The 56700-nt window shown below is 62.3% G+C and carries 54 protein-coding genes and 2 tRNA genes (1 of these 56 only partly in view); 21 read left to right on the top strand and 35 right to left on the bottom strand.

Translation table 11 applies throughout. From position 1 onward, the window contains the following. Both AB4Z15_RS20765 and AB4Z15_RS20760 read left to right on the top strand, forming a co-directional pair. Positions 1-103 carry the 3' portion of an ATP-dependent 6-phosphofructokinase gene (locus tag AB4Z15_RS20765; protein ID WP_223934019.1) on the top strand. Its footprint begins 923 nt before the window's first position, so 103 of the gene's 1026 nt are visible here — the last part of the coding sequence; its start codon lies beyond the left edge, outside the window; it ends in the stop codon at positions 101-103. A gap of 17 nt (positions 104-120) precedes the next feature. Further along, positions 121-870: a GNAT family N-acetyltransferase gene (locus tag AB4Z15_RS20760; RefSeq protein WP_442018765.1), complete on the top strand. Its 750-nt coding sequence runs from the start codon at positions 121-123 to the stop codon at positions 868-870. A gap of 104 nt (positions 871-974) precedes the next feature. Here AB4Z15_RS20760 and AB4Z15_RS20755 read toward each other — a convergent pair whose 3' ends face one another. The 7 genes from AB4Z15_RS20755 to AB4Z15_RS20725 form a co-directional block, all read right to left on the bottom strand. Continuing rightward, positions 975-2489, bottom strand: a complete 1515-nt coding sequence (locus AB4Z15_RS20755; protein ID WP_442018764.1) for a DHA2 family efflux MFS transporter permease subunit — start codon at positions 2487-2489, stop codon at positions 975-977. Next, a complete protein-coding gene (locus AB4Z15_RS20750; RefSeq protein WP_442004043.1) occupies positions 2473-3102 on the bottom strand; it encodes a PadR family transcriptional regulator in 630 nt (209 codons plus the stop codon). Before AB4Z15_RS20750 ends, AB4Z15_RS20755 begins: the two co-directional genes overlap by 17 nt. Positions 3103-3211: 109 nt before the next feature. Then, the gene (locus AB4Z15_RS20745) at positions 3212-3646 is read right to left on the bottom strand and encodes an ankyrin repeat domain-containing protein (RefSeq protein ID WP_442004042.1); all 435 of its coding nucleotides are present in this window, start codon (positions 3644-3646) and stop codon (positions 3212-3214) included. Continuing rightward, entirely contained in the window at positions 3643-4728 is a 1086-nt protein-coding gene (gene ygfZ / locus AB4Z15_RS20740; protein ID WP_442018763.1) for a CAF17-like 4Fe-4S cluster assembly/insertion protein YgfZ, read from the bottom strand. The genes AB4Z15_RS20745 and ygfZ overlap by 4 nt, the downstream gene beginning before the upstream one ends. 57 nt (positions 4729-4785) lie before the next feature. After that, the gene (locus AB4Z15_RS20735; protein WP_442018762.1) at positions 4786-5508 is read right to left on the bottom strand and encodes a flavodoxin family protein; all 723 of its coding nucleotides are present in this window, start codon (positions 5506-5508) and stop codon (positions 4786-4788) included. Positions 5509-5564: 56 nt separating this feature from the next. Then, positions 5565-6164, bottom strand: a complete 600-nt coding sequence (locus AB4Z15_RS20730; RefSeq protein WP_442018761.1) for an FABP family protein — start codon at positions 6162-6164, stop codon at positions 5565-5567. A 167-nt stretch (positions 6165-6331) separates the two neighbouring features. Then, a complete protein-coding gene (locus tag AB4Z15_RS20725; protein ID WP_431115973.1) occupies positions 6332-7066 on the bottom strand; it encodes a permease in 735 nt (244 codons plus the stop codon). Positions 7067-7328: 262 nt separating this feature from the next. On the opposite strand from AB4Z15_RS20725, the gene AB4Z15_RS20720 reads away from it, so the two are divergent. The 8 genes from AB4Z15_RS20720 (at position 7329) to asd (ending at position 15536) form a co-directional block, all read left to right on the top strand. Next, positions 7329-8027, top strand: a complete 699-nt coding sequence (locus tag AB4Z15_RS20720; RefSeq protein WP_216925061.1) for a winged helix-turn-helix transcriptional regulator — start codon at positions 7329-7331, stop codon at positions 8025-8027. A gap of 237 nt (positions 8028-8264) precedes the next feature. Further along, positions 8265-9245 (top strand): mycothiol synthase, encoded by a 981-nt coding sequence (gene mshD, locus AB4Z15_RS20715; RefSeq protein ID WP_442018760.1) that lies wholly within the window; start codon positions 8265-8267, stop codon positions 9243-9245. 105 nt (positions 9246-9350) lie between these two features. After that, positions 9351-11600 carry an RNA degradosome polyphosphate kinase gene (locus AB4Z15_RS20710; RefSeq protein WP_442004037.1) on the top strand — a complete coding sequence of 750 codons (2250 nt, stop codon included), beginning with the start codon at positions 9351-9353 and terminating at the stop codon, positions 11598-11600. A gap of 9 nt (positions 11601-11609) precedes the next feature. After that, entirely contained in the window at positions 11610-12578 is a 969-nt protein-coding gene (locus AB4Z15_RS20705) for an NUDIX hydrolase (RefSeq protein WP_442018759.1), read from the top strand. A 75-nt stretch (positions 12579-12653) separates the two neighbouring features. Beyond that, positions 12654-13457: a thymidylate synthase gene (locus tag AB4Z15_RS20700; RefSeq protein WP_442004035.1), complete on the top strand. Its 804-nt coding sequence runs from the start codon at positions 12654-12656 to the stop codon at positions 13455-13457. Further along, the gene (locus tag AB4Z15_RS20695) at positions 13454-14053 is read left to right on the top strand and encodes a dihydrofolate reductase (protein WP_442004034.1); all 600 of its coding nucleotides are present in this window, start codon (positions 13454-13456) and stop codon (positions 14051-14053) included. Before AB4Z15_RS20700 ends, AB4Z15_RS20695 begins: the two co-directional genes overlap by 4 nt. A 10-nt stretch (positions 14054-14063) precedes the next feature. Further along, positions 14064-14285 carry an NF038396 family protein gene (locus AB4Z15_RS20690; protein ID WP_442018758.1) on the top strand — a complete coding sequence of 74 codons (222 nt, stop codon included), beginning with the start codon at positions 14064-14066 and terminating at the stop codon, positions 14283-14285. Between the two features lie 108 nt (positions 14286-14393). After that, positions 14394-15536: an aspartate-semialdehyde dehydrogenase gene (gene asd, locus AB4Z15_RS20685; RefSeq protein ID WP_224165018.1), complete on the top strand. Its 1143-nt coding sequence runs from the start codon at positions 14394-14396 to the stop codon at positions 15534-15536. A 240-nt stretch (positions 15537-15776) separates the two neighbouring features. Here asd and AB4Z15_RS20680 read toward each other — a convergent pair whose 3' ends face one another. Next, complete coding sequence (locus AB4Z15_RS20680; protein ID WP_442018757.1) at positions 15777-16919, bottom strand: winged helix DNA-binding domain-containing protein; 1143 nt, start codon at positions 16917-16919, stop codon at positions 15777-15779. 86 nt (positions 16920-17005) lie between these two features. Here AB4Z15_RS20680 and AB4Z15_RS20675 point away from each other — a divergent pair, with 86 nt between their 5' ends. Further along, positions 17006-17485 (top strand): hypothetical protein, encoded by a 480-nt coding sequence (locus AB4Z15_RS20675; protein WP_442018756.1) that lies wholly within the window; start codon positions 17006-17008, stop codon positions 17483-17485. Between the two features lie 24 nt (positions 17486-17509). Here the strand turns inward: AB4Z15_RS20675 and AB4Z15_RS20670 are convergent, their stop codons facing one another. From AB4Z15_RS20670 to AB4Z15_RS20645, 6 genes are all read right to left on the bottom strand, one after another. Then, a complete protein-coding gene (locus AB4Z15_RS20670; protein WP_442018755.1) occupies positions 17510-18577 on the bottom strand; it encodes a UDP-N-acetylmuramate dehydrogenase in 1068 nt (355 codons plus the stop codon). Positions 18578-18614: 37 nt separating this feature from the next. After that, on the bottom strand, positions 18615-19052 hold the full coding sequence (locus AB4Z15_RS20665; protein ID WP_442018754.1) for a MaoC family dehydratase: 438 nt from the start codon (positions 19050-19052) through the stop codon (positions 18615-18617). 2 nt (positions 19053-19054) lie between these two features. Further along, entirely contained in the window at positions 19055-19516 is a 462-nt protein-coding gene (locus AB4Z15_RS20660; RefSeq protein WP_442018753.1) for an FAS1-like dehydratase domain-containing protein, read from the bottom strand. A gap of 43 nt (positions 19517-19559) precedes the next feature. After that, positions 19560-19784 carry a DUF3188 domain-containing protein gene (locus tag AB4Z15_RS20655; protein WP_216925047.1) on the bottom strand — a complete coding sequence of 75 codons (225 nt, stop codon included), beginning with the start codon at positions 19782-19784 and terminating at the stop codon, positions 19560-19562. An 85-nt stretch (positions 19785-19869) separates the two neighbouring features. Further along, complete coding sequence (locus AB4Z15_RS20650; RefSeq protein ID WP_442018752.1) at positions 19870-20790, bottom strand: DUF2797 domain-containing protein; 921 nt, start codon at positions 20788-20790, stop codon at positions 19870-19872. A gap of 2 nt (positions 20791-20792) precedes the next feature. Beyond that, a complete protein-coding gene (locus AB4Z15_RS20645) occupies positions 20793-21656 on the bottom strand; it encodes an HpcH/HpaI aldolase/citrate lyase family protein (RefSeq protein ID WP_442004024.1) in 864 nt (287 codons plus the stop codon). A 369-nt stretch (positions 21657-22025) separates the two neighbouring features. Here AB4Z15_RS20645 and AB4Z15_RS20640 point away from each other — a divergent pair, with 369 nt between their 5' ends. From AB4Z15_RS20640 to AB4Z15_RS20625, 4 genes are read left to right on the top strand one after another with little or no spacing between them, the layout of a single operon-like run. Then, positions 22026-23054, top strand: coding sequence for an ABC transporter substrate-binding protein (locus AB4Z15_RS20640; protein ID WP_442018751.1), 1029 nt, complete (start codon positions 22026-22028; stop codon positions 23052-23054). A gap of 2 nt (positions 23055-23056) precedes the next feature. Next, positions 23057-23965, top strand: coding sequence for an ABC transporter ATP-binding protein (locus tag AB4Z15_RS20635; protein WP_442018750.1), 909 nt, complete (start codon positions 23057-23059; stop codon positions 23963-23965). Beyond that, complete coding sequence (locus AB4Z15_RS20630) at positions 23965-24924, top strand: ABC transporter permease (RefSeq protein ID WP_442018749.1); 960 nt, start codon at positions 23965-23967, stop codon at positions 24922-24924. The genes AB4Z15_RS20635 and AB4Z15_RS20630 overlap by 1 nt, the downstream gene beginning before the upstream one ends. Positions 24925-24976: 52 nt before the next feature. Continuing rightward, positions 24977-25915, top strand: a complete 939-nt coding sequence (locus AB4Z15_RS20625) for a TauD/TfdA dioxygenase family protein (RefSeq protein ID WP_442018748.1) — start codon at positions 24977-24979, stop codon at positions 25913-25915. Positions 25916-26000: 85 nt separating this feature from the next. Here AB4Z15_RS20625 and AB4Z15_RS20620 read toward each other — a convergent pair whose 3' ends face one another. From AB4Z15_RS20620 to AB4Z15_RS20605, 4 genes are all read right to left on the bottom strand, one after another. After that, positions 26001-27755 (bottom strand): glycoside hydrolase family 13 protein, encoded by a 1755-nt coding sequence (locus tag AB4Z15_RS20620; RefSeq protein ID WP_442018747.1) that lies wholly within the window; start codon positions 27753-27755, stop codon positions 26001-26003. 76 nt (positions 27756-27831) lie between these two features. Beyond that, on the bottom strand, positions 27832-28743 hold the full coding sequence (locus tag AB4Z15_RS20615; RefSeq protein WP_442018746.1) for a carbohydrate ABC transporter permease: 912 nt from the start codon (positions 28741-28743) through the stop codon (positions 27832-27834). Beyond that, a complete protein-coding gene (locus tag AB4Z15_RS20610; protein ID WP_442018745.1) occupies positions 28743-29687 on the bottom strand; it encodes a carbohydrate ABC transporter permease in 945 nt (314 codons plus the stop codon). The genes AB4Z15_RS20615 and AB4Z15_RS20610 overlap by 1 nt, the downstream gene beginning before the upstream one ends. A gap of 24 nt (positions 29688-29711) precedes the next feature. Next, positions 29712-30986 carry an extracellular solute-binding protein gene (locus tag AB4Z15_RS20605; RefSeq protein ID WP_442018744.1) on the bottom strand — a complete coding sequence of 425 codons (1275 nt, stop codon included), beginning with the start codon at positions 30984-30986 and terminating at the stop codon, positions 29712-29714. Between the two features lie 229 nt (positions 30987-31215). Here AB4Z15_RS20605 and AB4Z15_RS20600 point away from each other — a divergent pair, with 229 nt between their 5' ends. Further along, positions 31216-32439 carry an ROK family protein gene (locus tag AB4Z15_RS20600; RefSeq protein WP_442018743.1) on the top strand — a complete coding sequence of 408 codons (1224 nt, stop codon included), beginning with the start codon at positions 31216-31218 and terminating at the stop codon, positions 32437-32439. Between the two features lie 36 nt (positions 32440-32475). Here AB4Z15_RS20600 and AB4Z15_RS20595 read toward each other — a convergent pair whose 3' ends face one another. From AB4Z15_RS20595 to AB4Z15_RS20555, 9 genes are all read right to left on the bottom strand, one after another. Then, positions 32476-34047 (bottom strand): Na+/H+ antiporter, encoded by a 1572-nt coding sequence (locus tag AB4Z15_RS20595; RefSeq protein WP_442018742.1) that lies wholly within the window; start codon positions 34045-34047, stop codon positions 32476-32478. Between the two features lie 97 nt (positions 34048-34144). Beyond that, complete coding sequence (locus tag AB4Z15_RS20590; protein ID WP_442018741.1) at positions 34145-34801, bottom strand: NAD(P)-binding oxidoreductase; 657 nt, start codon at positions 34799-34801, stop codon at positions 34145-34147. Positions 34802-34886: 85 nt separating this feature from the next. Beyond that, positions 34887-34960 (bottom strand) — tRNA-Met (locus AB4Z15_RS20585). A 61-nt stretch (positions 34961-35021) separates the two neighbouring features. Further along, a tRNA-Thr gene (locus AB4Z15_RS20580) sits at positions 35022-35093 on the bottom strand. 118 nt (positions 35094-35211) lie between these two features. Next, positions 35212-35703 carry a LysM peptidoglycan-binding domain-containing protein gene (locus AB4Z15_RS20575; protein ID WP_431116006.1) on the bottom strand — a complete coding sequence of 164 codons (492 nt, stop codon included), beginning with the start codon at positions 35701-35703 and terminating at the stop codon, positions 35212-35214. A gap of 278 nt (positions 35704-35981) precedes the next feature. Then, positions 35982-38153, bottom strand: a complete 2172-nt coding sequence (locus AB4Z15_RS20570; RefSeq protein WP_431116007.1) for a DEAD/DEAH box helicase — start codon at positions 38151-38153, stop codon at positions 35982-35984. Between the two features lie 452 nt (positions 38154-38605). Further along, on the bottom strand, positions 38606-39262 hold the full coding sequence (locus AB4Z15_RS20565) for an MOSC domain-containing protein (protein ID WP_442018740.1): 657 nt from the start codon (positions 39260-39262) through the stop codon (positions 38606-38608). A 30-nt stretch (positions 39263-39292) separates the two neighbouring features. Beyond that, a complete protein-coding gene (locus tag AB4Z15_RS20560; protein ID WP_442018739.1) occupies positions 39293-39967 on the bottom strand; it encodes a response regulator in 675 nt (224 codons plus the stop codon). Beyond that, positions 39964-41487 carry a sensor histidine kinase gene (locus AB4Z15_RS20555; RefSeq protein ID WP_442018738.1) on the bottom strand — a complete coding sequence of 508 codons (1524 nt, stop codon included), beginning with the start codon at positions 41485-41487 and terminating at the stop codon, positions 39964-39966. The genes AB4Z15_RS20560 and AB4Z15_RS20555 overlap by 4 nt, the downstream gene beginning before the upstream one ends. 151 nt (positions 41488-41638) lie before the next feature. Here AB4Z15_RS20555 and AB4Z15_RS20550 point away from each other — a divergent pair, with 151 nt between their 5' ends. Genes AB4Z15_RS20550 through AB4Z15_RS20540 form a run of 3 tightly spaced genes read left to right on the top strand, consistent with a single transcriptional unit; the run spans position 41639 to position 45144 of the window. Then, a complete protein-coding gene (locus AB4Z15_RS20550) occupies positions 41639-42358 on the top strand; it encodes a Tat pathway signal protein (RefSeq protein WP_442018737.1) in 720 nt (239 codons plus the stop codon). Between the two features lie 2 nt (positions 42359-42360). Further along, a complete protein-coding gene (locus AB4Z15_RS20545; protein ID WP_442018736.1) occupies positions 42361-43566 on the top strand; it encodes a glutathionylspermidine synthase family protein in 1206 nt (401 codons plus the stop codon). Between the two features lie 27 nt (positions 43567-43593). After that, complete coding sequence (locus tag AB4Z15_RS20540) at positions 43594-45144, top strand: APC family permease (RefSeq protein WP_442018735.1); 1551 nt, start codon at positions 43594-43596, stop codon at positions 45142-45144. 3 nt (positions 45145-45147) lie between these two features. On the opposite strand, the gene AB4Z15_RS20535 is transcribed toward AB4Z15_RS20540, so the two are convergent. Next, complete coding sequence (locus tag AB4Z15_RS20535; RefSeq protein ID WP_442018734.1) at positions 45148-46488, bottom strand: glycosyltransferase 87 family protein; 1341 nt, start codon at positions 46486-46488, stop codon at positions 45148-45150. A 171-nt stretch (positions 46489-46659) separates the two neighbouring features. Here AB4Z15_RS20535 and AB4Z15_RS20530 point away from each other — a divergent pair, with 171 nt between their 5' ends. Then, on the top strand, positions 46660-47844 hold the full coding sequence (locus AB4Z15_RS20530) for an acyl-CoA dehydrogenase family protein (protein ID WP_442018733.1): 1185 nt from the start codon (positions 46660-46662) through the stop codon (positions 47842-47844). A 79-nt stretch (positions 47845-47923) separates the two neighbouring features. Here AB4Z15_RS20530 and AB4Z15_RS20525 read toward each other — a convergent pair whose 3' ends face one another. From AB4Z15_RS20525 to AB4Z15_RS20500, 6 genes are all read right to left on the bottom strand, one after another. Beyond that, positions 47924-49339 carry an MFS transporter gene (locus tag AB4Z15_RS20525; RefSeq protein ID WP_442018732.1) on the bottom strand — a complete coding sequence of 472 codons (1416 nt, stop codon included), beginning with the start codon at positions 49337-49339 and terminating at the stop codon, positions 47924-47926. Further along, a complete protein-coding gene (locus AB4Z15_RS20520) occupies positions 49336-49860 on the bottom strand; it encodes a winged helix-turn-helix transcriptional regulator (RefSeq protein WP_442018731.1) in 525 nt (174 codons plus the stop codon). Before AB4Z15_RS20520 ends, AB4Z15_RS20525 begins: the two co-directional genes overlap by 4 nt. Before the next feature lie 149 nt (positions 49861-50009). Further along, positions 50010-51299, bottom strand: a complete 1290-nt coding sequence (locus AB4Z15_RS20515) for a glycosyltransferase 87 family protein (RefSeq protein ID WP_442018730.1) — start codon at positions 51297-51299, stop codon at positions 50010-50012. A 4-nt stretch (positions 51300-51303) separates the two neighbouring features. Further along, positions 51304-52473: a cystathionine gamma-synthase gene (locus AB4Z15_RS20510; protein WP_442018729.1), complete on the bottom strand. Its 1170-nt coding sequence runs from the start codon at positions 52471-52473 to the stop codon at positions 51304-51306. 48 nt (positions 52474-52521) lie between these two features. Continuing rightward, entirely contained in the window at positions 52522-53907 is a 1386-nt protein-coding gene (locus tag AB4Z15_RS20505) for a cystathionine beta-synthase (RefSeq protein WP_442003998.1), read from the bottom strand. A 48-nt stretch (positions 53908-53955) separates the two neighbouring features. Beyond that, positions 53956-54348: a VOC family protein gene (locus tag AB4Z15_RS20500; protein ID WP_442003997.1), complete on the bottom strand. Its 393-nt coding sequence runs from the start codon at positions 54346-54348 to the stop codon at positions 53956-53958. Between the two features lie 132 nt (positions 54349-54480). Between AB4Z15_RS20500 and AB4Z15_RS20495 the strand changes: the two genes are divergently transcribed. Next, a complete protein-coding gene (locus AB4Z15_RS20495) occupies positions 54481-55452 on the top strand; it encodes a DNA-3-methyladenine glycosylase family protein (RefSeq protein WP_442018728.1) in 972 nt (323 codons plus the stop codon). A gap of 67 nt (positions 55453-55519) precedes the next feature. Here the strand turns inward: AB4Z15_RS20495 and AB4Z15_RS20490 are convergent, their stop codons facing one another. After that, on the bottom strand, positions 55520-56440 hold the full coding sequence (locus AB4Z15_RS20490) for an endonuclease domain-containing protein (protein WP_442018727.1): 921 nt from the start codon (positions 56438-56440) through the stop codon (positions 55520-55522). Positions 56441-56700 lie beyond the last annotated feature (260 nt).

Raw genomic sequence — 56700 nt, 5'->3', positions numbered from 1 at the left:
GAAGGGCACGGACATCTCCCACGTTGGTTTCGAAGAAGCACTGGGTAAGCTCAAGACCGTTCCCCAGCACCGCTACGACGAAGCGAGTGTGCTCTTCGGCTAGTCGGCTAGGCTGAATCCATGACTCTTGAGCCCACGTCCGCTGCCATTATCCAGCTGGCGTGGGCTCGCCATTTGGGGTTCGACGACGACGCTTTCGCCGCTGCTGCTGCCCGGGCCACCACTTCTGCGGTGGACCCGAGCGACCCCTCAAACCGCATCACCCGCCTCGATGAATCGGCGCGGGCGGTTGTTTTCCTGCGCCTTTTTGGTGCCTCGGCGTTGGTGGGACCACAATGGGTCCTCGACGCAGCCGCTGGAATTCCAGACACCGAACTTGCCCAGCATGTGACGCTGTTGACCCTCACGCGGTCGCACGGTGGACATGGCCTCGGGTCCTCAGCCTTGTTCTTTGCCGACGACCTCCCGCTCAATCAACCCTCCGAAGACCTCACGGTCTCGCGAGGCAATCCAGAGGCGATCGCGCTGGAAGGGCTGTGCCCCCCGGATGACGTCAATGAAGTAGGCCTGCAAGCCCTGGAGCACCGCTTCACCATCATGCATCCCGAAGAAGAACAACCCACTCCCGTGGCGTGCGGCGCCTACTCCGAGTGGGAGGGGATCCTGGCCAACATGGGCGTTCTGGTAGCACCGCCCTGGCGCCGGCGGGGCCTGGGAACGCTGGCTGCATCGATTGCTGCCCATGAGGCCCTGGCCGCGGGGCTGACGCTCCAGTGGAAGGCCGATGTCAGCAACAGCAGCGCGCTCGCGATGGCCCGTAGCTTGGGATTCGCCACTGGCGGACTCCATGCGAGCGTGCTGCTCGGCTAACAAGGAATCGAACCGGCCCAGCTTTGGTCTTGGCAAGCGCTGGTCCTGCCCCTGTCCGGGTCAGGACCAGCCCAAGAATGGGCTGGTCCCCGCCGTTTGCCGCGCTACTTCCGGACAGTTTCCTGTGGAGCCTCTTTTGCAGCAGCACCGCCCCATCCTTCAACGGACTTAGGCTTCGCGAAGAACAGGGCCACCACTGCCCCGACGAGAATCGCACAGGCGGGCAGCACGATCGACTGGCTCATCGCCGTCGAGAATCCTGCATGCAGCGCCTCTGGCAGGGCACCGTTCATGGAAGCTTCGTTGGCCGGGGCTCCTGCCGGCGCCGCGGGTAACTCGGCCGCGAGCCGGGCCTGGATCAGGGCGGCAATGGCCGCCGATCCAAGGACTGCCCCGATCTGGCGGGTGGTGTTGAACACGCCCGAACCTGCGCCCGCTTGGCGTGGCTCAAGGTTTCTGGTGGTCGCATTGGATACCGGCCCCCAAATGAAGCCATTGGCAACACCCTGGAGGGCGCTGGGAAGCAGGAACATCCAAATGGGAGTATCCGGCCGCAAGAGTGAAGCTGTCCAGAAGAGCGCTCCTGCGAGGCAAACGAGGCCGAAGGACGCGAACCAGCGCGGGTTGGCTCGATCGATCAGCTTACCCACGACCGGTGCCAGGCCGCCGGAGATCACTGCCATGGGAATCATGAGCAGCGCTGATTGGGTGGGGGTCAGGCCCCGCACCACCTGGTAGTAGAAGATGGTCGGCAGCGGGAACGCCGTCACTGTGAAGCCGACAACCATGATGGTGGTGTTGCCCAGGGAGAAATTGCGGTCCTTGAACAAAGCAAGCGGCAGCAGCGGTTCCCCGCCTCGCCTGCCCAGTAGCCACTGCCAGAAGACGAAGAGCACCAGGACGACGAGCCCTGCGATGATCAAGCCCCACACGGTGACGGCGCCGGTGACCGTTCCCCACTTGTAGGTTTGGCCCTCCTGGATGCCGAAGACCAAAAGAAACATACCGACGGCGGAGAGCACCACGCCCGCGACGTCGAATGAATGGCTGTGCGTAGTCAGCTTCGGGACGAAACGCGTGACCATGACGAAAGCGACAATTCCAATAGGGACGTTGACGAAGAAGATCCACTCCCACCCCAGTCCGTCCACCAGGACACCGCCCAGAATAGGGCCTACGAGAACAGCCATGCCGGCTGTCGCTCCCCAGAGTCCCATGGCGGCGCCCCGACGGTCCGGAGGAAAAATACGTGTGATGACTGCCATGGTCTGGGGTGTCATCATGGCCGCGCCGAGTCCTTGGACTGCGCGGGCGGCGATCAGCATGGTGACGTCGCTGGAGAGGCCGCACCACAGCGAAGCCAAGGTGAAGACCACCAGGCCGATCAAGTACAGGTTCTTCGGCCCGAAACGGTCACCCAACCTGCCGGTGATGAGAAGGGGCACTGCATACGCCAAGAGGTACGCGCTGGTAACCCAGATGACGGCATTGATATCGGTGTTGAGGCCCTGCATGATCCGCGGATTCGCGACCGACACAATGGTGGTGTCGATAAGGATCATGAAGAAGCCTATGACGAGTGACCATAGAGCGGGCCACGGCTTAGCTACGTTTTCCAAGGGATTCCTTCGGCTGGTGTGAAAGTTCGGATGGAGTTGGCTCCGGTTCGTCCCAGGGCAGGATTCCGCTGCCCAACTCCTCGAGGAGGCCGCGGATCCACGCGATCTCCGTGCGACGTAGTGCTTGTTGGTAGGTGATGTCCAGCCAGTACTTGCGGTCAAGGCCCTTTGCCCTGACCACTGTTTCCGCGCTGACGAGGAAGTCGAGATCGGCGCCGAGTGCTCCGAGCCGCTGTTCAAGGAGGCCTGCCACCACCTCCTTGGGGAGGTGGTGCGCTTCAGCAATGGCGTGCGGAAACACCGGGTAGTCATTGACGGGCGTGGAGAGCATGGCTTTAACTCCCGCGTCCAAGGCATCATGACCGGCCAGGGTGATGCGGTAGGTGGTTCGTTCAGGACGGTTGCCTTCGCGCTCCGTTCCGGTAGCCTCAACCAGTCCGTTAGCCTCCAAACGGCCCACTGCGTGGTAAAGCGTGCCCGGCCGGACCTTAACGAGCCGATCCTCATGACGGGCCATCAGTACTTGAAACATCTCGTAAGGATGCATGGGCTTTTCAGCCAGGAGCGCCAAGGATGCCACGCCAAGAGGCGTTAAGTCAGCAGCTTTCGGCACGACAGAAACCTTTCTCACACATATTCCACTACAACTATTCCACGTGGATATATAGACGCAAGAAAGCCCGGCTGCCGTAGCAACCGGGCTTCTCCGAACCATTCACGCCTTAGCCGAGAAGGGCCAATATTTCGGTCCGGGCAAACATACTGGCCGCTTCGCGCGCGGTGGGAGTTCCGGCGTCGGGGTCTGCTCCTGCATCCAGCAGCGCCCTGGCGACGCCCGTGTATCCCTTGAATACCGCCCCGGCAAGCGGGGTCTGGCCACGGTCATTGGGGGTATTTACGTCAGCGCCGTGGTGCAGAATCAACTGCACGGTTTCCTCGTGCCCATGGTAGGCAGCAAGCATCAGCAGCGAATCTCCGGAAGCATTGGTGAGCGTGGCTGGGGCACCGGCGTTCAGGTAGCTCCGAAGCATCTCCGTGTTGCCCTCACGGGCGGCATCGAAGAGCGTGTGGGCCAAGGCAACCGCTTCGTCGTCGGCGCCCGTGTCGGTGTCGGCGGAGTCGGCTTCGGGTCCGGTGCTGTGACTCGGTTGGCTCATCGGTGGGGTCCCTTCAGGAATCCGGTTTGGCGCCCGACGACCTGGCCGGCGTCGGGGGCGACGATCACTTCCTGGGCTGCGATATAAGGCTCTTCGCCGTCCATGACTGTCAAGGTTTCGTCCGCCGGAACCGAGCGCTTGATAACAGCCAAAGCCACAGGGCCCATCTCGAAGTGCTGCGCCACAGATGTCAGAGTACCCACCTTGCGCTCCCCAGCAAATACAACACTGCCAACGGCCGGAAGCGTGTGCTGCGAGCCATCCAACTGCAGGAAGACGAGGCGCCGCGGCGGATGGCCGAGATTGTGAACGCGTGCGATGGTCTCCTGGCCCTTGTAGCAGCCCTTGCTCAGGTGGACGGAAGTGCGAATAAGGTCCAGCTCATGAGGGATGGTCCTGTCGTCGGTCTCCGCACCGAGACGCGGCCGCCACGCGGCAATCCGCAGGGCTTCGGCCGCCATGGCACCAGCCAGGGGCAAGCCATCGACCACGGATTCCAAGTCTGCCGCCGGGACGAGATATTCGAACCATGGGCGTTCGAGCCCGGGGTGCGACTCCTCCGGGACAGTGCTGTAGGAATAGCCGCCCGGGCCTACATGCGGCCACGGATCTTCCCAAACCAAGTAACGGCCCAGCTTCTCCACGAGCTTCGTGGAACCAAGGACAGCCCACTCCCCCGAGACATCCGCGATCTCCACGCGAAGCATGAACTTCATCTTGTTCAACCACTCGGACAACGGTTCGGCTTCTGCGGCCTCGACGATCAGCCAGGTGGTTTCACCGTCGTCAATAACCCGAGCATCGAACTCGATGCGACCCTGGACACTGAGCAGCAACAGTTCACTGCCAACGTGCGGCTGGAGATTGGTCACCTGCTGGGAGGAAAGTGTGTTGAGCCAGCTGAGGCGGTCCGGTCCGGATACCGTCACCACGCCGCGGTGCGAAAGATCCACGACGGCGGTACCGGTTGCCAGGGCGCGTTGCTCCCGCAGCGGCTCGCCGTAATGGGCCGCGACGCCGGCATCCAGGCCAGTGTCTTCGACAGCGCCAGGGCGCGACAACAGGGGGCTCTTGTAAGTCATATGTAGTAGAAGTCCTTGCGGCTCAGTGGTATTCCGGAACTCGGTGGTACTCCGGAATCAGCGATATTCCGGGTTCTCGAAATCGAATCGTGTGCCGGCTTTCCATTCCTGCGGAAGGTTGCCATAGGCAGGGATTCCGCCTGCATCCCTGAGAAGGCGAGCCATGTGCATCAGGTTCCAGGACATGAACGTGGTGTTCCTGTTAGTAAAATCACTCTCCGGACCACCAGATCCTTCATCCAGGTAGCTGGGTCCTGGGCCTACAGGGCCGATCCAGCCGGCATCAGCCTGCGGCGGGATAGTGAAGCCTACGTGTTGGAGGCTGTACAGGACGTTCATGGAACAGTGCTTGATGCCATCTTCATTGCCGGTGATGAGGCATCCACCCACTTTCGGGTAGAACGCCCACTGGCCCTTGTCAGTGAGTTCGCCGGAGTGGGCATATAAACGCTCAATGAGTTTCTTGGTCTGGGAAGAGTTATCGCCCAGCCAGATGGGACCTGCCACCACCACGATGTCCGCCTCAGCGACCAACGGATAGATCTCCGGCCATTCATCGGTTTTCCAGCCATGCTCCCGCATGTCCGGGTAGACGCCGCTGGCGATATCGTGGTCCACAGTCCGGATGAGGCGGGTGGTGACACCCTGCTTTTCCATGATGTCGCGGCTGATCCGGATCAAGCCGTCGGTGTTGCTGAGCTGCGGCGAAGGTTTCAAGGTGCCATTGAAGAACAGGGCCTTGAGTCCCTCGTAGCCTCCGGGCTTGAGGTGGTTATTCACTAGCTGCTCCTTTGCTGGTTGCTTGTGGAACGTTCAGTGAGACCTCGCGCCGGGCGTCAGGAAACCCTGTGGAGGAACGCCGAGGCGTGTGGTTCCAAGGCCTTGCCGTTGGAGGCAACATCCCAGCGCCACAGGAGATTGCCGTCCACCAAACCAAAGATCCTTGTTGCGGCGGTGTACTCCTTGGAGTGGCTGCCGCGCATCACCATGTCCGTGGTGAGCTGGATCTGCGGCCCCTTGATCTGGCCGTAGTAGAGCTCGGTGATTCCGCCGGGGTGTGCAATTGACACGGAGATGTCGAAGCCGCCTTCTTTATTCCGGCGTTCTTCAACCTCATCGGCGGTCTTGAGCACAGGCACAATGTCCGCCGGAACAAGTCCCGGACCACCGTCGCCTTCCTGGAGCTTGCGTTCCAATGCCCAGAACCCGGTTTCAACGGTCAGCGGGCGCAACTTTGTGCCGGCGTCGTCGCTGATCCAGGTCTCGGCCCTGTACTGCAGGTACGGCAAACCGTTATGGGTGAAGGAAACGTGCTGGACGAAATGCTCCGAATCCTCATCACCACTGCCGAGCCGGCCGCGGCCTTCCCACTCACCAATGAGCCAGGAAAGCGGGACAAGTTCAGGCGTCAGGTCTGTTGGAATCTCAATAGGCACAACGACTACCTCTTTTGGACTGCAGGATCAGAAGGCTTTACTTCTGGCCCTTGAAAAGGCGGTAAACAACGAAACCCGCAAACCACGCCATGGCAATGCTTGCCAGGCCAAGGAGAACGAGGAAGAAGATTTCAAATGCGAGTACAGACATGATGCAATCCTAACCGTTAGTAGATGAGTAGTTTGTCTATGAAGTAAGCCAAGGCACCAACAGCCCACACCGGCGCGACACCCATTCCCACTGCCGCGGGAATATTGAGCCGCCCGCGCCTGAGAGTGGTCATGCGCCGGAAGCAAACGAGGACCGACCCGACCACGACGCCCACCAGGGCAGCAGGCAGGACGGCGATATCGGAAAAAACAAGTCCGGCCAAAGGGCCCATAAGACCGGCCATGACGATGCCAAGGGGAGCCACGATCCGGTCCGGCCATCGAATGACACCTACCAGGAGTGCCACCGCCGCACTCAGCCCGGCAACGAGGACCATTTCCTTGACACCGTTGAACCGGGCGCCCGCAATCCATCCTGCACCCAGGCAATTCAGCAGGACGCCGGCACAACAGCCGAGCGTGGATTCCAGGCGCTGTGCCTGTCCCGTTCCCCGCACGAGCTGGATGATGAACACGGCCATGACCCCCAAGGCAATGAACGCGGGGGTACCATCCAGGAATCCGGGAGCGGGCATGTAAGCTGCCGTCACTGCGGACCCGGCACCGGCCAAGGCAATGACGGAGGCCAGGGTCTTCTTGGCCGGGACTGCCAGGAAATGCGGCCAACCAAGCCCTACAGCCGCGGACGCCACAATGCCAACGCCCACCATGGCTTCCCGGGAAACGAAGGTGCTGGCCACGATGGCTGCGAGCGCCACGAGTCCGAATACCCCGATGCTCCAAGACTTCACTGTGTGCCCGACCTCAATTCGATGCGCCTTACGACCTCCCGACAATCCTGCCTTATGGCGGGCGAATATGTCGTAATTCCAGTGGCAGCCCGTCACGAATCCCTGACTGGCGGGCCTCAGGTGGGTATACTCGGACTTCAACGGCGCACACTGTTTGCCTTGATCCCGTTACAACGGGCAAAGGCTTGCCAGTAGCCGTGACCGGCCGGTGAAACTCCGGTTTCGACGCCCGATGATGCGCGTACAGCCCATTGGAGGAACTATGTCGCACATCCTGCTCCTGACGAACAGCACCGGCTCTTCGGTGGACATTCTGCCTGCCCTTGAGCTTCTCAACCACCGTGTTCACATCCTCCCGGCAGAACCGACCGCGCTGCTCGAAACCGATCCCACGGACATCGTCTTCCTGGACGCCCGCAAGGACTTGGTGGGGGCACGCTCCCTGACGCAACTGCTGAAGGCCACCGGACTCAGCGCCCCGCTCATGCTGATTCTTACCGAGGGCGGCATGGCAGCCGTTTCCTCTGCCTGGTCAGTGGATGACATCGTGCTGGACTCTGCAGGCCCGGCTGAGGTCGAGGCCAGAATCCGTCTGGCCATGGCCCGGGCTGTACCAGGCGAAGAGGAGACCCAGACGGAGATCCGCGCTGCCGGCGTGGTTATTGACGAAGCGAGCTATACCGCCCGGGTCAGCGGCCAGCCCCTGAACCTGACGTTCAAGGAATTCGAGCTCCTCAAGTACCTCGCCCAGCACCCGGGACGCGTGTTTACCCGCCAGCAGCTGCTGACCGAAGTCTGGGGCTATGACTACTACGGTGGCACCCGAACTGTAGACGTGCACATCCGACGCCTCCGCGCCAAGCTCGGTGTTGACCACGAGAATCTCATCAGCACGGTCCGCAACGTCGGTTATCGCCTGACGCTGGTCAGGCTCCCGGACGACGAACTCTCGGAAGCGTAAAGCGCCTGTCGACTATATAGACGAAAAAGAAGAGGCCAGGATTCACATGAATCCTGGCCTCTTCCAATTTCCGTGGAGGACATACGGGTCGAACGTATCGAGGCCACCCCACTGGTGGATCCCCCCTGTGTTGACTACGCGCGGATAAACCGCAAAGCCGAACGAGATAACGAGACTACAGGCGTTTCAGGGGGACTTCAAATTACAGTGCTTGCCCGGGACGTATAGCCTTGCATCATGAGTCACGCGCACCCCGAGAACTGGCCAGTACTGCTCGTCACCGGCGCCCTCGATCCCGAACTCCTCAAGGACTTCAGGACCCTCGCAGCGGCCGCCGATGAATCCGACGGCAACCCTCCCCTGTCCGAACAGACACTGGTGATGCTGCGTGGCGCCGATGCCGGGGATCACTCTGTCTTCTCGCTTGCCCTTTACGCCCCGGATGAGGATTCTGATCCGGCGACTGGAGAAGATCTGGCGGGAATCGCCGTCGTCGTTGAAGCGCCCGGCCCGTCAGGAACAACGGGTGTCCTTGAACTGGCTGTCCACCCGAGCTACCGCAATCAGGGCGTGGCGGGCCGCCTGCTGGAGGCATTGGAAGGCAAACGCGGTTTTGACGGGTTGAGCGCTTGGTCCCATGGCAACCATGAGGGCGCGGCGGAGCTGGCCACGCGCTTCGGCTACGGTCCTGTGCGGGAACTGTGGAAGATGCGGCTGATGTCCTCCACGTCCGCACTGCCCGACGTCGGTCTTCCGAACGGAGTCTCACTGCGCACCTTCGTGCCGGGACAGGACGAGGAAGCCTGGCTGACGGCCAACCGCGCGGCCTTCTCGCATCATCCCGAGCAGGGTTCGATGACCCGGGCCGATCTTGAGGCCCGCAAAGGCGAAGATTGGTTTGATCCCGCCGGCTTCCTCCTGGCCGTCAATGATGAAGGCGAACTGTTGGGGTACCACTGGACCAAGGTTCACCCACGCCAGGGACCGCATCCCGCGATCGGCGAGGTTTACGTGGTGGGTGTCACGCCTGAAGCGCAGGGCCTGGGCTTGGGCAAGGCACTCACCGTGGCCGGAATCAGGTATCTGCAGGACAAGGACCTGCACGCCGTCATGCTCTATGTCGATGCCGACAACAAGGCCGCCGTGTCCCTATATCAGAAGCTTGGCTTCGTCCGCTGGGACACCGATGTGATGTATGGACCTTTAACCAAGAATTAACCTCAGCATCCCGCTGCAAGGAAAGCCCGGGACTTCTTGGATTCGGGCACTGAAATTGCTTGTAATGTGGGAGGAAACCCCAGTCCTGAGCTTAGGAGAACCCCCATGCAGCCGGACCCCGTCGGCACCGCCGGATCCACTTCGAAGGGCGCCACACTGCCCCCACGCTTCGGATCATCGGAAGTCCCGGCCTCACGAGCCACCCAGGACCGCATTGACATCCCGGAATTTGCGCCGAGCCTGGAACCCGAAGGCGACATCTCGCCAGACCGTTTCCTGGACCGTGAGCTCAGCTGGCTGGCGTTCAACTCCCGCGTTTTGGAGCTCGCAGAGGATCCGGATCTCTTCCTTCTGGAACGCGTGAATTTCCTGTCGATCTTTGCCTCCAACCTCGACGAGTTCTTCATGGTCCGGGTTGCCGGTTTGAAGCGGCGCATCGCCACCGGACTTGCTGTTCCCTCCCCTGCGGGCCTGAGCCCCATCGAGGTGCTGGAGCAGATCGGCGAGGAGGCACACAAGCTCCAGGAACGCCACGCGCGTGTCTTCGCCGAGCAGATCCGTCCTGCCCTGGCCTACGAGCACATCCACATCATGCACTGGAATGAATTGGATGAAGACGCCCGCCACCGGATCAGCATTATGTTCCAGGAGAAGGTCTTTCCCATCCTGACGCCGCTGGCCGTGGATCCCGCGCACCCCTTCCCCTACATTTCCGGCCTCTCGCTGAACCTTGCGGTGATTGTCAGCAACCCCATCAGCGACAAAGAACTCTTCGCCCGTGTGAAGGTTCCGGACCAGCTGCCGCGCCTGATCTCCGTTGATGGACCGCGCGCAGGTGCCATCCCTGGCCGCGTTGCCCGCTTCATCGCGTTGGAAGAAGTCATCGCAGTCCACCTGGACAAGCTCTTCCCCGGCATGGAAGTCCTTGAGCACCACACCTTCCGCGTCACCCGCAACGAGGACCTCGAGGTAGAAGAAGACGACGCCGAGAACCTCCTCCAGGCGTTGGAGAAGGAACTCCTGCGCCGCCGTTTCGGTCCTCCTGTGCGCCTCGAAGTCACCACGGACATCAACCCGAACATCAAGGCTCTGCTTATCCGGGAACTCGGCGTGGAAGAGTCCGAGGTTTACTCCGTACCCGCACCCCTGGACCTCCGTGGTCTCTCTGCGATCAGCGCCATTGACCGCCCCGATCTCCACTACCCCAAGCATGTTCCGCACACGTCCCGGTATCTCAACGAATCCGAAACGTCCAAGGCGGCCAACGTGTTTGCCGCCATGCGCCGCCGCGACATCCTGCTCCACCACCCGTACGACTCGTTCTCCACCTCGGTTCAGGCATTCCTGGAGCAAGCGGCGGCGGACCCCAAGGTCCAGGCCATCAAGCAGACCCTGTACAGGACGTCCGGTGACTCCCCGATCGTTGACGCCTTGATCGACGCCGCAGAGGCCGGCAAGCAGGTTCTGGCGCTGGTGGAGATCAAGGCCCGCTTTGATGAGCAGGCAAACATCTCCTGGGCCCGGAAGCTGGAACAGGCTGGCGTGCACGTTGTGTACGGCATTGTGGGCCTGAAGACCCACTGCAAGTTGTCCCTGGTGGTTCGGCAGGAAGTGGACGGCCTACGACGCTATTGCCACATCGGTACGGGCAACTACCACCCCCGGACGGCACGCTACTACGAGGACCTCGGCTTGCTCACCGCCAACGAGCAAGTGGGCGAAGACCTGTCCAAGCTGTTCAACCAGCTCTCCGGATACGCGCCGAAGTCCACGTTCAAACGCCTGCTCGTGGCGCCGCGTTCCGTACGTGCCGGCCTGATCGAAAGGATCGAAGCGGAGATCCGCAACGCCCGCGCCGGCGTTCCTGCCCGTGTCCAGATCAAGGTCAATTCCATGGTGGACGAAGCCATCATCGACGCCCTCTACCGTGCCTCACAGGCCGGCGTGAGGGTTGACGTGGTGGTCCGTGGGATCTGCTCCCTCCGGCCCGGCGTACCTGGCCTAAGCGAAAACATCACGGTCCGCTCCATCCTCGGCCGATTCCTGGAACACTCCCGCGTCTTTGCTTTTGCCAACGGTGGGGATCCCGTGGTGTACATCGGATCCGCAGACATGATGCATCGCAACCTGGACCGACGTGTTGAGGCACTCGTCCAGTTGGCCAGCAAGGAAGACACCGCAACGGTGGTGGACCTCATGAACCGTTACGTGGACGACGCAACCGCGAGTTGGCACTTGGACAACCAAGGTCACTGGACCAGGCACCACCTTGACGAGGAAGGAAAGCCCCTGCTGGACATGCAGTCCTGGCTCCTTGCTTCCCGGTCACGCCAGCGTGCAGCGGCCCGGCGGTAAGGGAACGAGTTGAAAAGCGATACCCCCGTGGCGGATCAGACGGACCACCCCGGTGAACGGGTGGCCGTTGTTGCGGCCGGTGCCATTCCTTGGCGGATTCAAAAGGGCGCCCTTGAGGTGCTCCTGATCCACAGGCCCCGCTACGACGATTGGTCCTGGCCCAAAGGAAAGCTCGACGACGGCGAAACAGTTCCGCAGTGTGCCGTCCGTGAAGTGCATGAGGAGATCGGCCTCAACAGTTCGCTCGGCGTGCCGTTGCCACCCATTCATTACCACGTCACTGCCGGCTTGAAAGTTGTGCACTACTGGGCCATGCGGGTCAACGGCGAACAGCTTCGCCCCGACGGCAAGGAAGTAGACAGCGTCATGTGGTGCAGCCCGGACAGGGCTGCATCCTTCCTCAGCAACCCCACGGATGTGGAGCCCCTCGAGTACCTCGAGAAGGCACACATCCGGGGCGAACTCGATACATGGCCGCTCGTATTGATCCGCCATGCAAAGGCAAAGCCCAGGTCCTCATGGACCAAGGCCGAAGGGGAACGTCCGCTGGCCGCTACTGGGCTGCGCCAGGCCGCGGCCGTCCAGCGCCTGTTGGAAGTGTGGAAGCCGCAACGGATAGTTACCAGCCCGTGGACCCGATGCGTAGCAACCATTGCCCCCTACGCAAAGGCAAGCGGAGCGAAGGTAAAGCTGGTTGAAGCCCTCACTGAGCACCACCACAACCGGTCACCCAAGAAAACGGCTGCCACAGTGGAGGCCCTGTTCGATAAGCAGGTGCCAATCGCTGTGTGCACTCATCGCCCTGCGTTACCCACCGTGCTGAACCAATTAGGCCAGCACATGTCCGCGGCTTTGCGGGGCTTGCTGCCCACGTCCGATCCGTTCCTTTCCCCGGGCGAGGTCATCGTCTGCCAGGTGGCCAGGGGCTCCGAACGGAAGATTGTGTCCGTGGAACAGGTCAAGCCTTTCGACGACTAGCCACACCGGGATCGGTGATGAGACACTCATCGATCTACTGAGGGCCCGCATGGTCGAAACCAGTAAGCTGGACTCGTGAGCATCCCCACCCCGTATGAAGACCTCCTGCGCGACGTCATGGCCAACGGCACGCACAAGTCGGACCGCACCGGAACCGGAACGCGAAGCGTCTTCGGCCGCCAATTGCGCTTCGACCTCAGCGAAAGCTTCCCGCTCATCACCACCAAGCGGGTCCACTTCAAATCCGTGGCAGTGGAGCTCCTGTGGTTCCTTCGCGGCGATTCGAACGTGAAGTGGATGCAGGACCAAGGCGTTTCCATCTGGGACGAATGGGCGGATGCGGACGGCGAACTCGGCCCCGTGTACGGTGTGCAGTGGCGCAGCTGGCCCACGCCCGACGGTGGGCACATCGACCAAATCTCCGAGCTCATGGCCAATCTGGCTGCCAACCCGGATTCCCGGCGACACATCGTCTCCGCCTGGAACGTGGCCGAGCTCAAGGACATGGCGCTGCCGCCCTGCCACGCGTTCTTTCAGTTCTACGTAGCCGACGGCAAGTTGTCCTGCCAGCTGTACCAGCGCTCTGCGGACACCTTCCTCGGGGTCCCCTTCAACATCGCCTCCTACGCTTTGCTGACATGCATGGTCGCACAACAATTGGGTCTTCAGCCCGGGGAGTTCGTCTGGACGGGCGGCGACGTCCATATTTACGACAACCACGTGGAGCAGGTCACCGAGCAGCTCGCCCGTGAACCGTACGAGTATCCGCAGCTGAAAATCCTGCGCAAGCCGGACTCCATCTTCGACTACACGCTGGATGACTTTGAAGTTGTTGGCTATCGGCACCACCCCACCATCAAGGCGCCGATCGCGGTATGAGCACTCCTCCATCCGACGCTCCTTCCCAGCTTCCCGGCGTCATCTTCACCCAGGAAACCGCGGCCAAAATGACCGGCATCGGCATGATCTGGGCCCAGACCACATCCGGTGTGATTGGCAAGGACGGCTCCATGCCGTGGCACCTCCCCGAGGACCTCAAGCACTTCAGCCAGCTGACCACGGGACACCCCGTCATCATGGGCCGCAAGACCTGGGAATCGTTCCCGGACAAGTACCGGCCTCTGCCCGGGCGCACCAACATTGTGGTGACCCGCCACCCGGAGTGGGCTTCTACGCCTGAGGCCGAGGGCGCCGTCGTGGTTTCCTCGCTGGACGCAGCCTTGCTGGAATCCCAGTTCGCACCCGGTGGCCAGAAGGTTTGGATCATCGGCGGCGGCCAGATTTTTGAACAGTCGATGGGGATTGCCAACGTTGCCGTCGTCACCATCATCGACGCCGACCTCGACGGCGATACGTTCGCGCCTGAACTCGGCGACGACTGGACCTTTGATACTGCCGCGCCCGCCGAGGGCTGGCTGACGGCCAAGAACGGCACACAATACCGGTTCACCACGTGGCGCCGGACGGAAAGCTAGGAACGCCCGCATGCTGAAGAAACCCGAAACTTTGTTCGTGCTTGGTTACATGCTGCTGCCGCTTTTCGCGCTGATCTCAGCCATTGTGGGGCTGACCATGATTCTTGGCGGCAACCGCATCGTTGGCATCATCGTCTTGATCGTGGTCACGCAGGTCTTCACTTTCGGTGCGTTCTTTGCCTTGCGCAAGCGCAAAGCCGTCCTGCTGCAGGAGCCCGACGCCGGGAGCTAGGCTCTGCGTGCCGGCTTGCCTGCCGCTGTGGGCGAGTGCCGGCGTCGTGCATTGCGTGCGTGACGTAACCAACAGCGGCACTTTGCTGCGAAAGTTTAGACTGGGTAAATGACTACAGCAGCTAATCCGTCCGTTGGACTGGTCGGTTGGCGTGGCATGGTCGGCTCCGTCCTGATGCAACGTATGCAGGACGAGAACGACTTCGCCAACATCAACCCGGTATTTTTCTCCACCTCGAACGCAGGAGGTGCCGCCCCTTCCTTTGCTGACGGGGCTGGCAAGCTCGAGGACGCGTTCGATATTGAGACGCTTGCCAAGCTGCCGATTATTGTTACCGCCCAAGGTGGCGACTACACCAAGCAGGTTCACGGCGAACTCCGTAGCCGCGGCTGGGATGGCCTCTGGATCGATGCTGCCTCCACCCTGCGCATGAATGATGACTCGATCATCGTGCTGGACCCCATCAACCGCGACGTCATCGATGCTGGCCTGTCCGGCGGCGTGAAGGACTACATCGGCGGCAACTGTACGGTTTCCTGCATGCTCATGGGCCTCGGCGGGCTGTTCAAGAACAACCTGGTGGAATGGGGTACGTCCATGACGTACCAGGCTGCCTCCGGTGGCGGCGCCCGCCACATGCGCGAGCTCCTGAACCAGTTCGGAACCCTCAACAACGAGGTAAGCAGCGAACTGCAGGATCCGGCCTCAGCCATCCTGGAGATCGACCACAAGGTCCTCGCCGCTCAGCGCACCGGCGTTGACGCTACCCAGTTTGGCGTTCCGCTGGCCGGTTCACTGATTCCTTGGATCGATGCCGACCTCGGCAACGGCCAGTCCAAGGAAGAGTGGAAGGCAGGAGTGGAGACCAACAAGATCCTCGGAACGGGCAAGGGTACCGCGGGCAAGGACCACATCGCCATGGACGGCCTGTGCATCCGCATCGGCGCCATGCGCTCCCACTCCCAGGCCCTCACGCTCAAGCTGCGCGAAGACCTGTCCGTCACGGAGATCGAAAACCTCCTGGCCAAGGACAACGAGTGGGCCAAGGTTGTTCCGAACACCAAGGAAGCCTCCATGGCAGACCTGACTCCTGTGGCTGCCTCCGGCACCCTGGACATTCCCGTTGGCCGTATCCGCAAGCTCGAAATGGGCCCGGAGTACATCAGCGCCTTCACCGTTGGCGACCAGCTCCTTTGGGGTGCAGCCGAGCCCCTGCGCCGCATGCTGAACATCGTCACGGGCAAGCTCTAGGCCCTTTCCGCGCTTCTACGTCGTCAACCCGCTGTTCCGCTGCTGCCCAGCAACGGAACAGCGGGTTTTCTACGTTCTACCCGTGAGGACGCGGTTGCCAAGGCCGCCGGCAACAAGTTCTGGAGTCGAGGCCGCGGGGTTTCCGGCCAGTGTGCAGTGATCAGGGCATCGAGTTTTCGCAGTTGCATGGGACCCATCGTGGCCACCAAGTTCGCGAGCGGGCTGGGACAAGGCCGGGCCTCAGCCCTCCATGAACTTCAGGTAAGCCCGCCCCTGCGCTTGGAACGAACGTTCCGCGGCCGGGCCCAGTTCGCCTTCGAAGGGCTCAGGAACCACACTGATAGCCTTGCCGTTGCCGGTCCTGGCCCACGTGCCCACCACTTCTCCCCCGGCCACGATGATTCGTTTGAACACTCCGTTCTTGCCCGGCACCACCAATTCAGCATGCTCGGGCGCGAGGACGAGGCTCCGGTCCTGGTAACCGAGCAGGAACTCATCGAAGCCAGGAAGAGCCAGCAACGCCCGCGAGCCGGGGACGCCGTCGTCGAGCAGTGCTGCTGTTTCAGGCGAAAGCCAAAAGGTGCTACCGCCGAACGGCAGCTCCACCAACCGGTCCTGAACCGAGGCGAGGGCCTTGCGTGCTTCCGTGAGCGGCACTTGGCTCCACCAGGCAAAGTCCTTCACCGTGGCAGGTCCGTGGCTCCGGACGTAACGCAAGAGGAGCTCCTCGATGCCTTCCTCGCGATCAAGGTCCCTGGAATCCTTGATCCACTCGTCAAAGGGCACAAACAACTGTTGGACGCCCACCTTGCCGCGTGAACCTGCCATGGGACCCTGGACCAGCCACGCACGCTGGCACAGGCTCCCGAGCAAATGGATGCCACGCTGCGCCTTCGTCATCTGGCCGGCTTCCTCGAAGGCGTCAAAGAGCTGCTCGCGCGTGGCGCCGCGTCCGCCGTCGGCCGTCTTGAGGGACTCCAAAGTCTTGAGTGCGATATCCCGGCAATGGCTGATGTCCTCGGCGGTAATGCCAAGCTCCCGATGCCGCCCTGCCACCAAGTTCATGAGTCGCGGACTGGTGATTCGCAGGATCCAGCGAAGGTCCTCCGGTGCCAGAAGGTGCAGTGTTCCCCGCATTGGCCATGATCGGACGATGGTTCCGGCGTCAAGGGCTGCCCGGACGTCTGAAGCGGCAGATCCCGGAACTCGCTGCCCCACTGCCCATAACGCGGATCCGAGGTCCTGCGCCTGCATGGCTGTCATCCAGCGGACCGCTTCCGGCACCGAGGCAAAACCTCCATTGAGAAGTCCTTGGCTGGCGAGCCGCAGTCGGCCCATGACTCGTGGAGTGATCGCGGGGGGACGCGGATGGGGTGCAGGCATGCTCCATCCTAAAAGGGCCATCCCGTTACAGGGAACCTTGCAACACCTCCCAGCAGCCTTCCAGCACAGTTTCCTAGGATGGGTGCATGCTCTTTGGTGATCTTGCTCCGCTTGTGCGGCCGCTCAGCAGATGGTTGGCGGCGGCTGGCTGGTGCTGCACCGTCGTCGGGCTTGGAACGGGACTCGTTGTGGCCGTTGGCACCGGAGTCAGCCTCACGCCTGCCATGCAAGTCATCCAGATGGCGGGTCTGGTGGCGACTGCCACTGCCGCCCTGCTCATCGGTACCGCAGCGGCCATCCAACCTGTTGCCGATCCCGGGGACGACGCCCCGGAACCCTGGTTCTACCCTGCGGCCGCAGCACAAGTACGCAGCTTCCTGCTGGGTGCCATCGTGATGCTCCTGGGACTGGTGGGCTTCGCTATGGCAGGACTCTTCATGCCGAGCGGCCCTTCACCCCAAAGCATCGCCTTCAGCCAGATCTTCTTGCTGGGATCGGTGAGTTGCGGGCTGACCTTCCTGCTGCTCAACAAAATCCTGCCCATCGCGGCACGAGGCACACGCTAGCCTGCCACGACACGCCAAGCGGCGCTAAAGGGAAACGCCAATCAGCAACGGTTCGGGGTGCAGCTCAATGCCGAAGCGATTCACGACGCCGGCACGCACCTCGCGCGCGATAGCCACCATATCCGACGCCGAGGCCGAGCCACGGTTGGTGATGGCCAAGGTGTGCTTGGTGGACAAGGATGCCCTGCCACCGGAAACGCTGGTTTCATCGAGCCCGAATCCCTTACCGAATCCCGCGTGATCGATGAGCCAGGCAGCAGAAAGCTTTACCAATCCGTCCTCGCCGACCGGGTACTTCGGCGCGTTCTCCGGCAACGCTGCGGCACGTTCGGCCGGAATGATCGGGTTGGTGAAGAACGAGCCCGTGGAGTAAGTGTCGCGGTCTGCGGCGTCAAGGACCATGCCTTTGGACGCGCGGAGCCGGAGGACTTCCCGGCGGACATCGTTGGAGTAGGCACGTTTGCCCGCCTCCACGCCCAGCACGGGGGCGAGCTCACCGTACCTGATGGGGGCGCTCATTCGTCCCAGCGGCAATTGGAACTCAACAGTCAGCACCACGTAGCGCGGAGAACCTTCCACCGTGGTCTGCTTCAGGATGGAATCCCGGTAGCCAAACTTGAGTTCTGAATTCGTGAACGTCTGAACTGTATTGCGTTGCCGGTCCCAGGTCCGCACGGCGGCGATGGTTTGCGAGACGTCCGCACCATACGCGCCCACGTTCTGCACCGGCGTGGCACCTGTGGCCCCCGGGATGCCGGACAGAGCCTCAAGGCCGGACCAAGCATGCAGGACCGAGTGCTCCACCAGTGCATCCCAATTATGGCCGGCCTGAACCACCACGGACACGCCGCCGCAACTGTCTTCCGAGTCCACAGTGAAGCCCTCGGACGCAATCTTCAGGACGGTGCCGGGGTAGCCCTCGTCCGAGATCAGGAGGTTGGAACCGCCACCAATGATGAGGAGTTTCTCCCCCGCAGCGTCAGCGGACCGCACGGCGTCGATAATTTCAACCTCGGTGCGGGCCTCTACATAGTTTCCTGCGGGGCCGCCGACGGCAGCCGTGGTCAGGTGGGAAAGCAGTGTCTGGGTCACCCATCAAGCCTAACGGGGATTGAACTGCTCACTTGGTTCAAGAGACCTTCACAACTGCTTGGGACTTCATCAGGACCTTCTGCCCGGCGGCTACAACGGTGAGGTCGATGCGCGCGGTGCCGGCCTCGGCGTCGAGCGCTCCCACTACACCCGTGACATCGATAACGGCACCGGCCTCGTCCGTTCCGGTGGTGTCAGTGACCAGGACCGGCTTGGTGAAGCGCGTCTGGTAATCAACGACGGCGGCGGGGTCCCCTGCCCAGTCGCTCACAAGCTGCACTGCCGAGCCCATGGTGAACATGCCGTGGGCAATCACGCCGGGCAGCTCAACAGAGGTCGCAAAAGCTTCGTTCCAGTGGATGGGGTTGAAGTCCCCCGAAGCGCCTGCGTACCTGACCAGGTCCTGACGGGTGACCTCAATACTGCGGGTGCCGATTTCCTGGCCGACCGTCAGTTCTTCAAATTTCGGGCTCATGGTTACTGTCCCTCTCCGCGGACCAGGATGGACGAGGTGGTAGTGGCTACTTTTTCACGGGCATCGTTGCCGTCGAGGGCGAAAATCTCCGAGCGGGTTGTGATCATGGCACCGCCACCCATGGCCCGTACTCCATCAACATGCAGTTCAGCCACGAGGCGGTCCCCGGCCACAATGGCGCGGTGATGGGTAAAGCGCTGGTCCGCGTGGACGACGCGGGAGAAGTCGATGCCGGACTCGGGGTCCTCCACAAGCTGGGCGTCGGCGCGCTGGGCAACAATGATGGCAAACGTCGGCGGCGCTACAAGATCGCTGTGGCCCATGGCCCGTGCTGTCTCAACATCGAAGTGCGCAGGATTGCTGGCCTTCACGGCCTTCGCAAATTCGCGGATCTTCTCACGGCCGACGTCGTAAACCTCTGCGGCAGGGTAGCTTCGGCCCTGCAGGTCCGGATTGATACTCATGGTCCAACCCTATCGGGCCAGCGGACCCCAGGTGGTGTTGCGACTACTTCTTGTAGCTCTTGCGGATCTTCTGGCCGCGGACTACGAGTCCTGTGACGTGGAGCAGCAGCCCGACGCCGATCACGGGCAGTGATGCAATGGCCAATCCCTGGTTGCCGGTCGTGTTGCCGGCAATGGAAAGGATGAGCCCGACGGCGATGAGCCCCATGGCGCTGAAAACCAGCGTTTTGTAGGCGGTGGACGAGGTGGCCCAGAATTCGTTCAGCACCGTCCAAGTCTACCGGTGCGCGTTGCGGGGCCCGCTCTGCGCCCCAAAACCCACAAATAGCCCGCACACCAGGCCCCACAAGGAGTTAGAACAACGAATCCTGCAGGGCAGGGATTTCCGTGACGTGGGGGCCGAACTCGATCTTTCGTCCCTTCAACGCGCCCAGGTCCGCCACGAAACTCCCCTGCACCTCGTTGCCCTCGGCGTCCGGGAGACCGGCCAAGGCGATGGCACCGGAAAGTGAGTGGATCCGCAAACCATGCCCGCCGCCGTCGAACGCTGCCGGGTAGGGGTGGCGCGAAGAACCGGCGGCACGAGCGGTGCAGAGCCGGTCAGCCAAAGCCGGCCGCTGCCACTCTTCCTCCACAAGGGCGAACCCGGTCATGGCCAGCCCGCTTAGCAAGCCGCGCACCTGTGCGGCATGGCGGCGATTGGTGGCAACAAGCTCGACGCCGGGACGCGGCTCAACGAGCGACGCCGCCTTGGCAGCGGAACGGACCTGCTGGACGAGCCCAAGCTCGCGGGTCACTAGATCCTCGAGCACACGAACAACCCGACCGTCCTCGGCAAGGGCAACATAGGAAGCGTGCACGGCACCCTGCTCGGCCAGCCGGTTCCACTTGCGGGGTGCCGAGGCAGTCCCGACCTTGGTGGCCCCGTTGGCGAACGTTGCAACGTACAGCCAGTGTGGCTGCATCAGGTAAGCGCGGAGGCCGGTGGGAACTGAGCCGCCTCGGTGGAAGTCATGCATGAGCCGGGAATCGTCCTTGGCGAAGCAGGCCCCGCATTGCTTCCCACGCTCGGCTGGGGAACCGCTGCGGCAAGGAACATGGGTTCGGTTGCCTGGCCCGTGGACTTTGGTATGGCCAAGGCACCACACTCCGGGCATGACGCGAAGGCCCAGGGTTGAACCCGGGGCCAACGCAACGTCACTGAACTCCCCGTCCGGCCGCAGCAACCTCAACGCCGGTGAAGAAGAGTCCCAAGCTATGCCGTGGACCAGCATGGCTACAGGGAGGGCTGAACCCCGAAGGCAACTGCGAGCTTCATGATCTTCTCGGCACGGCCAAGACGCGGAAGGTCGGAACCATCGCGGATAACCCGACCATTGGCTTCGAAGTCGCTCATGAAGTCGGTTGCCCAGGCAACGTCCGACGGGGTGGGGCTGATGACCTCGTTGATCACGGTGGTCTGGTCGATGGCCAGGCACAGCTTGCCGGTCATGCCCATGGTGACGGTGATGCCGGTCTGCTCGCGCAGAATGGGGTGGTTCGTGCCGACTGTGGGCCCATCAATGGGGCCCGGCAGGTTGCCCACGCGGCTGGCAACGACGAGCTTGGCACGCGGGTAGGCCATGGCCTCGGGGGTAGCGGCCATGCCGGTGTCGCGGCGGAAATCGCCGGAGCCGAAGGCCAGGCGGAAGGCACCCTGGGCGCGGGCAATGTGGTTGGCTTCCTCGATGCCGAGGGCCGACTCAACCAGTGCGATCACGGGTGTCTTGCCGTCCATGCGGTGGTAGGACTCGGTGACCTGGTCCGCGGACTCGGTCTTGGCGAGCATCACGCCGAGCAGGCCCGGGGTGCCGCGAAGGCCAGCGAGGTCATCGGCCCAGAAGGGACTGGTGGCGTCGTTGATGCGAACCCAGGCCTGACCGCCGGACCTCAGCCAGTTCACGACATTCTCGCGGGCAGCATCCTTCTGGGAGGGATCAACGGCGTCTTCAATGTCCAGGATGATGGCGTCTGCCCGTGAGACCGCGGATTCGTCGAAGAGTTCCGTCTTCATGGCGTTCACAAGGAGCCATGAGCGGGCGATATCGGCGGGAATATTGCGGGTAGGCCGAATGGATTCGGCGGCGATGCTAGACGTCATGTATCTACCGTATCCGGCAAGCGGCCCGCAGGGCGAAGAAATCCGCCCGGTTGTGAGGATCAATACGAACTAAAGCCCTTATGACTGTGCCCGCGCCCAGTATGACCGTCCGACGGCGGCACGCGCCATTCGCTTCTTCATGCAGCTCAATGCTGCGACTTTGTGTCCGTCGGTTGCATTTCATGGCTTCGCGTTGCGCCCGGTTGCCCGCTGTTTCACAGCATTTCCCGCCGTTTCCCGCCGTTTCCCGCCGTTTCCCACCATGACCGCGGAGCTTTCCACCGGCGGTGCAGATGGGCTTACATCGTTCCCAAGCCGCTGAACGTACGGCTCCCCCAACCGAACCACACTCACTCGAAAGTAGCTCCCATGAAACTGCACCTGCCCCTGCTGAGCGTCGCGGCCGCCGTCGTACTAGCGCTGACGGTGTCCGGCTGCGGCGGTGCAGCCGAAGCCGGACAAGCGAACCAACCCGGCAACGAGGTCAAGGAACTCCGCTACCAAGGCTCCGCCAACAATGTGACCTTCCCCGAGCTTGCTGCAGACCTCGGCTATCTGGGCGACCTGAAGCTGAACTGGGTGGGCAACACCACCAGCGGGCCCCAGGACATCCAGTCCGCGGCGACCAACCAGACGGACTTCGGCGGCGCATTCTCCGGAGCGGTGGTGAAGCTGATCGAAGCGGGCGCCCCCGTGAAGGCCGTGGTCAACTACTACGGCTCGGACCAGAAGACCTTCAACGGCTACTACGTGAAGGCGGACAGCTCCATCAAGGGACCCCGCGACCTGATCGGCAAGAAGATCGCGGTCAACACCCTGGGCGCACACCACGAAGCGGTCATCAATACGTACCTGACGCAGAACGGTCTCAGCCAGGACGAGATCAAGCAGGTCCAGCTCGTCCCCTTGGCTCCGAACGATACCGAGGAAGCCATCCGCCGCGGCCAAGTGGACGCCGGCACCCTTGGCGGAGTGCTGCAGGACAGGGCCATTGAGGCTGGCGGACTGCGTTCGCTGTTCAGTGATGTGCAGTTGTTCGGCAACTTTGCGGGCGGCCAGGTCGTGCTCCGGAACGACTTCATCGAAAAGAACCCGAACACCACCCGCACTTTCACCACAGGTGTCGCCAAAGCCATCAAATGGGCAGCAGAAACACCCCGCGACGAAGTCATTGCCCGCTTCACCAAGATCATCGAAAACCGCGGACGCAATGAGAGCACAGCCAACCTGAAGTTCTGGAAGAGCCCTGGTGTTCCGGACAGCGGTGTGATCAAGGACGAGGACTTCACCCGCTGGGAGGCGTGGCTGAACTCTGCCGGGATCGTGAAGGACAAGCTCACGCCGTCCAAGTATTACACCAATGAATTCAACGATCTCGCCGGCGCCAAGAAAGGATAGCCATGACAGCCAAAATCAGCCTCCGCAATGTCACCAAACAATTCACCGTCCGGGCTACCAAGTCCACTGCTGCCACGACGCTCACAGCCATAGATTCGCTGAGCCTGGACGTGCGCGACGGCGAGTTCCTCACCTTGGTAGGGCCCAGCGGCTCCGGTAAGACCACGCTGCTGGACTTGCTCGCGGGTCTCTCGACGCCCACGTCCGGGGAGGTGCTCGTTGACGGCAAACCTGTGACGGGTCCCGGCAAGGACCGCGCTGTGGTGTTCCAGCAGTACGCCCTGTTCCCTTGGCGGACAGCATCGGCCAACGTGTCCATCGGCCTGGAAGGAGCAGGGCCGGACGGCAGGAAATTGAACCGCCGGGAACGGGCAGCCAAGGCCAAGGAGTATCTGGCATTGGTCGGGCTGGCTGGGTTCGAGGACCGCTATCCTCATGAGCTCTCCGGCGGCATGAAGCAACGTGTTGCCATTGCCCGGAGCCTGGCTTACGAGCCCGACGTCCTTCTGATGGACGAGCCTTTCGCGGCATTGGACGCCCAAACCCGCGAACAGTTGCAGGACGAACTGCTGCGCATCTGGAAGGCCACCGGCAAGACGATCGTGTTCATCACGCACGGCATTGACGAGGCCGTTTACCTCGGCGAGCGCGTAGCTGTGCTGAGCGCGCGGCCGGGCCGGCTGAAGGAAATTGTGGACATCAACATCCCCGATCGCGACGGCGAGGACGACATCCGCTCCCACCCGGCCTTCGTCGAGCACCGGCATGAGGTATGGACGCTCCTCCACGATGAGGTCCGCCGCGCACAGGACGCCGGGCACAGGAAGATCCTCCCGGACGGCAGCGCACCTGATGAACCGTCAACCGTCACTAAAGAGGGAACCGTCACCAATGAAAGGACTGCGGCCTGATGAGCACCACATTGACGCAGACAGAATCCGCGGCGGCAGCGCGCAAGGCAAGCGTCACGAGCGAGCCGGGTAACGCCGTCGGGCCTTCCGGTACTGATGCCGCAAACGGCCAGGACGCCGCTGCCCGGGAAGACACGGCGCAACGTTCGACGCCGGTCCTCACCACCGTGCGCAGGGTTACGGCAGCAGCCGGTTCAGGCGTGTGGAAGTCTGCAGGCATCCTGGCCTTCCTGGCACTGTGGGAACTCGGGCCGACGTATCTGGCCAGCCCGTCCACCAGGGTCTTCCTGCCACCGTTGCACGAAGTGCTGCTGGCATGGGGCAAGCTCTTTGAAGCAGGCACCATCCAAGGCCACATCGCGGCCAGCCTCACCAGGTCCGTCACCGGTTTCGGCGCGGCGCTCGTTGCAGGCGTGTTGCTGGGACTCTTGATCGCTTGGTACGGACGGCTCAACGCAGTCCTCAACCCCTTGCTGGAGCTCTTCCGCAACACGGCCGCACTGGCCCTGCTGCCCGTGTTCACGCTGCTGCTGGGCATCGGCGAGGAATCCAAAATCAGCATCGTGGCTTATGCGGCTTTCTTCCCAGTGCTTCTGAACACGATCGCGGGAGTGAAAACCGTGGATCCGCTGCTCATCCGGGCTGCGCGCTCGCTGGGACTGAACAGTTTCCGGCTCTTCCAGAAGGTCATCCTGCCATCGGCCGTGCCCACGATCTTTACCGGTATCCGGATGGCCGGCACCGCGTCCATCCTGGTGCTGATCGCCGCCGAAATGGTCGGCGCCAAGGCCGGCCTTGGCTACTTGATCGTGAACGCGCAGAGCAGCTTCCTGATCCCTGACATGTATGCGGGCATCCTCACGGTCTCGCTGCTGGGCCTTGGCGTGAACTTCCTGCTGGTCGCCCTGGAACGTCACTTCTCCCGCTGGCGGACGGCAGTGGGCGCGGACGCCCCCTGAAAACCATCCCCGTGGCATCTGCCACAAACCATCACAAAGTAAGGAAAAAACAATGACCGTCATTACCGAAACCAAGCTTGAATTCGCCAAACTAGGCTCCCGCATCGGCGCGGAAATCCGCGGACTCGACATCAGTGGAGACCTCAGCGAGGACACGGTCGCTCAGATCCGGGGTGCGCTCAACGAGCACAAGGCCCTGGTGTTCCGGGAGGCCAATATCCTCACCGACGAAGCCCAGGTGAAGTTCGCCAGCCATTTCGGTCCGCTCACCAAGGCACATCCCACGGTTGCGTCCGTGGAAGGTGAAGAAAACGTCTTGCCGGTGGACAGCGAGAATGGCTCCGCGAACAACTGGCACACGGACGTGACGTTCGTGGTCAATCCGCCGCAGGCCTCCACGTTGCGGAGCATCGACCTGCCTGCCTACGGCGGGGAGACGCTCATCGCTTCCTCCGCTGGCGCCTACCAGGACCTGCCGGAGGAACTGCGCAACTTCGCGGATACCCTGTGGGCCATCCACACCAACGATTACGACTACTCAGTGCCCAAAAACCTTGAGCATTCCAACGCGGAAGAGCGACGCAAGGAATTCACCCGCCTGAAGTTCGAAACCGCCCACCCCGTGGTGCGAGTCCACCCGTTGACCGGCGAGCGCGGATTGTTCATTGGGGGCTTCGCGCAGCGGCTTCGGATCGTGGGCCTGTCCAACACCGAATCCCGGGACATCATCCGGCTGCTGCAGGCTTATGTGACCCGCCCGGAGAACGTGGTCCGCGTGAATTGGGAGCCCAACCAGGTTGTCTTGTTCGACAACCGGATCACCCAGCACTACGCCCCGGACAACTACGACGGGCAGCCGCGCAAGCTCAATCGCGTCACCATTGCCGGCGACATTCCTGTCAGCATCGACGGCAAGGCAAGTCAGTCCATCCAGGGTGATTCCAGCACCTACTCAGTGGTGGCCCCGGTGACCATCGCCACCGTTTCGTAGGGGCGCATATGTGTTGCTGTTGTAACCCATCTGAGTCGCAGTTAAGCACAACTGCGACTCAGATGGGTTTAAGGGATGGTGGCGCTTACGCGTCGCGGACTACCCAGGCGGTGGTGTCGGCCGGGAGCAGCCCGTCTTCCAGCGGTCCGCTGCTCACGACGACGGTACCCGCCGGAAGTGCGAAGGGCTCACTTCCGAAGTTGGTTACCGTTTCCCAACCACCCGGACGGCTGAAGTGCAGGACGTCCTGGTTTCCGGTCTCAACCCATTCGAGTTCCTCGTCGGTCTGAAGTTCCCGGCGCAAGCGCAGCGCTTTGCGGTAAAGCTCCAGCGTTGAGCCTTCACGTCCTTCCTCCTCGGACACCGCGTACTTTGCGAACCATTCCGGCTGCGGCAAGTGTGCCTTGCCTTCTCCGAAGCCAAAGGAGGGTCCTTCCGGGGTCCACGGCAGCGGGACGCGGCAGCCATCGCGGCCGATCTCCACCCCTGGGTTGCGGTAGAAGGACGGGTCCTGGCGCTCGCAGTCCGGGATCTCAGCTACTTCCTGCAGGCCAAGCTCTTCGCCTTGGTAAAGGTAGGCGGAGCCGGGCAGGGCGAGGAGCAGCAACGTGGCGGCGCGGGCACGGCGCAAGCCGAGTTCGACGTCGAGCTCTTGCGCCGGAGCGCCAGCCAGCAGCCAGCCTTTACCGTCTTGGCCCTTTGGCTTGCTGGCCGAGACATCCTGGGCGGCGTTGGTTCCCTGCGCAACTGAACCACCCTTCGGCAGCCCGTAGCGCGTGGCGTGCCGAACGACGTCGTGGTTGGAGAATACCCAGGTGGAGGACGCCCCTGTTTCCTTGGCGGCGATCAGGTTTTCCGTGATGATCTTCCGGAAGGAAGGCGCCTCGAAGTCGGCCTGCAGGAGGTCGAAGTTGAAGGCCTGGCCCAGTCCCTCGGGGCTGGCATAGCGGGCGCGGCGGGATTCATGGACCCAGGCTTCGGCGACGGCGGTGCGCGGCGGGTTATACTCGTTGAAGAGCTTGCGCCACTCGGCGTAGACCTCGTGGACTTCGTCGCGGTCCCAGAACGGGTGCGATCCGTCCACGAAACCATCGGTGCCATGAGCCCGGGCCTCAAGGTCTGCCTTCATCGGCAGCGGCTCGGAGAGATCCTTGGCCATGCCGTGGGCGACGTCGATGCGGAAGCCGTCCACGCCGCGGTCGGACCAGAAGCGCAGGGTCTTCAGGAAGTCCTCGCGCACCTCAGGGTTGTCCCAATTGAAGTCCGGTTGCTCCTTGGCAAAGATGTGCATGTACCACTGGCCGGGAGTGCCGTCAGGTTCAGTGATGCGCTCCCAGATGGGTCCACCGAAGACAGAGTCCCAGTCCGACGGCGGCAACTCGCCATTTTCGCCCCGGCCGTCCCGGAAGATGTAGCGTTCCCGCGCAGCAGAACCCTTCGGCGATGCCAGCGCCTCCTTGAACCACTCGTGGCGGTCCGAAGAGTGGTTGGGCACGATGTCGGCCACCAGCTTGATGCCTGCGGCATGCAGTGCCGCTGCCATCTCATCGAAGTCTTCAAGCGTCCCCAGCTTGGGGTCCACGTTGCGGTAATCGTCGACGTCGTAGCCACCGTCCGCGAGCGCCGACGGGTAGAACGGGCTCAGCCAAACGGCGTCGATCCCCAGTTCCTTCAGGTACGGAACCTTGGCAGTGATGCCCTTGAGGTCACCGATGCCGTCACCGTTGGAGTCGGCGAAGCTGCGCGGGTAGATCTGGTACACAGCTGCCTGGCGCCACCAGTTCGGATCAGCCATTCGCTCTTCGTCGGTACGGTGTGCCTGAGTGGCGGAAGTGCTCACGAAACTCCTTTGATTTAGAATCTAAATTTATGTCCCGGACCAGTATGAAACGCTGGGCTCGGAAGGTCAACATCCACTAGCCCTTAACGGCACCTTGTGTCACGCCCGCCATGACCCACCTCTGCGTGAAGAGGTACGCGACGATCGCGGGCGCCATCGCCATCAGGTAGGAGGCGAAAGACACGTGGTAGTTGTTGCTGAACTGCGTCTGGAACAGGTTTTGCCGCACAGGCAGGGTCTGCAATGCAGGATCGGAAATGATCAGCGACGGCATCATGAAGTCATTCCACGCATAAAGGAAGGCGAAGATCCCCACGGTTGCGCTCATCGGCGCCAACAGCGGGAAAATCAGCTTCCAGAATGTCTGCCATGTTGTAGCGCCATCGATCCGGGCACTCTCTTCCAATTCCATGGGGATGGAACGCAGGAATGCAGTGAAGAGCAGCACGCTGAAGCTCAGTTGGAACATAGTGGCCAGGAGGATGACGCCGAGCGGGTTGTCCAGCCCAAGACGACCGGTGAGCTGGATCTGCGGCAGTGCAACCACGGGGAACGGAATGAACATCGCCCCAAGAAGGTAGAAGAACGAGTACCTGAACAACCGGCGTTTCCAATTGCGCACAATCGCGTAGGAGGCGAATGCAGAAAGGACGATGGTGGCAAGGACAGTCCCTGCGGTCACCAGCAATGACATCGCGGCACCCACGGGAAAGTTCGTCAGGGTCCAGGCCTGGACGAAACCGTCGAGGCTGAAGGGTGCGGGAAATGAGAAGGCATTGCCGTCCACTGCCTGCCCCTGGGTCTTGAAGGCCATGGACACCGTGACATAGAGGGGAAGCAGCACGGTTACCGCGCACAGGACGAGGACCGTGGTTGCCGGCCAGTTGACCCGCTCGAGGGCCGGAGCCGACCGCCGTCGGCTGCTTGGAGCGGCGCCGGGTTCAACGTGGGAGGAGCCCCCGATTGCGAGGGTGGTTTCTGTGGTCATCAGAGTGCATTCCGTCCGCGAGTCAGCGAGAGCTGCAGGAGTGAGATAAGGATGGCGACCACGAAGAAGATGGTTGCATTGGCCATCTGGTAGGCGTAGTCGCCGCCATTGAAGCCCGCGATGACAGTCATCGCGATGCTTCGGGTGGAGGTCCCCGGGCCGCCGTTCGTCAGCCCGACGATGATGTCGTAGGCATTGAGGAAGCCTTTGAACCCGAGAATGATGTTGATGACCACGTAACCGGCCACCAACGGAAGGGTGATCTTCAGCAGCTGCTGGAATTTGCTTGCGCCGTCGATTTCCGCGGCCTCATAGACGTCCCCGGGCACAGCCACAAGGCCCGCAATGTAGATGAGCAGCGCCCCGGGTACGGCCTGCCAGGCTGTGACAAGGACAATCGCAATCCATGCGAGGTCGGGGTTGGCCAGCAGGCTGCTCTCCAGCCACGGGATCCCTGCCGCAGCACCCGCCGCAGGCAGGGAGTTCGAAAACAGGAAGTTGAAAACGTAGGCGATGATGATGCCGGAAACCACCATCGGGATAACGAAGATGGTCCGCAACGCCGACTTCATCCGGATGCGTGAGGTGAGCCCGACGGCCAGGAGAAAGGCGATCACGTTGACGGCGATCACAGTAACGATGGAGAACCCGAAGGTGAACAGATAGCTCTGCAGGATAGCGGGATCACTGAAGATAGCAATGTAGTTTGTCAGGCCGATGAAATCCCAATCACCTATTCCGATGGAGTTCGTGAAGCTGAAGAAGATACCGATGATGCCCGGAATCGTGATGGCGAGTGTGAACAGGATGAGGCTGGGCACGAGGAAAAAGTAGAAGATCGGTTCCACACGCCGCCTGCTGCGCTGCGGAAGGCGACTCTGGCTTTGGCGGCCCATGCTAAGGCTGCCCTGTTTGGACGTGGTTGAGGTGCTGAGGCTGGACATATTTCTGACTTCCTATGTTCTGCACTACTGGCGGAAGGCCAGGCGCGCCCAATCTGCGTCGAGTGTGCGGAGGGTGGATGCAGGGGACGCGCCAAACACGATTGCCTGCGTGTAGTTCATGATCGGGATGGTCCGCGGAACGAGAACCGAGGGGCCTTGGTAAACCTGCGATTTCTCGTAGTACTCCACCATTCCCTCAATCCGGGGGTCCGGGACGTTTGCAGAATCCTTGGTGGGCGTGAAGCCCAACTGTGATTTGTTGTAGGCATCGATCACCTCTGGCCTGTACAGGTACTCGAGGAAGTTACGTGCAGCATCCTTGTGCTTGGACGCCTCGGGAATCCAGGCCGCGAGGTCCACATTGACGCGAACGCGCAGATCCTTGGGATCTTCGGTCATCGGGAGGGGAAAGGTTCCGAGCTTGAGGTCCGGGGCGGTCTTGGCGATCTCGCTGAATGCCCACGGGCCCTGCAGATACATGGCCGCCTTGCCCTGCGAGAAAGCAAGATTACCGTCGCCATAGGCCCGGCTTGCAGCATCCTTGTTGACGTAGCTCTTTGCGAGCGTCAGCATCTTCTCGACCGGCTGGTTGAAGTCTTTTTGAAATGACACCGAGGACGCCGGCCCCACCTCCGTGCCTTCGGCAGCCAGCTTCTTGAAGAAGTCAATGGTGTCCACCTGCCCACCTACGGAGTAGTCAAACCACCCTTGAGCGATCGTCCAGTCGTCCTTCCACGTGGCATAGAACGGCGTTACCCCAGCGGCTTTCAGCGCTTCACACGCCGCGACCATCTCGCTCCACGTCTTCGGCACGGCGATGTTGTGCGCAGCGAAGATCTCCTTGTTGTAGATCACCGAGGACGCCATGACCGAGTACGGCAGGGCACTGGTCCGGTCCGGATACGAGCCGTACTGATCCATCAGCGGTTGGAGGTCCTCGCGGACGCGGGAGGCGGCTTGCGTACCGGACAAGTCGCTCAACGCTCCGCGCTGGACAAAGCGGGACGTCTCCATGTTGTAGTTTGCAAGCGCGATGTCCGGTGGATTGCCACGGACAAAGCTGGCGGACACGACGTCGACACCCGAGGTGTCCAGTACTACCTCGGTTTTGTTCTGGGAAGCGTTGTAGTCGGCAACCAGCTTGGTCATGAAGCCGATGGCCTCCCGCTTGCTGAAGGTGAAGCGGATGGTCTCTTTGCCCGGCTCCCCGGTACAGCCCGAGAGAAGGCCGGCGAGCAGAGCCAGACCCAGGCCCATCGCTGCCATGCGTTTCTTGCGCGTAGCTTTCACAGACTCCATAGTCCTTTCGTCTTGCGGACCCCCAGTGGCCGCTATGCCTTGGGGGAGGTGGTCGCGTTCAACCTCCGACTTTAGATAGGAGGTAAATTTATGACCTATCGCTAGTATTTAGTGAGGAGCGCCACACGGTCAAGCTTTTGAGGAAATGCGTCGCCATCTAAATTTATGTACTAAATTTAGAGAGACCGCCCTATCACTCTGGTAGGCGGCTGGAAACTGGGAGCATCGCATGCTGATCGGGACTGCGCCGTCAACACAGCTGGTTCGTAGGGTCAATGCCGGCGCGATGCTCAAGGCCATGCGGGGTGCCGGCGTCGTAACAGGCACCGAACTCATGGCTTCTACCGGACTCTCCCGCGCCACCGTCATTTCCATCTGCGACGAACTCGTCCGGCTCGGCTGGCTCCAGGAGCTGGAAAACCAGCGAGGGGCCGGAGACTACATCAAGGGCAGGCCGGCGCGCCGCTTTATCTTCGACGACAGCGCGGCCAGCGTGCTTGGGATCGACATCGGCGCCAACAAGATCACGGCCATAGTGGCTGACATGGCGGGAACACCTCTGTCGCAAGTCACGATGCCCTTCCGTACATACATCGTGCCTGCCAATGAGCGCGCGGATGTGCTGGACCGGATCGCCGCCGATGTCCTGAAAAAGGCCGGCGTATCTGCAGACTCGGTTCTTGCTGTGTCTGTGGGAGTGGCTGCGCCCGTAAGCCGCGACGGCGAGGTCCTCACCGTCCAGGAATTCTGGAAATCCTTCGATGTCCGCCAGATTGTTTCAGAGCGGCATGGCTGGCAGGTACTCCTGGAAAATGACGCCAACCTCGCAACCCTCGCGGAACGGTGGCAAGGCACCGCGCAGGGAGTCGACAACCTCGTGGTCATGCTCGCCGGCGACCGTCTGGGTTCCGGCATCCTGGAATCCGGCCGTTTGCTCCACGGGCAGCTTGGTGGCTTTGGGGAACTCGGATATCTGGATACGGTGGACGGCGTGGGCGACACCTACGGCATCGCCCACTACGCTGTGTTGTGGGGGCGGGAAGCCCTTTCTGGCAGCGAGACCACCAAGCTGCGGGAACTTTGCGAGGATGATCCTGCAGCGCTCACAGCGGAGATGGTTTTCAAGGCAGCCGCGGAAGGCGACCACGCCGCCCGTCACGCCCTGGACCGCGTGGCGCACCGCATGGCGCGGGTCATCGGCTCGATCAGTACCTTGGTCAACCCTGAGCTGCTAGTTATTGCCGGAGCCGTGGCAGCCTCTGCCCACGCCTTGATCCCAGCCATTGAGAAGCAGCTGCCGGACTTCACGTTCACTCCCCCGCGCCTGGCAACCTCCACTCTGGGCGACGGCATTGTGTCCCTCGGCGCGATCCGCCACGCCCTGGACTACGTCGAGGAACACGCGCTGGACCTCTCCCCCTCGTCATTGCCGAAGCGCGCGGACGCTTCCTGATCTTGTTCAGCGCCGGCTGGAACCCGGGGCTACGCGCTATTCCGGCATTGACATGGTGCGCAGGTCCAGCTGCCTCAGAACACGATCTGCCACTTCCGGATCAGTCCCAGGCTCGTTGCGCGCCTCCACCACTTCCTGGCGGGCGGCATCCAGCGCGATCGTCTGCACGGCAATGGCAAGCTCACGCCCTCGCTTGCGTTTCTCCGCCGCCGATTCGTTGCGCAACGTCCCATCCAGCAGCTCTGCGTGGAGCCGGCGCATCTTTTCCTTGACCAGTGCCACTTTGTCCGCTGGGAGTTCCTTCATGAGCTCGTGGTCCTTCAGCGCCGAAACCGCCGCCGACTGCGCACGTTTAGCCAGAACACGTGCCGCGTCCTTTTCATGGGAACCGTCCTCCGTGGCTTTGAGGACCCGCATCAGCCACGGAAGTGTCAGGCCGGGCAGTACCAAAGTGGCCAGGAGCACGGCGCAGGCGATGACCAGGATTTCGTGCCGTGCGGGGAAGTCACTGCCATCAGGCAAGGTCACTGGGAGGGCCAAAGCGAGAGCCAGTGTGGCCAGCCCACGCATTCCGCACCATGTCAGGATGAGTACTTCCTTGGGCGAGGTTGGCTGCAGGAGATTCCGCCGCTGGTGGGCGGTTAGCGCAAGCAGCCCGAGCCATAGGTAGCGAACTACGAACACCAAGATACAAATCACCACAGCAACGCCGATCATCCCGAAAATCGCCGTCCCCTCGTCACGGATGACGTGACGGATCTCCAAGCCCACCAGGCCGAAGGCCAGTCCGGTCGCCAGCAGCTCCACCACATCCCAGAAGGCTGTCCGGGTGATGCGCTCAGCAGCGTCCTGCGGCCGTGCGTGGCGTTGCAGTTCCAGGGCGGTCACGACGACGGCGACCACACCTGAAGCGTGGAGCTCTTCCGCCAGGATGTAGGCAGCGAACGGAACCACAAGCGTGACCGCACTGCGTGCCACCATGGACGTCACCAGCTTGGTGATGAACTTGGTCAGCCAGCCCATTGCGATGCCGATGACCACTGCCAACGCCGCACCCACCACGAACTGCCATATGAGGTTAGGCCCCACCTCGCTACCGGAGACCGTGGCGGCAACCGCTGCCTGGAAGATCACAATGGCGGCGGCGTCATTGAAAAGGCCCTCGCTCTGCAGAACGGTAATGAGCCGCCTCGGCATGTGAACGCGGCCAGCCACGGACTCGACTGCGACGGGATCCGGCGGCGCAACCATGGCTCCCAAGGCAATAGCTGCCGGAATCCCGATGCCAGGAATCATGAGCCACGCAGCACCAGCCACCACCGCGGTGGAAACCACCACCAACGCGACAGCCATGAGGAGCAGAGTCCGCCACCGGACGCGGAAAACGGCCCAGGAACTCTTCTGCGCAGTGGCAAAGAGCAACGGTGGGAGGAAGATTGGCAGGATCAACTCCGGCGAAATCTCAAACTCAGGAAAGCCCGGAATGAAAGTGAGCGCAACAGCCAAGAGCAGCATCAGCACCGGATAGGGAAGCCGAAGCCTGTCCCCCAAGCCCACGGCCAGCACCGTCGCAAGCAGCAATCCGATAATGAGTGCCAGCTGATCCATGTTCCCGCTTCCCCAGAAGTTGTACGAGCTTCCCGCAGGCCTGGCCCACGGAAGCTACCTACCAACCTATCCCGGGGTCCACGGATCCCTTGCCACGTCAGTCCGCAGTCAGAGCATCCACCACGTCGACTGTTCCATCCTTGAAAGTGATGGTCCGGTGGATAGTGTCGGGAAGTTCCAGGACGGCAGCGGCCACCAGGGCAACGTTCGCACGGGAGATCGCGGTGCCGTTGCCAGGGTTTGCCGGGTTGACCTCGATCAACCCGGACGCCGGCTCCTCCGTCAAGGTTCCTGGTGCCAGCACCGTCCACTCCAGGCCGCTACTGCGCAGGTAGTCATCAGCCGCCGCTTTGGACTCCGCGTAAGGGTAGAAAGGGTGGTCCCGGGGAATGCCGTGGTCCTTTGCACTGCCTATGTAGGACACCATCACGTAACGCTTGACGCCGGCTTCCTTGGCTGCGTCCATGGATCGGATGGCGGCGTCCCGGTCCACGGCATACGTCCTGGCCGGGTTGCCCCCACCGGCCCCTGCCGACCAGACCACGGCGTCGTGGCCCTCTAGCGCCTGGGCGAGTTCCGCCGTCGTCGAGTTTTCCACGTCCAGCACCTGCGCAGTGGCTCCCGTTTCCGTGACTTCCGCCACATGATCGGGATTTCGAATGAACGACGTGACATCGTGACCTTCGCCACTAAGAATCCGGGATAAATGAAGGGCCACTTTGCCGTGGCCGCCAATGATTGCGATTCGGCTCATGCACCCATTCTGTCCCACATGGGAAGGTGGCGCGGGCGGGGAAATGAAAAGACCCCGCAGATGATACCTGCGGGGTCTTGCTCTGTAGCGGTGGGGAGGCTCGATCTCCCGACCTCACGATTATGAGTCGTGCGCTCTAACCAACTGAGCTACACCGCCACGAATGAGAAAAACCTGTGTCAAGCCGGTCAAAACCGCCTTGACACAGGCCCTCATTCAGAGCCCCCCACCGGAATCGATCCGGTGACCTCGTTCTTACCAAGAACGCGCTCTACCACTGAGCTAGGGGGGCAACGAGTAAATACTCTACCGGACGTTTTCAGAAGCTACAAATCGGCGAAAATCCGGGGAAAAACGGCGCCGACACAATTTGCGCAGACGCCATTTTCCTGATCCAGATACCGCCCAGATCAGGGCAGTCGAAGCACCTGCCCGGGGTAGATGAGATCCGGGTTGGGCACCGTGTCAGCATTGGTTGCGATCAGGGCTCCGAGATCCACCCCGAACTGCGCAGCAATGCCGCTCATGGTGTCGCCGGGCTCCACCACAACCTCCGTGACGCGCGGGGCGACTGGACCAGGCTGTCCTGCCTCCGCAGCGGCCTCAGAGGCTGCCTGTTGGGCCATTGGCTGGACCTCCGGCGCTTCTGGCTCCAAGCCTGCCTGCTCGGCGATCTGAGCGCCTGCAGCGTTGGCTGCCGCCTGCTGCTCGGCCGCCTGGGCTGCAGCAGCTTCTGCGGCGGCCTTGTTCGAAGCAGAAGCATCGACGGCGGCAGCATCCTCCGCCGCCTGCGTTACGGCTGACTGATCGGCAGGAGCCTTGTCCAGCGGATCCACGGGGGCGCTCGGATGATCCTTCTCACCAAGGCCCAGGTTCTTCTTCAAATTGTCGAGCAATCCCATGGGGAACCCTCCTGCATTCAGCGTGCGACCATCAGGCTCTTCGCAGCTACGCGGCTCGTAGCACTTTGATCGTACGGCGGCCCGCAGGTGGCATGGAAGCCGCATGTGGCATGGAACCCGGTCTTGTTCGAAATCCCCGCCGTACAAGGTTTCGGATATGCAACTACCCCGGGAGTTGCCCCGGGCCGCACCACTTACGGCCCTTAAACACGTCAGGGGGCCGGCCCGAAAGCCGACCCCCTGACGGGAACTACTTAGTGTTTACCACCTGGCAGTGTTTACCATTTGCCCTTGCGGTTGAAGTCGCGGTGTCCGCCTTCGCCACCGCTGCGGGGCTTGCGGGCGCCGTCGCCGTGTCCGCCAAAGCGGGAGCCGCTGGACTGGCCACGATCACGATCACCGAAGCTGCCCGCAGTGCGCTCGGAGCGGTCGCTGTACGTGCGGCCACCACGGTCGGCAGAGGAACGCTCGCCACCCTCGGACTTGCGGAAGTCCTTCTTGAACCCACCGCTGCCCTTGAAGTTGCCGCCTCCACGGTTTTCGCGGTCGCCATAGCCACCACGGCCACCGGCGCCACCACCGGAGTAGCTGCCACGGTCGCCGCTGGGCTTGCGTCCGTTATCCAGCTCGAGGTTGATCAGTTCGCCACCAATGCGGGTGCGGGACAGTGCGCGCAGCTGCTCGGGGCTCAGGTCAGCCGGGAGCTCCACCAGGGAGTGGTCCGAGCGGATGTCGATGCCACCGATTTGTGCCGAGGAGATGCCACCTTCGTTGGCAATGGCGCCCACGATGGAGCCCGGCATGACGCGCTGGCGGCGTCCGACGGCGATCCGGTAGGTGGCGTTGCCCTCGGTGAGTGCACGGGTCGGGCCACGGGAGCCGAAGCCGTCCTTGGAGCGTTCGCGCTTCTGGTACTCAGGAGCTGCAGGCAGTTCCTTGACCAGCAGCGGCTGTCCGCCCTGTGCCATGACGGCGAGTGCAGCGGCGATCTCCGAGGCCGGTACGTTGTGCTCTTCCTCATAAGAGGAGATGAGGTCGCGGAATGCTGCAACATCCTCGGACTCAAGGGTCTCGGTGATGCGCTCGGCGAACTTGCCCAGGCGCAGCGTGTTCACGGTCTCGGCCGTGGGCAGGTGCATCTGCTCCACCGGCTGGCGCGTAGCCTTCTCGATGGAACGCAGCAGGTACTTCTCCCGCGGCGTCATGAACAGGATCGCATCACCGGAACGGCCTGCACGGCCGGTGCGACCGATGCGGTGGACGTAGGACTCGGTGTCGTGGGGGATGTCGTAGTTGATGACGTGGCTGATGCGCTCAACGTCAAGACCACGGGCTGCGACGTCGGTAGCAACCAGGATGTCGATGCGGCCTTCCTTCAGCGCGTCAACAGTGCGTTCACGCTGCTGCTGCGGGATGTCGCCATTGATGGCGGCAGCCTGGAAACCGCGGGCCTTCAGCTTGTCAGCGAGGTCCTCGGTTGCCATCTTGGTGCGCACGAAGGCGATAACGCCGTCGAACTCTTCGACCTCGAGGATGCGGGTCAGGGCGTCCAGCTTGTGCGGGCCCATGACCTGAAGGTAACGCTGCTTGGTGTTGGCACCGGTGGTGGTCTTGGACTTCACCGAGATTTCAGCAGGGTTGTTCAGGTACTGCTTGGACATGCGGCGGATCTGGCCCGGCATGGTGGCAGAGAACAACGCAACCTGGCGGGTTTCCGGAGTCTGCTGGAAGATCTGCTCTACGTCATCGGCGAAGCCCATGCGCAGCATCTCGTCAGCTTCGTCCAGCACCAGGTACTGCAGTTCGGAGAGGTCCAGGGAGCCCTTGGCAATGTGGTCGATTACACGGCCGGGGGTACCGACAACAACCTGTGCACCGCGGCGAAGGCCGGCCAGCTGGGGACCGTAAGCGGAACCACCGTAAACAGGGAGCACGGTGAAGTCGTCAATGTGCTTGGCGTAGGAAGTGAACGCTTCAGCAACCTGCAGGGCGAGTTCACGCGTCGGCGCCAGGACCAATGCCTGGGTCTTGCGGGACGGGCCGTTGAGGTCGTGCAGCTCAGCGAGGCGGGACAGGGCAGGAACAGCGAAGGCTGCAGTCTTGCCGGTACCGGTCTGGGCCAGGCCGACGACGTCGCGGCCTTCGAGGAGCAGCGGGATGGTGGCTGCCTGGATGGGGGACGGCTTTTCGTACCCGACATCCTGCAGTGCGGCCAGAACGCGGCCATCGATGCCAAGATCGACGAAGCGGACGCCTTCTTCTTCCTCGTCTTCTGCCTTGGGGGCAGGAGCTTCGGTGAAGGCGGGGGCTGCAGACTCGGGTGCAGCGTTCTCGACGGGGGCAGCGGCGGGGGCCGGTGCTTCTACTACGGTGCCTTCAGCGGCGGTCTCTGCTACGTCAGCAGACTCAGCGGTGGTGGCGTCGAAGTTTTCGTTGAGATTTTCGGTCATAGGGGGAAATTCCTCATCCATAGGGCAGTCGGCGCGGCCCGGTTGGGCTTGGCCGCATTACTCGTCGCGAAGAGCCAGGCAAAGGTGCCCTGCTTTCGCAAGAAGTCCGGCGCTATCGCAATCCCATGGCAGGACTTCCCGCTGCATCTCTTGGCTGCTATCCCAGCAGTCTGTACAGCGTTTTCTTTAGCCGGCTCTCCCTATGAAAATGCCCGCACACATTTGCGGGCCCCAACACTTACCAGTCCTGCCTCAAGAATTGGGCAGGATAAAGGGATTTCCGGAGTGGGGGATATTTCAAGTGTAGGGCACAGAGGGGCATCACCGCGAGTTGAGCCCTGATGAAGACCGGGTGAGCTTGAGCACACCCGGACTCTCCGGCCCCTCCAGGCAGACCCCAAGGCGGCATTCAAGGCAGTTTCAAGGCAGCCCTACAGCCCGTTCAAGAAGGCTTACAACCCGTTACGCCGCAGGACTTTCTCGAACTTCTCGTGGTATTCGTCCTGGAGCCGGACCTCCCCGTCCGCCTCGGCATCGAGCAGGGTTTGCACCATGTCCGGCGTGGGCTCGCTGAACCACTGGCCAACGGTAATGCCGTGCTTCGGTACGAACAGCTGGTGAATGTGGTCTCCCGCGGAGACCGTCCCCGTCTTGATCACACGCAGGTAGGTTCCCACCCGACCGGCCTGGGTGAAGCGCTTCACCCATTGCGGCTCGTCCAGCAAGCGCTGGAAGGTGGCGCACGGGACGCGCGGGGACGTTACTTCCACTTCCACATCCAGCCCGATCTTCCAACGTTCACCAATCACGGCCCCCGTGGTCTCGATTCCGTCCACCCGCAGGTTCTCCCCGAAGGCGCCAGCTGGAAGCTCACGATCCAGTGCGGCCGCCCAGTAATCGGCGTCCGCCTGCGAATAGGCATACAGAGCCTGGTCTTCGCCGCCGTGATCGAACCTGTTGGCTTGGACGTCGCCATGGACGCCGAGCTTGTGGATCTTGATGGGGCCTTCCACAGGACGCTTGTCTATCGCGGTGACGCCAACGCTTCCTTCCGGGTCCGGCAACAACTGGTGGACACGGCAGACAGCGAGGAGGGATGCGGTGTTCATGGACACCAGTTTACGGACGGGGAGCCGGATTTAAGGATCAAACCGGTAACCCATTCCCGCTTCAGTGTGCAGGTGCCGCGGCGCGGCCGGGTCCCGCTCCAGCTTTCGCCGCAACTGGGCAATATAGACCCGCAGATATTGCGTCTCCTTTGCATAGGCCTGTCCCCAAACCTGAGTCAGGATCTGCTGCTGGCTCACCAGCTTTCCCTTGTTCCGGACCAGCAACTCCAGGATGTTCCACTCGGTGGGCGTCAGCCGCACCTCTGACCCGTCCTTTACGATCTTCTTGCCTGCCAGGTCCACCATGAAGTCCGACGTCGCCAAGGTAGGTTCCTCGCGATCGGTAAGGACTCGGCGCGAGGCAACCCGAAGCCGCGCAAGCAGCTCATCCAGTCCGAACGGTTTGGTCACGTAGTCGTCCGCACCGGCGTCGAGTGCTTCCACTTTGTCCTCCGAGGCATGCCGGGCGGACAACACGATGATGGGCATGCTGCTCCACCCGCGGATGCGGCGGATGATCTCCACTCCGTCCATGTCCGGCAATCCAAGATCCAGCACAACAATGTTTACGGTTTGATTCGTCACGGCGTTCAGGGCATCGGCCCCGTTTCCAACGGTCATTGCCTGGTACCCGTGGGCCTGCAGGGTGACCTGCATTGCCCGCGCGATCTGGGCTTCGTCCTCAACTATCAGCACACGGGTCATGCTCTGCCTCCCCCGTGACCGGTCCACAGCGGCAAGGTAACCACCATGGTCAAGCCGCCACCTGGCGTCGGCTCCGCCATGAGCGTGCCGCCCATGGCTTCCGTGAAACCCTTGGCCACCGCAAGTCCCAACCCGATTCCGCCGCCCGCGCCACCTGCCGGGGCGGGCGAATCGCCAAGCCGCTGGAAGGGCTGGAACATCTCAAGCACTTCGTTGTGTCCCACGCCGCTGCCGTGGTCCACGATCCTTAGTTCGCTGGCAGGCTTGTCCCCCACTGTGATCCCGGCACCGGCACGCGCAGTCAGGATGACGTCCGAACCGGGTGCGTACTTCACTGCGTTTTCAACGATGTTTGCCACCACGCTCTCCAACATGCCGGCGTCGGCTGTTACGGGCGGCAGGTTGGGTTGCAGCTCACTGCGAATCCGATCCCTCGGGATACCGCGAAGTGCTTCGGGCAATATTTCCGACCAGGTGGTGCCCGCGAGCAAAGGGTTCACGGCGTCGGCGGTAATCCGGGACATATCCAGCAGGTTGTCCACCAAATGGTCCAGGCGGTCAGCATAATTCTCGATCGTCTCCAACAACTCCTTCTCCACGTCCGGAGGGAACTGGACCTCTTCCTGCCGCAAGCTGCTGACAGCCAGTTTGATTCCGGCCAAAGGCGTCCTCAAATCGTGGGAAACGGCGCGAAGGATGGACGTCCGCATCTTGTTTCCCTCGGCCAGGCGAAGGTTGTCCCGCCGGCTCTTGACCAGTTGCTGCCGCTCACGAACAGCCACCACAAACGCTCCGAAGGCCGCCAACAGCCGCTGGTGTTGGGAGGACAGCGCACCACCGCGCAGCAACAGCGTGTAATGGGGATCGACGACGGCGGCATGGTCCGCGGCAGCATGGGTCACCGGCGGATTGGGGCCGGCGCTCGCAAGAATCCGCCACTGCGGCGGTGCTCCCGGCACTGTGACACTGTCCGGTCCCGGGGAGCCCAAGAGTGTCACAGCGTCCATGCCGAGATTTCCGCGGACTTTCTCAAGGAACGATTCAAGGCTGCCGTCCGAGCTGAGGATGCGCAGGGCCAACTCGCTCAGGGCCGTGGCCTCGGCCTCGGACCTCGCAGCCTCCTGCGCCCTGCGGCTGGCCAGTCCCACCGCGAGCGCCACGCCGCAAGCCACTGCCAGGAAGACCACAAGGGTAAACAGGGTGGTTGGATCAGCGATGGACAGCGAACCCACGGGTTCGGCGGAGAAGTAGTTCAACAGGAAACTGCCCAGCACCGCCGCGACCACGGCGGGCCACAGGCCTCCGATCGCGGCGACGGCCACGGCTGCTGCCAGCTGAAGGAGCATGATCATGGCGAAGTTGCGGAAACCCAGCAAAGTGACCAGGACTTCGACGCCGGGCGGCAACAGCAGGGCGAGGACAAGGCCGGTCACGACGCGTCCACGGCCGATGCCCCGAACAGCGGGAAGGCGCAGCAGAACGGCGTCGGAGTCGCTGCTTTGTGCTTCAGGACCTGGCATGGCTACATCCTTCCACGGTTGGCAGGGTGGGCAGTTCTACCCACTCTGCTGTGCCACCAGTGCCCGCGGTCCGCTCAAGGACTAGGCTTGCTTTCAGCATCTGGTCCGGCATGGCGCCGGACAATCCAACGGTCTATCCAGGGGGATATACATGGACCCGAACGAAGGCGCCGCAGGCAGCGGTGCTTCAGGAAACGGCGCTTCAGGCAACGGCGCTGCCGGGGGCGCTGGTGCCGGGGGCGGCAAGGACCCGGACGCGGGCAAGAATCCGCCCAAGCCGCCACCGTGGCAGGTGCCCAAACCCGAGCTCCATCCGGAGCTGATCCCTCCTACCAATGACGACAGGAACAAAGCTCCGAGCGGACAGGAGCCAGGAGCTTCCAAGCCCGGCGCATCCCAGCCCGCGCGCGGCAAGCCGCTCCCCATCATTGACCCGTTCGCCAAAGAACGTGAACGCGAATCAGCCCAGGCCGAGGCCCGGAAGAAGCGCTCCCGGCGCCGCACCGTCGTCGTGGGTTTGGGAGTTACCGCCCTCTTGGCCGGAACCATCACTGCCGTAGTTGCCAGCAGCGAACAAGAGGCTGACTACGCGCAGGTCTGTTTCAACGATGAAACCGGCGAGCGCGTGGACGATTCCCAGTGCAACAACAGCAGCTCGGATGGCCGCGGTTCGGCCATCTACGCCTGGTACTTCTACTCGCGGGGAGCCACTGTGCCCGCTGTGGGACAGAACCGTAACTCCTACCCGAGCTACACCAAGACAGTTCCACAAGGCGCCAAGACTTCAACTGGTTACAGCACCAAGGGCGGCACAGTCAGCCGTGGCGGCTTCGGCAGCAGCTCCAAAAGCGGCGGAAGCTCGGGAGGCTAGGCGTGCAGCGTTTACCCTCTGAGCCCAGGCCGGACTGGAAAAAGAAGATCGAAGAACAGGGCCTGGTCTTTTCCACCACCACCATGCCCGATGGCCGCAAAATCGAATACTGGAATGAGTCGGCGTACTACGAATTCACCATGGACGAGGTGGAGACGCTCGAGAAGACTGCCGAGGACATGCACCTCATGTGCCTGGAAGCAGCAAAGTACCTCGCCACCGGAGCCATGGGCGATATTGGGATCGGACAACAGGCGCTGGAGCTCGCCGGCGAATCGTTGCAGGCCGGGGATATGGATATCTACGGTCGCTTCGACTTCATCTATGACGGCAACGGTGGGCCGGCAAAAATGCTGGAGTACAACGCCGATACGCCCACAGGCCTGATCGAAGCCTCCGTCGCGCAGTGGTTCTGGCTGCAGGATGTGTTCCCGGAAAAGGACCAGTGGAACGGAATCCATGAGGCACTGATCCGGCAATGGAAAAAGCTGCAGTTCCGCACCGGAATGAGCACACTGCATGTGGCTCATTCGGAGGCCGAAGAGTCCGGTGAGGACTGGATGACTGCCGCCTACATGCGGGATGTAGCGAGCCAAGGTGGGTGGACGACTATCGGCATCAATATGTCGGACATCGGCTGGGATCCGAACCTGAATCGCTTTGTGGACCTGGACAATTTCATGATCAACACCATGTTCAAGCTGTACCCGTGGGAACTGATGATGAAGGAACCTTTCGGACACCGGCTGCTGACCCGGGCGCACAATCCCCGGTGGGTGGAGCCCGCGTGGAAGATGCTGCTCTCCAACAAAGCCCTGCTTGCTGCGCTGTGGCACCTCTACCCCGGCCACGAGAACCTGCTGCCGGCCCACCTCGGCGATCCTGGCCCGCTCAAAGAATGGGTGGCCAAGCCTCTTCATGGCCGCGAGGGCGACAACATCCGCATCCACGCCCCCGGGATCGAACTCCAGCAGCCCGGCGGCTATGGCCGTGAAGGGTGGTGCTTCCAGCAGTACCACGCTCTCCCCGACTTCGACGGAAACCATCCGGTGCTTGGTCTCTGGGTGGTGGACGGCGAGTCCGTGGGCTGCGGCATCCGTGAATCGGACGGCCCCATCACGGACTATTTCTGCCGCTTCGTTCCCAACACCATCGACGCCCCGGCGCCTGCCGCGCCCATAACTACTTCCTATGGAGCTGCACTGTGAACACAGAAAGCATGAGCACTGAAAACCATGAGCACTGAAATCTCGACGCCGGACGGCGGTTCCGCGGGCGGCGACCGTACCGCCGTCGTACCTTCCAAAGGCCTCCATGCAGGCATCCTGGACCTTGGCGACTCTGTCATGCTGGGGCTGGCTTCCACTGCTCCCGTATATTCGCTGGCCGCTACGCTGGGGCTCATTGTCGCCGTCAACGGCAACTACACTCCCCTGATCCTGGTTCTCGCCTTCATTCCAGTGCTCTTCATCGCCTATGCATTCCGCGAGTTGAACAGTGCGCTCCCTGACTGTGGCACCACGTTCTTCTGGGCCCGCAAGGCCTTTGGCCCGTGGGCGGCCTGGCTGGGCGGCTGGGGCGTGGCACTGGCCGGCATCGTCGTCCTCGCCAACCTGGCCCAAATTGCCGGGAAATATCTTTGGTTGCTGATCGGCGACGGTTCCCTGGCCGACAACACCTGGCTGGTCACGGCCACCGGGGTCCTGTTCATCGCGTTCATGACCTACGTTAATCACCGCGGAATTCGGCTGGGCGAGCACGTCCAGCGGACCTTGACCTACATCCAGTACATCTCACTGGGCATCTTTGCGGTGGCCATTATTGTTGGGATTGCCGGTGGCGCGCCTGGCGGAGCCAACGGCAGTGACGCCACTATCCAGCCTTTCGACCTTGAGTGGTTCAACCCCGCGGGTGCCTTCGCCGATCCCAGCGCCGTGGTTCACGGGGTCCTGCTGGCCCTGTTCATCTACTGGGGCTGGGACACCTGCCTGGCCCTGAACGAGGAGACCGAAAACCCTGCGAAGACTCCAGGCCGGGGTGCCGTCATCTCTGCGTTCGTTCTGGTGGCCATCTACGTTTCGGTGGCCCTGCTGGTGATGATGTACGCGAGTGTCGGGACCGAAGGCATCGGGCTGGGCAATGAAGCGAACCAGGATGACGTCTTCCTGGCCATGAAAGATGTAGTGCTGGGTCCGTGGGGTTGGCTGATTGTGGTGGCCGTTCTGGCATCCGTGCTCTCCTCAACGCAGACCACCATCCTCCCCACAGCCCGGGGAACCCTGTCCATGGGCGTGCATGGCGCCCTGCCGGCGCGTTTTGGCAAGGTCCACGAACGGTTCCAGACGCCGGGTTTCTCAACCCAGGTCATGGGCGTGGCTGCCGTGGTGTACTACGTGGCCATGAGCTTCCTCAGCGAGGACCTGCTGGCCGACTCCATCAGTGCCATCAGCCTGTTCATCGCGTTCTACTACGCCCTGACCGGTTTCTCGTGCGTGTGGTTCTTCCGCTCGACCCTCCGGAATTCTGCCCGCAACCTGTGGTTCCGCGGCATCCTGCCCTTCCTGGGAGCCGTGTCCCTGACGGTGGCGTTCTTCATCTCGGCGGTGCAGATGTGGGATCCGGAATATGGAGATACCCAGATCTTTGGAATCGGCGGAGCCTTTGTCAGCGGAGTCCTGCTTCTGCTCCTGGGCGTGGTGCTGGCGATCGTGTGCCGTTTCGCGCCGGCCACACGTGCCTTCTTCACTGGGGAGCGGGCCGACGCTGGCGTGGTCCGGGGCGAGTAGAGTCTAGCGTCGCGCTGCGGTCCACTGACGCAGCCGCGTGGGAATGTCCGGGACCTCGAGCTGGACAGCGTCCCGCCGCAGCGCGACCAGCCAGCAGACCAGGATCGCCACGGCGCAGAACACCCCAGCACTGGATGCCATGATCCAGAGCCCCGGCGTCTGGACGTTCAGGTCCGCGGCACCCAGCGCCGTGCCGATGGTCTTTGGCGAATAAAAGAAGACCAGCGTGGAAACGGCCAGCACAGCGGTCATCACAATTCTCTGCGCCCTGTACCGGCCAGGAGTTTCCTTGATGGTCCAGGCGAATGCCGGCAGGACCACTGCCATCCAGACCCAGTGGTGGGACCACGAGACCGGGCTGATGAGCAGCATGGTGAGTGCTGTCGTCGACATTGCAATGACTCGGGCCCCCTGCGAACTGGCCGCGCGGATCAGGAAGGCCGCCAGCACAACAGTGGCGATGCTGAGCGCGAGCCAGGGAACGGTTACTGAATCCTGCGGCACGCCGAAGTGCAGCAACGCGCCCTTGATCGAGAGGTTGTCCACGTAGCCGGCGCCGCCGATCCGGGACGTGTCAGGGAGGATTTCCAGCCAGAACTGCAGCGACTCAGCTGGCCGAACCACCCAGGCCAGGAGGACGGTCCCGGCGAAACCGATGGACATGTTAGCCAGTCCGCGCCAATCCTTGCGCATCAGGAAGTACAGGCCAAACACAAGGGGCGTCAGCTTGATACCCGCCGCTATGCCCACCAGGAAGCCGCTGCCACGGAACCCCCGACGACGGGAGGCACCCAGCAAGTCGACAGCCATCAAGCCCATGAGCAGGATGTTGATCTGGCCAAATGCCAACGTCTCACGCCACGGGCCGAGGAATAGGACAGCCAGGAACACGGCCCCGGCAATCCAGCGGCTGCGGCCGGATGCCAACGCAGTGCGCCAGTCGTGTTTGGAGGCCCAGTACTTCACAATGGTGGCGGCAACCCAAGCGGCAATCGCTACGCCGGCCACGTTGAACAGCATCAGCGCGGCGGGTTGCGGCCAGAGTGCCAGCAGCCCGAAGATGAGCGCTGCGAACGGCGGATAGGTAAAGGGAAGCTCCGGTCCCCCGGCTGCGGCAACGCTTGGGCCGTACAGGTCCGAAGGCGAGGCGCCAGCGTCGTTGAGGATGCTTCCGCCGAACCAGTACACACTGAAGTCCAGGCCCTGCTTGCTCCACTCGGCAAGCATCAGCCACACGGGCCACATCAAGAGCGCCCACGGGAGCCAATGCAGTGCGCGTGAAGTGGTGGATGCAGACCTCCCGGCATCCGCCTTAGCCTGTAAATCGACGCCGGGCAGTGCCATGTCTTTATCCCCCAATATTTTCTTTGCGCAGTGGGATCCCAATGGCTCCCGGAATACATACTACTTAAACGCCCGGCGGACGGCCCGACCCGACTGACGGCGCCGGGAGTCTCGGGTGACGGCCCGGGAGCGTCCGCCTCATGCGGGCATCCAGCCGCTTAGGATGCTGGAATGAGCGATTCAACGACGAACACCTCGGATGTGCTGGCCCTCGATTCCCTGTTGACCAGCGAAGAACTAGCTCTGCGCGAGAAGGTCCGGGATTACACAACCCAGCGGATCCGGCCGAATATCGCGCGCTGGTATGAGGACGCAGTCTTCCCGCAGGAGATCGCGCCCGAGTTGGGCGAGCTCGGCGTCCTGGGAATGCATCTGGAAGGTTACGGCTGTCCCGGACGGACCGCCGTCGAATATGGCCTGGCAGCCATGGAACTGGAAGCCGGCGATTCCGGCATCCGCACCTTTGTCTCGGTGCAGGGCTCGCTCGCCATGACGGCCATTTACAAGTGGGGCTCAGAGGAGCAGAAAGAACAGTGGCTGCCGCGGATGGCTGCAGGCGAACTGATCGGCTGCTTTGCGTTGACGGAGCCGACGGCGGGTTCGGACCCGTCGTCGATGGCCACTTTCGCTCGTGCGACCTCCGACGGCTGGGTCCTCAACGGCGCCAAGCGCTGGATCGGACTCGCCTCAATTGCCGACGTCATGGTGGTGTGGGCCCAAACGGAGGATAACGCGGCAGGCATCCGCGGCTTCCTGGTACCTGCGGGCACGCCGGGCGTGACTGCCACGCCGATCGAGCCGAAGCTCTCCATGCGCGCATCAATCCAATGCGACATCAAGTTCGACGACGTGAGGCTGGGTCCGGAGGCAATCCTCCCGGGTGCCATAGGACTTCGTGGACCGTTCTCCTGCCTGAACGAAGCGCGCTACGGCATTGCGTGGGGAGCCATGGGCGCAGCCCGCGACTCCTATGAAGCCGCGCTGGAATATGCCGGCAGCCGGCTCCAGTTCGGGCGGCCACTCGCTGGATACCAACTGACACAGGAAAAGCTGGTGAACATGCTCCTCGAGATCCAAAAGGGCACTATGCTCGCGCTGCACCTTGGCCGCCTGAAAGACGCCGGGCACCTCCAGCCCCAGCAGATCTCCGTGGGCAAGCTCAACAACGTCCGGGAGGCCATCAAAATCGCCCGGGAGGCCCGCACCATCCTGGGCGGCAACGGCGTCACGCTGGACTATTCGCCGCTGCGGCACGCCAACAACCTTGAATCAGTGCGCACCTATGAGGGCACGGACGAGGTTCACACCCTGATCCTGGGGCAGCACATCACGGGGGTTGCCGCGTTCCGGGGCTGAGCACCCAAGTAGGTCGCAGATAAAGCCGTTTTTGCCGCCGCCTCAAAAACGGCGTCAACTGCTACTCAGTTGGGCCGGGTTAGGCGGAAACCGTGGCGGGTTGCTTCTTTGCTGCATCCTTGCGGATGGTTGCGCTGATTACTGCAGCTACCGTGCACATGGCTGCTGCCCCCATCCAGGCGTAGTTATAGTGCCCGGTGGCATCGCGGATGAAACCGGCGGCCAGGGCGGCGGCAGCAGCTCCGAGTTGATGGGCCGCAAACACCCAGCCGAACACCACGGAGCCATCGGCCCCGAACACCGAGCGGCAAATGGCTGCCGTCGGAGGCACCGTAGCTACCCAGTCCAGGCCGTAGACCACGACGAAGATGATCATGCTGGGTTCCACGGATGAGCCCAACAACAGAGGCAGCACCAGCAGGCCGATCCCCCGGAACTGGTAGTACACCGCCAGCAGGACCTTGGGGTTGAAGCGGTCCGTAAGCCAACCGGATGCGATGGTTCCGACGATGTCGAAGATCCCGACGACGGCCAACAAGCCCGCCGCTGTGGTTTCGGGCATGCCATGATCATGAGCTGAGGGAATGAAGTGCGTGCCGATGAGCCCATTGGTCGTGGCGCCGCAGATGGCGAAGCCCGCCGCCAACGCCCAAAACGTGCGGACTTTGCTGGCGCGTTTGAGGACCTGCAACGCCCGGACGGCCGCGTTCGCGGAATCCGGCTTGGCTGTTACGGAACCCGTCGGTGGCGACGCGACTGCAACGCCCGGCGTCGTGCTCTTTGAACCGGCTATACCGGCGTCAGGTGCTTCCGCACCATAAGGCAAGACGCCGACGTCGGCGGGTGAGTTCCGCAGCCACCGCAGGACCAGCGGTACCACCGCGAGCGCACCGGCGGCGATGAGCAGCGACGCTCCCCGCCAGCCCGGGTTCTGGGCAAGGGCGGCGATGAAGGGCAGGAAAACGAGTTGGCCAGCGGCGCTGCCGGCCGTCAGGATGCCGATCACCAGGCCACGGCTCTTGGCGAACCAGGTGTTGGCGATGGTGGCTGCGAAGACGAGGGCCATTGATCCCGTTCCCAGGCCAATCAGCACGCCCCAGGTGAGCAGGATCTGCCAGGACTGGTTCACGAACACGGTAAGCGCTGAGCCCAGGCCAATCAGGCAGAGAGCGAGCGAGGTGACTTTGCGTATGCCGAAGCGTTCCATCAAGGCCGCAGCGAAGGGTGCCGTTAGCCCAAACAGGACGAGGTTGATGCTTACCGCCAAGGACAAGACTGTGGTGGACCAGCCGAATTCCTCTTGGAGCGGGACCATCAGCACTCCGGGCGCGGCCCTGAATCCGGCCGCCCCAACCAGGGCGAGGAAAGCTACGGCGGCCACCATCCAGGCCGGGTGCAGCCTGCCGGGTCGCTTGCCGGATTGCTTGCCGGATTGCTTGCCCGTTGAGACGGCTGCATTGCTTGTCGGAGTTCCTGTGACATCGGGAGCGGTCATGTGGAGATCTCCGTTTCAGGGGAAGTTGTTGGTACGGGTGCTATGGCCAGGGGCAGCGGATGGTCACTGCGTGTGAAGCTATGCCAGCTCGTATTGGCGGCTGTCAGTTGGACCCCACAGTGCGTGCAAGTGTCTGCCGAGGCTGTGACTTGTCCGCAGTCAGTGTGTACGACCCGCATATGGGAAACCTCGTTGGGGGCGTCCAGGTGCTTCTCGGCCCAAATGATAATGGCGTTGAGGACAGGAAGAGCGTCCTCGCCCTTGGGTGTGAGCACGTATTCCTGGCGTGTCCGGGCACCATCCTGATAAGGCCGTTGAGCCAACAGCCCGTCCTCGAGCAGCCATGTTAGACGTTTGCTGAGGACGTTGTCCGCGACTTCCAGTCGCTCCTTGATGGCTTCAAAGCGGCCGTTTCCGAAGAAAATCTCGCGGAGGACCAGGCTCCCCCAGGGATCGCCGAGGACGTCGAGACCGCGCGCCAGGCTGCACGTGCGGGCGGACCAGTCGGATCGCAAAGGCATGTCGACAAAGTACCTGACTTTTCTAAAGAAAGCTAGGCTGCGGGCAGCGCCGTAGCGAACGCCGCTGCCTCCTCACCGTCTTTGGAGTTTGGACTCACCGGAACCACCCTATTTTGGTTGATTTGCCTAGACCTCCACGGCAAAGAAGGTCAGGAACCCACGCGCCCACCGCGCATCTCAGCAGGAACGAGGCCCGTGCGCGAAGGCCGATATGCCAAGGCCCAGTAGATCAGCAGCGCGATTCCGCACACCACACCCAGGCTTGACACCATCAACTGCCATTGCGTTTGGGGGTCCTTTCCCCACTCGGCAGCACCGGCCCAGACGGCAAGGTTCTTTGGCGTCATATAGAAGGCAACCGTGGAACAGGACACGATGATCCACCCTGCTGTTCGCATCCGCCCGTTGCGGGATGGCACCCGATGCATCGCGAACGCCATACTCGGTAGGGCTACTGCCACCCAGACCCAGTGGTGGGACCAGGAGACGGGGCTGACCAGGAGCATCAGGATGGCGGTGGCCGAGACGGCGATGAAGTTTTCGTCCACATCCACGGCCCACTTAATGATCTTTGCTGCGAGGGCCGCAAGTCCCAGGGAAAGAACCAACCACACCACGCTGGTGAGGGAGGAATCCGGCATGCCGAAGTGCAGGAGCAGCCCCTTGACCGACAGGTTGTCCACGTAGGCCGGGCCGCCAATACGCCCGGTATCGGGGAGGATCTGCGTCCAGAATGCCAGGGATGCTTGCGGCAGGATGACCCACGCGATGGCGATTGATCCGAAGAATCCAGCGGCCATCCATGCCAGCGCCTTGAAGTCGCGGCGGACCAGGAAATACAGGCCGAACGCCAGCGGCGTGAGCTTCACACCGGCAGCCAGGCCGATCAAGAGTCCTGCGGGCCACCGGATGAGGCCGGCCCGCGCCTTACCGTAGAGCGCGAAGTCTGTCAGGATCACGCCCATCAGGATGATGTTGATCTGGCCGAAAACGAACGTATCCCGCCATGGGCCCAGGAGCAGGATGGCTCCAGTTCCAACTAAAGCCGTGGTCCTGAAGCGATAGTCGGCGAATGCTGAACGCCACGTCTTCAGGCCGAAATAGTGGCGTGCCAACCACGCAGCCACCACTGCGGCACCTGCCAAGGCGGCGATGATGAAGACCATGCTGCTGGCGAAGAAACCCATTGCTGCGAGGCCGGCAAAGAGCAAGGCCGCGAACGGCGGGTAGGTAAACGGAAGGCCATCGCGCACAGCATAAAGATCCCCGCCTTGGAGAACCTTGCCGCCCCCGTAGAAATAGACTTCGAAGTCGTTCAGGAACGGCTGGTAATCCGTGTAGAGGAACCAAACGGCGACGGCGAGGGTCAGCACGCCTGCGACGGTCAGGATCCAGCCGCGCTGGGCAGCCGAAACAACCGTGGGTGAAGAAGAAGCCACTGTGTCAGCCGTTGCTGATCTTGGCGAAGGCCTGCTCAAGGTCCGCAATCAGATCCTCGGACTCCTCGATGCCGCAGGAAAGGCGCAAGAGATTCACGGGAACGGCCAGTTCGGTTCCCTTGACGGAAGCGTGCGTCATCTCCGAGGGGTAGTTCATGAGGGATTCGATTCCCCCCAGCGATTCGGCCAGCGTGAAAATCGAGGTGGATTCGGCAACTGTACGGGCCGCCGCTTCACCACCCTTGAACTGGACAGAGACCATGCCACCGAACTTCTTCATCTGCTTCGCAGCGAGTTCGTGGCCGGGGTGCTCCGGAAGGCCCGGGTACAGCACGGCTTCAACTTCGGGGCGCTGCAGCAACCATTCGGCCACAGCCTGGCCGTTCTCGCTGTGCCGGTCCATGCGCACGCCAAGGGTCTTGAGGCCCCGCGTGGTGAGGAAAGCATCCATCGGTCCGGAAACGGCACCAACGGCGAACTGGATGAAGCCGATCTTCTCGGCGAGTTCGGCATCGTTGACGACGATCGCGCCGCCCACCACGTCCGAGTGGCCACCGATGTACTTGGTGGTGGAGTGGATCACGACGTCGGCACCCAGGTCCAGCGGGGTCTGCAAGTAGGGAGACGCGAAGGTGTTGTCGACCACCAGGAGGGCACCGGCGTCGTGCGCTATTGCGGCGAGCGCTGCAATATCAGTGATCTTCATCAGGGGGTTGGACGGGGTTTCCACCCACACGATGCGCGTCTTGTTCGCTGCAACGGCACGTGCCACGGCATCGAGATCGGACATGTCTACAGGAGTGTTCCCAATGCCCCAGTCGCCGAGCACGCGGTCGATGAGGCGGTACGTGCCACCGTAGGCGTCGTTGCCCAGAACGATGTGGTCCCCGGGGCGGGCCACAGCGCGGATCAGCGAGTCTTCGGCAGCAAGGCCAGAACCGAACGAGAACGCGGCGGAGCCACCCTCAAGGGCTGCCAGCTGCTCCTGCAGGGAGTCACGTGTGGGGTTGCCGCCGCGGCCGTATTCATAGCCGGATCGCAGCCCGCCGATTCCGTCCTGGGCGTAGGTTGAGCTGAAGTGCAGAGGCGGCACCACAGCGCCTGTCCGGGGTTCGAAGGCCTGGCCCGCGTGGACGGCCCTCGTGTTGAACCCGGCGTTGTTGTTGACGGACATGGAAGCTCCTCTTTCAGTGTTCAACGGTTGGAAGTGGGCGCGTGGCGCTCAGTTGCTCAGGTAGGCCAGGAGGTCGTGGCGGGTCAGGATGCCCACGGGCGCCCCCACGAACGTGACCATGACAGTATCGACGTCGGACAAAAGCTCGCGCGCCGCGGAGATGGTCTCCAGGGATCCGATAACGGGCAGGCGCTCCCCCATGTGTTCGGCGATCTTGTCCGTGAGTTTGGCTTCGCCGCGGAACAGCTTGGTGGTGAGGCTGCGCTCATCAACTGCGCCCAGGACCTCACCCATGACCACGGGTGGTTCCTGCGAGAGGACCGGGATGTGTGAGACCCCGAACTCGTTCATGATGTTGATGACGTCTCGGACAGTCTCGTTCGGGTGGATGTGCACCAGGTCCGGCATCTCGCCTGTCTTGGACTTCAGCACCTCGCCCACGGATGACTCTTCGCCGCCGGAAAGGAAGCCGTAGGAGCGCATCCATTGATCGTTGAAGATCTTGGCAAGATAGCCACGGCCCGAGTCCGGGAGGATCACCACAACTACTGCGGACTCGTCCAGATCCTTGGCGGCCTGAAGTGCAGCGACCACCGCCATGCCGGACGAGCCGCCCACCAGGAGGCCCTCCTCACGTGCCAGGCGGCGGGTCATGGCGAACGAATCGGCATCGGAGACTGCTACCACCTGGTCCGGCACGGTTTTGTCGTAATTGGCGGGCCACATGTCCTCGCCAACGCCCTCAACGAAGTAAGGACGTCCGGTGCCGCCTGAGTACACAGAACCTTCGGGGTCTGCGCCGATGATCTTGACCCTGCCGCCGTCGGACCCTGGCCTGTCTGCCGAGACTTCCTTCAGGAACCTGCCCGTACCCGTGATGGTGCCGCCGGTTCCGGCGCCGATGACCACGTGCGTCACCCTGCCGTCAGTATCGCGCCAGATCTCCGGTCCGGTTGACTCGAAGTGGCTGCCCGGGGCAGCTGGATTGGAGAACTGGTCCGGCTTGAAGGCGCCGGGAATTTCTTTGACGAGGCGATCGGAGACGCTGTAATAGCTTTGGGGGCTGTCGGGCGCAACAGCTGTAGGCGTCACGACAACTTCGGCACCATACGCTGCCAAGACAGCGCGTTTATCCTCGCCCACTTTGTCCGGCACTACAAAAATGCACTTGTAGCCCTTTTGCTGCGCAACGAGCGCCAAGCCGACGCCGGTGTTCCCCGACGTCGGTTCAACGATGGTTCCGCCTGGCTGCAGCCGCCCGTCCTTTTCCGCTTCCTCGATCATCTTCACGGCGATGCGGTCCTTGATGGATCCGCCGGGATTGACGTACTCGAGCTTGACCAGGACGGTGGCTTTGATCCCGTCCGTTACGTGGTTGAGCTTGATGAGCGGCGTATTGCCGATGAGGTCCAACACGGACTGGGCGTACTTCATAGGTACAAAGTTACCGCCTGCCCGAGGCGTGCCCTCACCTGCCGCGCATCACTTCCCGGCAGAGGAGTCGGTTTGCCAGAGGCCCAGGATGTTGCCCTCGGTGTCCTTGAAGTAGGCATACCAGCCCATTCCGGGGACGGCATCCTTACCTTGAACGATGGAACCGCCAGCGGATTCCACCTGGCTGAGCGCGGCGTCTACATCGTCGACGTCTATGGTGAGGACGGGATTTTTCAGATTTTCAGTTCGGGGGAACAGTGCGCCGTTGATGGCTCCGGGTTCGCTGGGCCTGCCGGTCTGTTCATCGGACGGAGTAGTGATGGCGATCGTATAATCCATCTCCTGCATAGGGCTGAGATTCCAGCCGAAAGCACTTTGGTAAAAAGTGTTGGCCCTCTCGTTGTCATCCGTGGGAATCTCAAAATGCACTATTCCGGCCATGGTTTGCGCTCCTGGATTTTGGGGTTCGGACGCGGCCCACCCGCGCCACATCAGGGAGTCTAGACCCGTGAAGCAGCCGCCGTAAGAGGCTTGCAGGAGTGAATTGTCAGCCAGCCGTGGGACCATGAAAACATGACCATCGCAGACGCCCCGCCCCTTGTTGCGGCCGCGGCAGACGCTTCCTTACGATGGCACCCCGGCGCCTCCTACAGGCTCGACCAAACCATGTTTCCCCTGATGCGGGGCAATGCCGACCCCTCTTTCGCGGCCCATCCCAACGGTTTCTGGATGGCCTTCACCACTTCTTCGGGGTCTGTGACCCTGCGGCTCTCGGCGGGTGGAGTGGGCGAGGATACGTTCGTTGACGCCCAGGCCTGGGGGTCCGGGGCGGAGGACGCCATCGTCGGCGTTCCCCGCCTCCTCGGCGCGGACGACGACTGGTCCGCGTTTGACGAACCCGGCTTCCATGCAACGCTCCCGCGCTTGGTCACTGAAGCACGACGCCGGAACCTGGCACTGCGGCTACCCTCCACTGGGCGGCTGGTTGACTCGCTGGTGCCCACCATTCTGGAGCAAAGGGTCACCACCTTGGAGGCAAGGCGTGGCTACCGGTACTTGATGTACCGCTTCGGAACACCCGCGCCGGGCAAGGCCCCCGCTGGGCTCCTCGTGCCTCCCATGGCGCGGCAATGGTTGGCCGTTCCGTCCTGGGAGTGGCATAAGGCCGGAGTCGGGCCACAACGCTCGGCGACAGTGATGCGGGCGCTGCAATCCGCCGTCGCCCTTGAACGTTTGGCTGTCTTGGACCCAGCCCGTGCCGGCGCCAAGCTGCAGACCATTCCCGGCATCGGCGTTTGGACTGCTGCCGAAGTGGTCCAACGTACCCACGGCTGCCCGGATTCGATTTCCGTGGGCGACTACCATCTGGCCTCTTATGTGGGCTACGCGTTGTTGGGGCGAAAGATCGACGACGCCGGCATGCTGGAGCTGCTGGAACCTTGGCGGGGACAGAGACAGCGGCTGGTCCGCATGCTCTACCTGAGCGGCTTCCGCAAACCCACTTTCGGGCCAAGGATGACCGTCCAGGACCACCGCGCCAACTAAAGCAACGCGGGGTCACTTGTGGCCCATGTTTGCTCCGCCAAAGGGCCATAAGTGACCCCGCGTTGTCCTACATTGCGCGGAGCTTCGCCTTCTTGATCCTGGCGATCGCCCCGGCGAAGCCTTCGGCAAGGTCGTCTGCATTGACTTTGAAGTAGGACCAGCCAGCACTGAGAAATGCCTCGTCACGGCGGTTATCCTTTGACTGCTGTTCACGTGTCAGGTGATGGGCGCCGTCGTACTGTACTGCGATGCGAAACCGCCGGTACCCGAGGTCGGCCCTGGGTGATATCGGATCCAACGGATCCAACGGCAGCTGTAGTTCCGGTTCCGGAAGGCCACCGTCACGCATGGCCAAACGAAGGAACGTTTCTGGATACGAGTCCGCACCCACCCTCATTTCGTCCAGCGCCAAGCGGGCCTTCTCGACCCCTTGGAGATTGGGGTGTTGTCGAATCAACAGCCGAAGGCCAGAGGGGTAAGCGTAGGGTTCCGACCGTGATTCAAAGGCTGGTCGAGGGCGACGGATCAGCTGATCGCCCATCGCAATGACATAGGGAAGGGGCAATTCGGCGGCCAGGTCCAACCAGGTCCGGGGGCGCACGGAGACCGGGACTCCCTGATGATTCATCACCTCGCCAGGGAAAACCCGAACTCTGTGACCTATTACTCCGGTCCGGCGAACGCGCGGCAGTTGATGTGGCTTGCTGAGATGGATTGTCTCCTCGTTGCCCATCCAAGGCGGAAGCCCCAGTCCAGTCAAAAGGGCGGCAGTCTCATGCGAAACCCAGGCGCCCGGTGTTGCGGCGGCCAGAACCCTCGCCCGTTCCAGCAATTCAATCTCACGTCCCGTTGGCAGATAAATCAGCCGACCGCCGTCGGCCACGTCCTTGGCTCTCAGGCGTTTGGTCGCGACGCCCAAGGCGCGGGACTCATAGACGGTGAAGGGCCGAGCGTCGAGCCCGTCCGGCAAAGGATTGATGCGAACCATGCACTCCAGTCTGTCGGCTGAAGGCCCAGGAAATTGAGTTATCCACAGGTCCACCTTCTGACAAGGCAACGCGGGGTCACTTATGGCCCTTTGGCGGAGCAAACATGGGCCGTAAGTGACTGTGAGGATTGTTGTGGCTGGTCTGGGACTGGCTGGCAGAGTGGGTATTGGCCGTGCTGCCCCTTGGATGTGACTCGGTAAGTGACTGGCCCCGCAAGGGTGTCCTGGAGTGGGATCTGTCCATCCGAGGGGTGGGGCGG

The organism is Paenarthrobacter sp. 2TAF44 (genome assembly GCF_052114885.1).
Taxonomy (GTDB): domain Bacteria; phylum Actinomycetota; class Actinomycetes; order Actinomycetales; family Micrococcaceae; genus Arthrobacter.
This window is presented reverse-complemented; position numbering and strand designations above follow the sequence as displayed.

Excerpts from the sequence above, each read along its gene's own strand:
- AB4Z15_RS20530 (WP_442018733.1), top strand. The coding sequence starts at position 46,660 with ATGAGCGATTCAACGACGAACACCTCGGATGTGCTGGCCCTCGATTCC.
- AB4Z15_RS20630 (WP_442018749.1), top strand. The coding sequence starts at position 23,965 with ATGAGCACCACATTGACGCAGACAGAATCCGCGGCGGCAGCGCGCAAG.
- AB4Z15_RS20690 (WP_442018758.1), top strand. The coding sequence starts at position 14,064 with ATGCTGAAGAAACCCGAAACTTTGTTCGTGCTTGGTTACATGCTGCTG.
- asd (WP_224165018.1), top strand. The coding sequence starts at position 14,394 with ATGACTACAGCAGCTAATCCGTCCGTTGGACTGGTCGGTTGGCGTGGC.
- AB4Z15_RS20595 (WP_442018742.1), bottom strand. The coding sequence starts at position 34,047 with ATGGATCAGCTGGCACTCATTATCGGATTGCTGCTTGCGACGGTGCTG.
- AB4Z15_RS20525 (WP_442018732.1), bottom strand. The coding sequence starts at position 49,339 with ATGACCGCTCCCGATGTCACAGGAACTCCGACAAGCAATGCAGCCGTC.
- AB4Z15_RS20675 (WP_442018756.1), top strand. The coding sequence starts at position 17,006 with ATGCTCTTTGGTGATCTTGCTCCGCTTGTGCGGCCGCTCAGCAGATGG.
- AB4Z15_RS20760 (WP_442018765.1), top strand. The coding sequence starts at position 121 with ATGACTCTTGAGCCCACGTCCGCTGCCATTATCCAGCTGGCGTGGGCT.
- AB4Z15_RS20540 (WP_442018735.1), top strand. The coding sequence starts at position 43,594 with ATGAGCACTGAAATCTCGACGCCGGACGGCGGTTCCGCGGGCGGCGAC.
- AB4Z15_RS20500 (WP_442003997.1), bottom strand. The coding sequence starts at position 54,348 with ATGGCCGGAATAGTGCATTTTGAGATTCCCACGGATGACAACGAGAGG.
- AB4Z15_RS20495 (WP_442018728.1), top strand. The coding sequence starts at position 54,481 with ATGACCATCGCAGACGCCCCGCCCCTTGTTGCGGCCGCGGCAGACGCT.
- AB4Z15_RS20680 (WP_442018757.1), bottom strand. The coding sequence starts at position 16,919 with ATGCCTGCACCCCATCCGCGTCCCCCCGCGATCACTCCACGAGTCATG.
- AB4Z15_RS20695 (WP_442004034.1), top strand. The coding sequence starts at position 13,454 with ATGAGCACTCCTCCATCCGACGCTCCTTCCCAGCTTCCCGGCGTCATC.
- AB4Z15_RS20640 (WP_442018751.1), top strand. The coding sequence starts at position 22,026 with ATGAAACTGCACCTGCCCCTGCTGAGCGTCGCGGCCGCCGTCGTACTA.
- AB4Z15_RS20535 (WP_442018734.1), bottom strand. The coding sequence starts at position 46,488 with ATGGCACTGCCCGGCGTCGATTTACAGGCTAAGGCGGATGCCGGGAGG.
- AB4Z15_RS20560 (WP_442018739.1), bottom strand. The coding sequence starts at position 39,967 with ATGACCCGTGTGCTGATAGTTGAGGACGAAGCCCAGATCGCGCGGGCA.
- AB4Z15_RS20565 (WP_442018740.1), bottom strand. The coding sequence starts at position 39,262 with ATGAACACCGCATCCCTCCTCGCTGTCTGCCGTGTCCACCAGTTGTTG.
- AB4Z15_RS20615 (WP_442018746.1), bottom strand. The coding sequence starts at position 28,743 with ATGACCACAGAAACCACCCTCGCAATCGGGGGCTCCTCCCACGTTGAA.
- AB4Z15_RS20505 (WP_442003998.1), bottom strand. The coding sequence starts at position 53,907 with ATGAAGTACGCCCAGTCCGTGTTGGACCTCATCGGCAATACGCCGCTC.
- AB4Z15_RS20555 (WP_442018738.1), bottom strand. The coding sequence starts at position 41,487 with ATGCCAGGTCCTGAAGCACAAAGCAGCGACTCCGACGCCGTTCTGCTG.
- AB4Z15_RS20625 (WP_442018748.1), top strand. The coding sequence starts at position 24,977 with ATGACCGTCATTACCGAAACCAAGCTTGAATTCGCCAAACTAGGCTCC.
- AB4Z15_RS20635 (WP_442018750.1), top strand. The coding sequence starts at position 23,057 with ATGACAGCCAAAATCAGCCTCCGCAATGTCACCAAACAATTCACCGTC.
- AB4Z15_RS20665 (WP_442018754.1), bottom strand. The coding sequence starts at position 19,052 with ATGAGCCCGAAATTTGAAGAACTGACGGTCGGCCAGGAAATCGGCACC.
- AB4Z15_RS20490 (WP_442018727.1), bottom strand. The coding sequence starts at position 56,440 with ATGGTTCGCATCAATCCTTTGCCGGACGGGCTCGACGCTCGGCCCTTC.
- AB4Z15_RS20660 (WP_442018753.1), bottom strand. The coding sequence starts at position 19,516 with ATGAGTATCAATCCGGACCTGCAGGGCCGAAGCTACCCTGCCGCAGAG.
- AB4Z15_RS20610 (WP_442018745.1), bottom strand. The coding sequence starts at position 29,687 with ATGTCCAGCCTCAGCACCTCAACCACGTCCAAACAGGGCAGCCTTAGC.
- AB4Z15_RS20520 (WP_442018731.1), bottom strand. The coding sequence starts at position 49,860 with ATGCCTTTGCGATCCGACTGGTCCGCCCGCACGTGCAGCCTGGCGCGC.
- AB4Z15_RS20510 (WP_442018729.1), bottom strand. The coding sequence starts at position 52,473 with ATGTCCGTCAACAACAACGCCGGGTTCAACACGAGGGCCGTCCACGCG.
- AB4Z15_RS20575 (WP_431116006.1), bottom strand. The coding sequence starts at position 35,703 with ATGGGATTGCTCGACAATTTGAAGAAGAACCTGGGCCTTGGTGAGAAG.
- AB4Z15_RS20645 (WP_442004024.1), bottom strand. The coding sequence starts at position 21,656 with ATGACGTCTAGCATCGCCGCCGAATCCATTCGGCCTACCCGCAATATT.
- AB4Z15_RS20650 (WP_442018752.1), bottom strand. The coding sequence starts at position 20,790 with ATGCTGGTCCACGGCATAGCTTGGGACTCTTCTTCACCGGCGTTGAGG.
- AB4Z15_RS20550 (WP_442018737.1), top strand. The coding sequence starts at position 41,639 with ATGGACCCGAACGAAGGCGCCGCAGGCAGCGGTGCTTCAGGAAACGGC.
- mshD (WP_442018760.1), top strand. The coding sequence starts at position 8,265 with ATGAGTCACGCGCACCCCGAGAACTGGCCAGTACTGCTCGTCACCGGC.
- AB4Z15_RS20605 (WP_442018744.1), bottom strand. The coding sequence starts at position 30,986 with ATGGAGTCTGTGAAAGCTACGCGCAAGAAACGCATGGCAGCGATGGGC.
- AB4Z15_RS20710 (WP_442004037.1), top strand. The coding sequence starts at position 9,351 with ATGCAGCCGGACCCCGTCGGCACCGCCGGATCCACTTCGAAGGGCGCC.
- ygfZ (WP_442018763.1), bottom strand. The coding sequence starts at position 4,728 with ATGACTTACAAGAGCCCCCTGTTGTCGCGCCCTGGCGCTGTCGAAGAC.
- AB4Z15_RS20600 (WP_442018743.1), top strand. The coding sequence starts at position 31,216 with ATGCTGATCGGGACTGCGCCGTCAACACAGCTGGTTCGTAGGGTCAAT.
- AB4Z15_RS20745 (WP_442004042.1), bottom strand. The coding sequence starts at position 3,646 with ATGAGCCAACCGAGTCACAGCACCGGACCCGAAGCCGACTCCGCCGAC.
- AB4Z15_RS20720 (WP_216925061.1), top strand. The coding sequence starts at position 7,329 with ATGTCGCACATCCTGCTCCTGACGAACAGCACCGGCTCTTCGGTGGAC.
- AB4Z15_RS20590 (WP_442018741.1), bottom strand. The coding sequence starts at position 34,801 with ATGAGCCGAATCGCAATCATTGGCGGCCACGGCAAAGTGGCCCTTCAT.
- AB4Z15_RS20570 (WP_431116007.1), bottom strand. The coding sequence starts at position 38,153 with ATGACCGAAAATCTCAACGAAAACTTCGACGCCACCACCGCTGAGTCT.